The organism is Jeotgalicoccus psychrophilus DSM 19085 (assembly GCF_000425845.1).
Classification (GTDB): Bacteria; Bacillota; Bacilli; order Staphylococcales; family Salinicoccaceae; genus Jeotgalicoccus; species Jeotgalicoccus psychrophilus.
Genome location: NZ_AUEF01000008.1, coordinates 57672 through 115342, shown reverse-complemented (window position 1 = coordinate 115342; position 57671 = coordinate 57672). Strand labels below are relative to the sequence as shown.

Annotated in this window: 55 protein-coding genes and 3 tRNA genes (2 of these 58 cut by a window edge); 38 read left to right on the top strand and 20 right to left on the bottom strand. The window is 41.6% G+C overall.

What is annotated here, in order from left to right; translation table 11 throughout:
* From H625_RS0104405 to rocF, 4 genes are all read left to right on the top strand, one after another.
* Positions 1-20 (top strand) — tRNA-Tyr (locus tag H625_RS0104405) (it extends 64 nt beyond the left edge of the window).
* Positions 21-27: 7 nt separating this feature from the next.
* Positions 28-99, top strand: a tRNA-Gln gene (locus tag H625_RS0104400).
* Between the two features lie 16 nt (positions 100-115).
* Positions 116-188 (top strand) — tRNA-Lys (locus H625_RS0104395).
* A 140-nt stretch (positions 189-328) separates the two neighbouring features.
* Entirely contained in the window at positions 329-1234 is a 906-nt protein-coding gene (gene rocF / locus H625_RS0104390; protein WP_425402149.1) for an arginase, read from the top strand.
* Between the two features lie 12 nt (positions 1235-1246).
* Here the strand turns inward: rocF and H625_RS0104385 are convergent, their stop codons facing one another.
* A complete protein-coding gene (locus H625_RS0104385) occupies positions 1247-1705 on the bottom strand; it encodes an ArsR/SmtB family transcription factor (RefSeq protein ID WP_026858842.1) in 459 nt (152 codons plus the stop codon).
* A gap of 143 nt (positions 1706-1848) precedes the next feature.
* Between H625_RS0104385 and H625_RS12535 the strand changes: the two genes are divergently transcribed.
* From H625_RS12535 to glmM, 4 genes are read left to right on the top strand one after another with little or no spacing between them, the layout of a single operon-like run.
* Positions 1849-2796, top strand: a complete 948-nt coding sequence (locus H625_RS12535; RefSeq protein WP_051238965.1) for a helix-turn-helix domain-containing protein — start codon at positions 1849-1851, stop codon at positions 2794-2796.
* Between the two features lie 22 nt (positions 2797-2818).
* Positions 2819-3640, top strand: a complete 822-nt coding sequence (cdaA, locus tag H625_RS0104375; RefSeq protein WP_026858841.1) for a diadenylate cyclase CdaA — start codon at positions 2819-2821, stop codon at positions 3638-3640.
* Positions 3627-4574, top strand: coding sequence for a CdaR family protein (locus tag H625_RS0104370; protein WP_026858840.1), 948 nt, complete (start codon positions 3627-3629; stop codon positions 4572-4574). The genes cdaA and H625_RS0104370 overlap by 14 nt, the downstream gene beginning before the upstream one ends.
* Positions 4575-4598: 24 nt before the next feature.
* Positions 4599-5951 carry a phosphoglucosamine mutase gene (gene glmM, locus H625_RS0104365; protein WP_026858839.1) on the top strand — a complete coding sequence of 451 codons (1353 nt, stop codon included), beginning with the start codon at positions 4599-4601 and terminating at the stop codon, positions 5949-5951.
* Between the two features lie 56 nt (positions 5952-6007).
* Here the strand turns inward: glmM and H625_RS12530 are convergent, their stop codons facing one another.
* Positions 6008-6541, bottom strand: a complete 534-nt coding sequence (locus H625_RS12530; RefSeq protein ID WP_051238964.1) for a metal-dependent hydrolase — start codon at positions 6539-6541, stop codon at positions 6008-6010.
* A 169-nt stretch (positions 6542-6710) separates the two neighbouring features.
* Here H625_RS12530 and H625_RS0104355 point away from each other — a divergent pair, with 169 nt between their 5' ends.
* Both H625_RS0104355 and glmS read left to right on the top strand, forming a co-directional pair.
* Complete coding sequence (locus tag H625_RS0104355) at positions 6711-6905, top strand: YwbE family protein (protein WP_026858838.1); 195 nt, start codon at positions 6711-6713, stop codon at positions 6903-6905.
* A gap of 444 nt (positions 6906-7349) precedes the next feature.
* Positions 7350-9152 carry a glutamine--fructose-6-phosphate transaminase (isomerizing) gene (gene glmS / locus H625_RS0104350; RefSeq protein WP_026858837.1) on the top strand — a complete coding sequence of 601 codons (1803 nt, stop codon included), beginning with the start codon at positions 7350-7352 and terminating at the stop codon, positions 9150-9152.
* A gap of 294 nt (positions 9153-9446) precedes the next feature.
* Here glmS and H625_RS0104345 read toward each other — a convergent pair whose 3' ends face one another.
* Positions 9447-10067, bottom strand: a complete 621-nt coding sequence (locus tag H625_RS0104345; protein ID WP_026858836.1) for an NAD(P)-dependent oxidoreductase — start codon at positions 10065-10067, stop codon at positions 9447-9449.
* 346 nt (positions 10068-10413) lie between these two features.
* Here H625_RS0104345 and gcvPA point away from each other — a divergent pair, with 346 nt between their 5' ends.
* The 3 genes from gcvPA (at position 10414) to H625_RS0104330 (ending at position 14193) form a co-directional block, all read left to right on the top strand.
* Positions 10414-11766, top strand: coding sequence for an aminomethyl-transferring glycine dehydrogenase subunit GcvPA (gcvPA, locus tag H625_RS0104340; RefSeq protein WP_026858835.1), 1353 nt, complete (start codon positions 10414-10416; stop codon positions 11764-11766).
* Positions 11759-13225, top strand: a complete 1467-nt coding sequence (gene gcvPB, locus H625_RS0104335; RefSeq protein WP_026858834.1) for an aminomethyl-transferring glycine dehydrogenase subunit GcvPB — start codon at positions 11759-11761, stop codon at positions 13223-13225. The genes gcvPA and gcvPB overlap by 8 nt, the downstream gene beginning before the upstream one ends.
* A gap of 194 nt (positions 13226-13419) precedes the next feature.
* Entirely contained in the window at positions 13420-14193 is a 774-nt protein-coding gene (locus H625_RS0104330) for a SurA N-terminal domain-containing protein (RefSeq protein WP_026858833.1), read from the top strand.
* A 44-nt stretch (positions 14194-14237) separates the two neighbouring features.
* Here H625_RS0104330 and H625_RS0104325 read toward each other — a convergent pair whose 3' ends face one another.
* The 3 genes from H625_RS0104325 to H625_RS0104315 all read right to left on the bottom strand — a co-directional run bounded on the left by H625_RS0104325 (position 14238) and on the right by H625_RS0104315 (position 16093).
* On the bottom strand, positions 14238-14657 hold the full coding sequence (locus H625_RS0104325; protein WP_026858832.1) for a hypothetical protein: 420 nt from the start codon (positions 14655-14657) through the stop codon (positions 14238-14240).
* A gap of 235 nt (positions 14658-14892) precedes the next feature.
* Complete coding sequence (locus tag H625_RS13725) at positions 14893-15048, bottom strand: hypothetical protein (RefSeq protein ID WP_169516113.1); 156 nt, start codon at positions 15046-15048, stop codon at positions 14893-14895.
* 229 nt (positions 15049-15277) lie between these two features.
* Positions 15278-16093 carry a MerR family transcriptional regulator gene (locus tag H625_RS0104315; RefSeq protein WP_035785160.1) on the bottom strand — a complete coding sequence of 272 codons (816 nt, stop codon included), beginning with the start codon at positions 16091-16093 and terminating at the stop codon, positions 15278-15280.
* 116 nt (positions 16094-16209) lie between these two features.
* Between H625_RS0104315 and H625_RS0104310 the strand changes: the two genes are divergently transcribed.
* The 6 genes from H625_RS0104310 (at position 16210) to H625_RS0104280 (ending at position 23947) form a co-directional block, all read left to right on the top strand.
* Positions 16210-17700 (top strand): MDR family MFS transporter, encoded by a 1491-nt coding sequence (locus H625_RS0104310; RefSeq protein ID WP_035785158.1) that lies wholly within the window; start codon positions 16210-16212, stop codon positions 17698-17700.
* Between the two features lie 470 nt (positions 17701-18170).
* The gene (locus tag H625_RS0104300) at positions 18171-19145 is read left to right on the top strand and encodes a tRNA dihydrouridine synthase (RefSeq protein ID WP_026858828.1); all 975 of its coding nucleotides are present in this window, start codon (positions 18171-18173) and stop codon (positions 19143-19145) included.
* Between the two features lie 89 nt (positions 19146-19234).
* Complete coding sequence (locus H625_RS0104295) at positions 19235-20176, top strand: DMT family transporter (RefSeq protein ID WP_026858827.1); 942 nt, start codon at positions 19235-19237, stop codon at positions 20174-20176.
* 306 nt (positions 20177-20482) lie between these two features.
* Positions 20483-22606 carry an ATP-dependent Clp protease ATP-binding subunit gene (locus tag H625_RS0104290; protein ID WP_026858826.1) on the top strand — a complete coding sequence of 708 codons (2124 nt, stop codon included), beginning with the start codon at positions 20483-20485 and terminating at the stop codon, positions 22604-22606.
* A 115-nt stretch (positions 22607-22721) separates the two neighbouring features.
* On the top strand, positions 22722-23159 hold the full coding sequence (locus tag H625_RS12525) for a DUF2243 domain-containing protein (protein WP_342664932.1): 438 nt from the start codon (positions 22722-22724) through the stop codon (positions 23157-23159).
* A gap of 17 nt (positions 23160-23176) precedes the next feature.
* The gene (locus H625_RS0104280; protein WP_245573095.1) at positions 23177-23947 is read left to right on the top strand and encodes a cytochrome c oxidase assembly protein; all 771 of its coding nucleotides are present in this window, start codon (positions 23177-23179) and stop codon (positions 23945-23947) included.
* A gap of 43 nt (positions 23948-23990) precedes the next feature.
* Here the strand turns inward: H625_RS0104280 and ybaK are convergent, their stop codons facing one another.
* Entirely contained in the window at positions 23991-24476 is a 486-nt protein-coding gene (gene ybaK / locus H625_RS0104275; RefSeq protein ID WP_026858824.1) for a Cys-tRNA(Pro) deacylase, read from the bottom strand.
* A gap of 100 nt (positions 24477-24576) precedes the next feature.
* Here ybaK and H625_RS0104270 point away from each other — a divergent pair, with 100 nt between their 5' ends.
* The 5 genes from H625_RS0104270 (at position 24577) to H625_RS13190 (ending at position 30034) form a co-directional block, all read left to right on the top strand.
* The gene (locus H625_RS0104270; RefSeq protein WP_026858823.1) at positions 24577-25215 is read left to right on the top strand and encodes an NAD(P)-dependent oxidoreductase; all 639 of its coding nucleotides are present in this window, start codon (positions 24577-24579) and stop codon (positions 25213-25215) included.
* Between the two features lie 65 nt (positions 25216-25280).
* The gene (gene aldA / locus H625_RS0104265; RefSeq protein ID WP_026858822.1) at positions 25281-26726 is read left to right on the top strand and encodes an aldehyde dehydrogenase; all 1446 of its coding nucleotides are present in this window, start codon (positions 25281-25283) and stop codon (positions 26724-26726) included.
* Between the two features lie 111 nt (positions 26727-26837).
* The gene (locus H625_RS0104260) at positions 26838-27254 is read left to right on the top strand and encodes a hypothetical protein (protein WP_026858821.1); all 417 of its coding nucleotides are present in this window, start codon (positions 26838-26840) and stop codon (positions 27252-27254) included.
* A 717-nt stretch (positions 27255-27971) separates the two neighbouring features.
* Entirely contained in the window at positions 27972-28721 is a 750-nt protein-coding gene (locus H625_RS0104255) for a DeoR/GlpR family DNA-binding transcription regulator (protein ID WP_026858820.1), read from the top strand.
* A gap of 332 nt (positions 28722-29053) precedes the next feature.
* The gene (locus H625_RS13190; protein ID WP_026858819.1) at positions 29054-30034 is read left to right on the top strand and encodes a CHAP domain-containing protein; all 981 of its coding nucleotides are present in this window, start codon (positions 29054-29056) and stop codon (positions 30032-30034) included.
* Between the two features lie 170 nt (positions 30035-30204).
* Here the strand turns inward: H625_RS13190 and H625_RS0104245 are convergent, their stop codons facing one another.
* From H625_RS0104245 to trhO, 4 genes are all read right to left on the bottom strand, one after another.
* Entirely contained in the window at positions 30205-31644 is a 1440-nt protein-coding gene (locus H625_RS0104245; RefSeq protein ID WP_026858818.1) for a carbon starvation CstA family protein, read from the bottom strand.
* Between the two features lie 220 nt (positions 31645-31864).
* Positions 31865-33175, bottom strand: coding sequence for an LLM class flavin-dependent oxidoreductase (locus H625_RS0104240; RefSeq protein WP_026858817.1), 1311 nt, complete (start codon positions 33173-33175; stop codon positions 31865-31867).
* On the bottom strand, positions 33172-34173 hold the full coding sequence (locus H625_RS0104235; RefSeq protein ID WP_026858816.1) for an MsnO8 family LLM class oxidoreductase: 1002 nt from the start codon (positions 34171-34173) through the stop codon (positions 33172-33174). The genes H625_RS0104240 and H625_RS0104235 overlap by 4 nt, the downstream gene beginning before the upstream one ends.
* A gap of 271 nt (positions 34174-34444) precedes the next feature.
* Positions 34445-35428 (bottom strand): oxygen-dependent tRNA uridine(34) hydroxylase TrhO, encoded by a 984-nt coding sequence (trhO, locus tag H625_RS0104230; RefSeq protein WP_026858815.1) that lies wholly within the window; start codon positions 35426-35428, stop codon positions 34445-34447.
* Positions 35429-35597: 169 nt separating this feature from the next.
* Here trhO and H625_RS12515 point away from each other — a divergent pair, with 169 nt between their 5' ends.
* Entirely contained in the window at positions 35598-36233 is a 636-nt protein-coding gene (locus H625_RS12515; protein ID WP_035785154.1) for a DsbA family oxidoreductase, read from the top strand.
* 69 nt (positions 36234-36302) lie between these two features.
* Here the strand turns inward: H625_RS12515 and H625_RS0104220 are convergent, their stop codons facing one another.
* A complete protein-coding gene (locus tag H625_RS0104220) occupies positions 36303-36584 on the bottom strand; it encodes a hypothetical protein (protein ID WP_026858814.1) in 282 nt (93 codons plus the stop codon).
* 113 nt (positions 36585-36697) lie between these two features.
* Between H625_RS0104220 and H625_RS0104215 the strand changes: the two genes are divergently transcribed.
* The 6 genes from H625_RS0104215 (at position 36698) to H625_RS0104190 (ending at position 42216) form a co-directional block, all read left to right on the top strand.
* On the top strand, positions 36698-37201 hold the full coding sequence (locus tag H625_RS0104215; RefSeq protein WP_026858813.1) for a GNAT family N-acetyltransferase: 504 nt from the start codon (positions 36698-36700) through the stop codon (positions 37199-37201).
* Between the two features lie 68 nt (positions 37202-37269).
* Complete coding sequence (locus tag H625_RS0104210; protein WP_026858812.1) at positions 37270-38460, top strand: dicarboxylate/amino acid:cation symporter; 1191 nt, start codon at positions 37270-37272, stop codon at positions 38458-38460.
* A gap of 106 nt (positions 38461-38566) precedes the next feature.
* Positions 38567-39718, top strand: coding sequence for an MFS transporter (locus H625_RS0104205; protein ID WP_026858811.1), 1152 nt, complete (start codon positions 38567-38569; stop codon positions 39716-39718).
* 10 nt (positions 39719-39728) lie between these two features.
* Positions 39729-40643, top strand: a complete 915-nt coding sequence (locus H625_RS0104200; RefSeq protein ID WP_035785148.1) for an NAD-dependent epimerase/dehydratase family protein — start codon at positions 39729-39731, stop codon at positions 40641-40643.
* Between the two features lie 47 nt (positions 40644-40690).
* On the top strand, positions 40691-41410 hold the full coding sequence (locus H625_RS0104195) for a YebC/PmpR family DNA-binding transcriptional regulator (protein WP_026858809.1): 720 nt from the start codon (positions 40691-40693) through the stop codon (positions 41408-41410).
* A 32-nt stretch (positions 41411-41442) separates the two neighbouring features.
* Complete coding sequence (locus H625_RS0104190) at positions 41443-42216, top strand: SDR family NAD(P)-dependent oxidoreductase (protein ID WP_026858808.1); 774 nt, start codon at positions 41443-41445, stop codon at positions 42214-42216.
* A 220-nt stretch (positions 42217-42436) separates the two neighbouring features.
* Here the strand turns inward: H625_RS0104190 and H625_RS0104185 are convergent, their stop codons facing one another.
* From H625_RS0104185 to argF, 5 genes are read right to left on the bottom strand one after another with little or no spacing between them, the layout of a single operon-like run.
* Positions 42437-43645 carry an aspartate aminotransferase family protein gene (locus tag H625_RS0104185; protein ID WP_026858807.1) on the bottom strand — a complete coding sequence of 403 codons (1209 nt, stop codon included), beginning with the start codon at positions 43643-43645 and terminating at the stop codon, positions 42437-42439.
* Complete coding sequence (gene argB / locus H625_RS0104180) at positions 43642-44547, bottom strand: acetylglutamate kinase (RefSeq protein ID WP_211222571.1); 906 nt, start codon at positions 44545-44547, stop codon at positions 43642-43644. The genes H625_RS0104185 and argB overlap by 4 nt, the downstream gene beginning before the upstream one ends.
* 10 nt (positions 44548-44557) lie before the next feature.
* Complete coding sequence (gene argJ, locus H625_RS0104175) at positions 44558-45778, bottom strand: bifunctional glutamate N-acetyltransferase/amino-acid acetyltransferase ArgJ (protein WP_035785146.1); 1221 nt, start codon at positions 45776-45778, stop codon at positions 44558-44560.
* A gap of 14 nt (positions 45779-45792) precedes the next feature.
* Entirely contained in the window at positions 45793-46833 is a 1041-nt protein-coding gene (argC, locus tag H625_RS0104170; protein WP_026858804.1) for an N-acetyl-gamma-glutamyl-phosphate reductase, read from the bottom strand.
* A 22-nt stretch (positions 46834-46855) separates the two neighbouring features.
* A complete protein-coding gene (gene argF / locus H625_RS0104165) occupies positions 46856-47863 on the bottom strand; it encodes an ornithine carbamoyltransferase (protein WP_026858803.1) in 1008 nt (335 codons plus the stop codon).
* A 244-nt stretch (positions 47864-48107) separates the two neighbouring features.
* Between argF and H625_RS0104160 the strand changes: the two genes are divergently transcribed.
* The 7 genes from H625_RS0104160 to H625_RS0104130 all read left to right on the top strand — a co-directional run bounded on the left by H625_RS0104160 (position 48108) and on the right by H625_RS0104130 (position 54586).
* On the top strand, positions 48108-48488 hold the full coding sequence (locus tag H625_RS0104160) for a GntR family transcriptional regulator (protein ID WP_026858802.1): 381 nt from the start codon (positions 48108-48110) through the stop codon (positions 48486-48488).
* Positions 48485-49390, top strand: a complete 906-nt coding sequence (locus H625_RS0104155) for an ABC transporter ATP-binding protein (RefSeq protein ID WP_026858801.1) — start codon at positions 48485-48487, stop codon at positions 49388-49390. Before H625_RS0104160 ends, H625_RS0104155 begins: the two co-directional genes overlap by 4 nt.
* A complete protein-coding gene (locus tag H625_RS0104150; protein WP_026858800.1) occupies positions 49362-51344 on the top strand; it encodes an ABC transporter permease family protein in 1983 nt (660 codons plus the stop codon). Before H625_RS0104155 ends, H625_RS0104150 begins: the two co-directional genes overlap by 29 nt.
* Positions 51345-51441: 97 nt before the next feature.
* A complete protein-coding gene (locus tag H625_RS0104145) occupies positions 51442-51978 on the top strand; it encodes a ribonuclease FAU-1 family protein (protein WP_026858799.1) in 537 nt (178 codons plus the stop codon).
* Positions 51979-52022: 44 nt separating this feature from the next.
* Positions 52023-52883, top strand: coding sequence for a LysR family transcriptional regulator (locus H625_RS0104140; protein WP_026858798.1), 861 nt, complete (start codon positions 52023-52025; stop codon positions 52881-52883).
* Positions 52884-52898: 15 nt separating this feature from the next.
* Positions 52899-54104: a sugar efflux transporter gene (locus tag H625_RS0104135; RefSeq protein ID WP_026858797.1), complete on the top strand. Its 1206-nt coding sequence runs from the start codon at positions 52899-52901 to the stop codon at positions 54102-54104.
* Positions 54104-54586, top strand: coding sequence for a DUF456 domain-containing protein (locus tag H625_RS0104130; RefSeq protein ID WP_026858796.1), 483 nt, complete (start codon positions 54104-54106; stop codon positions 54584-54586). Before H625_RS0104135 ends, H625_RS0104130 begins: the two co-directional genes overlap by 1 nt.
* A gap of 274 nt (positions 54587-54860) precedes the next feature.
* On the opposite strand, the gene H625_RS0104125 is transcribed toward H625_RS0104130, so the two are convergent.
* The 3 genes in view from H625_RS0104125 to H625_RS0104115 are tightly spaced (at most 15 nt apart) and all read right to left on the bottom strand, a layout consistent with a single transcriptional unit that may run on beyond the window.
* Positions 54861-55964, bottom strand: a complete 1104-nt coding sequence (locus tag H625_RS0104125) for an ABC transporter ATP-binding protein (protein ID WP_026858795.1) — start codon at positions 55962-55964, stop codon at positions 54861-54863.
* Positions 55954-56961, bottom strand: coding sequence for an ABC transporter ATP-binding protein (locus H625_RS0104120; protein WP_026858794.1), 1008 nt, complete (start codon positions 56959-56961; stop codon positions 55954-55956). Before H625_RS0104120 ends, H625_RS0104125 begins: the two co-directional genes overlap by 11 nt.
* A gap of 15 nt (positions 56962-56976) precedes the next feature.
* Positions 56977-57671, bottom strand: partial view of an ABC transporter permease gene (locus tag H625_RS0104115; RefSeq protein ID WP_026858793.1) — the 3' portion only. It continues 226 nt past the right edge of the window; only the last 695 of its 921 coding nucleotides appear in the window; the start codon falls outside the window, past its right edge; the stop codon is at positions 56977-56979.

Genomic DNA, 57671 nt, shown 5'->3' with positions numbered 1-57671 from the left:
GAATCTGCCCCCTTCCACCATAGATTTTGGGCTGTAGCCAAGCGGTAAGGCAACGGGTTTTGGTCTCGTGACGCGAAGGTTCGAATCCTTCCAGCCCAGTTTAATTTAATATTTAGAGCCATTAGCTCAGTTGGTAGAGCATCTGACTTTTAATCAGAGGGTCGCAGGTTCGAATCCTGCATGGCTCATCGTAGAACACTTACAAACGTAGGTGTTCTTTTTTTATGCATAAATTTATGAATTATTTATATTTATAAACACTTGTATAAAAGCGCTTTCTTTAGTATATTGTAACTAGACAAAGGAGTATTTTAGTGGGGGGATGTCAGTGGTTAAAATAGATATTATAGGCGCACCTACGGCATTTGGACAGCCAAAGTTAGGGGTATCTTTGGGCCCGGATGCGGTGCGTTTTTGCGGTTTAGAAAAACATTTATCTAACCTTGGCCACGATGTGGCTGATAAAGGAAATGTATATGGAAATTACCATGCTGAATACGGTAATCACAACGTGAGAAACGGCGAAGGATTAATGAATTTTGAACAGGTTAAAGATTTCAGTGAACAGCTTGCAGCTACTGTGGAAGAGTCACTCGATAATAATCGCTTTCCATTTATCGTTGGCGGTGACCACAGTCTGTCAATTGGTTCTATCAGCGGTGTGACTAAGAAATGTAAAAATCTCGGTGTACTGTGGATCGATGCTCATGGGGACATTAATAACAGCGAGACGTCACCGAGCGGCAATATACACGGTATGCCTTTAGGTGTTCTGTTGGGCGAAGGCAGTGAGTCACTTGTTAATATACACCATGAAGGGGCTAAACTGAGTCATGAAAATATCGTGCTGGTCGGTGTCAGAGATCTTGACACCGGTGAGAAAGCTTATATTAAAAAGCACGGAATTAAATGCTATACGATGAGCGACGTCAGGAGACTCGGGCTCGATGTTGTAATAACCAAGTCGCTGAAACACTTGCAGGAATGCGACGGTATACACTTATCGCTCGATGTGGACAGTCTGGATCCTCTTGAAATTCAAGGGACAGGAACTAAAGTTAACGGGGGTATTTTCTTATCGGAAATGCTGCTGGGCTTAAATATACTGAGCAGAACAGAGCTGCTTATCTCTGCAGATCTGGTGGAAGTTAATCCACTTCTTGATAACGGTAATGAAACAGCAGAAAAAGCTGTAACTATTGCAGAGTACATATTCGGTCAGAGCCAAATATAAAAAAAGAAGCCGTCAGGCTTCTCTCATATTTTTCATCACGTAAACAGCATACTCATTAGCAGTAGCTGTTTCTTTTTTCGCTTTTTTTCGCTTCTGAAGACGGCTTAATTCATCAGTTAGTTTCCTCTGTTCTGTATCATTCATCAGGATTTCATATGCTTCAAGTGATTCAGCATCATTCTCTTTATTAAAATTAAAAATATTGATGGACGGCACAATTTTTTCTGCCGCCGGGCGGTAAAACTTCTGGATAATACTGTTTTTCTCCATAGTATAGGCTACAGTAATGATATTATGGGACAGCAGCTGGTTTAAATGGTAATGTACTTTCGCTCTCGGCATTTCGAGTTCATCAGCAAGCATTTGTCCTGTTTTAGCTTCTTCTGCTATCATGGACAAAAGCTGCAGTCTAAAAGGGTCGCTGATTGATTTTAGCTGGTCCAGTTCAGTAATGATGAGCAATTTTTCCATCAGTGTCCTCCATATACATTTTCTTCAATTATCATGTAAAATGTAAGTACAGTCAATTAAACAGTATTTAAATAAATGAGAATATTTGTTACACAATTGTGAATTTGGTATTATTAAAATGTTAAGTACTTAGGGGGATGAGTATGATAGGTCAAAGAATTAAAGAGATACGTAATAATAATAATTTAACCCAGGAAGAACTGGCTGACGGGATCATCTCCCGAACTTATTTAAGTTTGATAGAAAAAGGGACTGTCCAGCCATCTACCAATGTTTTAGTGAAACTGAGCAAACGTTTAAATTGTACGGTAAATGATTTTATGGCAGAGGTTTCGCATTTTAAATATAACAATTTTGAAATTCTGCGGGAGATCGGACACTACGAATTAAAAGTCGACAATGAAGATTACGAGATTGTAAAACATTTTATCGATAAAGAATATGAGCAGATTGAAGATGTGCCTTTGCCTGACAGCGGCAGAATACATTTAATTTATGCACGCTATTTTAATTTCAAAGGGGATTTAAAGCGTACGAGAATGCATACTGATAAAGCACTGCAGAAACTGTCGACGATTGCTGTTAATCAGCATTACGTCAATGCTGTGCTCTTAAAATCAGAACTGCTAATTGAAGATGGTGCGGTTGATGAAGCAATAGATATACTGGAGGAAACGGTGTATCTGTTAACTAAGTTTGATGAATTGAATATTTCCGATATTAAATTACGATTTGCGCTTGTAAAATGTTATATTATATTTAAACAGTATTATACTGCGCACAGGCTGGTAGAAGATATTAACCAGATTTCTTCCAGATTAAGTATTACTTATAAAAAAGAAGACCTGAAGAAATTTGAAATGCTGCTTCTGGTTAAACTTGAAAGGTACGAGGCTGCCCTCCTGCTTGCAGGTGACAGCAGTGAAACAGATATCAGTATTATGAAGGCTTACAGTCTGTGGCAGCTGGACAAAGTCAAAGAAGCTGATCAATTATTAAAAGCGACACCAGCGCCTAACAAGGAAATTTCCAGCATACCGCAAATAGGTAATCTGTATAAAGAACTTACCGGGAGATTAGGTGGCTTATAACATAATAGAAAGGAAAATCATTATGGAAACAGCCAACTTTTTTGATAATATCTCTACATCTTTTGTAATAACGAGCATCATTGACATCCTGATTATATGGTACGTTTTTTATTTAATACTGACGGTCATTAAAGGGACGAAAGCTGTACAGTTAATCAAAGGGATATTCTTCATAATTATTGGACGGGCATTAAGTAATTTTTTAGATTTAACAACGACAACACAATTGTTCGATATGGTCCTGCAATGGGGTTTCCTCGCCGTTATCGTTATATTCCAGCCGGAATTAAGACGGGCGCTTGAACAGCTCGGGCGCGGCAGTTTGTTCAGGTCGAGCGGCGGCAATGATGTATCGCAGCATGAAAAGATGCGGCAGGATATGGTAACTGCAGTCCGCTATATGGCAAAGCGCCGTATCGGTGCATTGATTGTTCTGGAAAAAGAAACCGGACTGAAGGATTATATTGAGACGGGTGTGCCGTTAAATGCGGAAATTACGTCGCAGCTCTTAATCAATATTTTTATTCCGAATACGCCGCTGCATGACGGGGCGATGATAATCCAGGGCGATAAAATTGCGACAGCCGGCAGTTACTTGCCGCTGTCTGAAAGCAATAAGATCGCAAAAGACTTAGGTACACGTCACAGGGCTGCTGTCGGTATTTCAGAAGTAACCGATGCATTTACGATAATCGTATCGGAAGAAACAGGTAACGTCTCAGTTACATACGACAGTAAGATGTCTAAGGAAATTACTCTGGAGAAACTGGAAGAACTCCTCCAGAAACACTGGCTGGTTGCTTCCGGTGCTAAAGAAGGAGGCGGTTTGTTTGCTCGAAAGTAAATTAGGACTGAGCATCGTTGCATTGCTACTCGCACTGTTTATGTTTGTGAACGCAAATAATGTCTTTGAAGATATGAATCTGTTTACCGATGACAGCGCAACAGAAGACGAGACGCAATTTGTTGAAGGCGTTCCTGTTGTAGTACTGTATGATGAAGAATCATATTACGTATCGGGTGTACCGCAGGAAGTCACTGTGGAACTCGGCGGAACGAATTCGAATGTGAAGCGTCTTCAGGCGACGCGTAATTTTGAAGTGATTTTAGATCTTAGAAATCGTGAACCCGGGGAACATGAAGTGTTCTTCACGGTGAGCGGTCTGCCGGAAAATGTGGCAGGGACAGTTCAGCCGGAAACAGCTAATGTGACGATACAGAATCTTGTATCGCAAACTTTTGAAGTCCAGGCTGAAGTAAGTGAAGGAAGAATCGGCTCAAGCTATCAGCTCGGCTCGGTCAGTGTTGAACCGTCAACAGTAACTGTACGCGGCGGCGAAAGCACGATGAACCGTATACAATACGTCCGGGCGATGATGTCCGATACGTCGAGTATTACTGAAGAACGTGTTGAAGAAGCTGAAGTGAGTGCTTTCGATGCACAGTATAATAAACTTGATGTCAGTATTGAACCTTCTACAGTAAGAATTGAAATTAATGTTGATGAGCTTAGCAAGGAAGTGCCAGTCAATCTTGAAACGACAGGTGATGCTGCTGACGGCAGTACACTATCGGAAGTGGAATTAAATCATGATACAATTGAAATATATGGTGACAGTGAAACATTAAATTCGATATCATCTGTAAAAGCAGAAGTCGATATCGGGGGAATGTCATCATCGGGCACAAAAGATGTCCGGCTTGAGTTACCTGAAAATGTTACAAAAAGTGAACCTGCTGTACTTGAAGCGGATGTCACGATAGAAAAAGACGAATAATTGCTGCATAAAAAGGAGATTACTATGGGAAAGTATTTTGGTACAGATGGAGTTAGAGGTATTGCAAACGAAGGTTTAACACCGGAACTGGCTTTTAAATTAGGCCGTTTTGGCGGATACACACTGCTTGAAAAAGGCGAAGAACATCCACGCGTTCTAGTTGGAAGAGATACACGTATTTCAGGAGAAATGCTGGAGTCTGCGCTCGTTGCAGGACTATTATCAATCGGTGCTGAAGTGATGCGCCTCGGAGTTATTTCTACACCAGGTGTTGCTTATCTGACTAAAGACATGGAAGCAAATGCAGGTGTTATGATTTCTGCATCACACAACCCGGTTGAAGACAACGGGATTAAATTTTTCGGGCCGGACGGTTTTAAACTGACTGATGAACAGGAAGCTGAAATTGAAGCACTGCTCGACAGCAATGAAGATAATCTGCCACGACCGACAGGTGTTTCTGTAGGTACAATTTCAGACTACTTTGAAGGCGGTCAGAAATACTTAAGCTACTTAAAATCAACAATTGATACTGACTTTGAAGGACTGAAAATCGGCCTTGACGGCGCTCATGGTTCGACGTATCACTTAGGACCTTATTTATTTGGTGACCTTGAAGCAGATACAGCTACAGTCGGCAGCAATCCCGACGGCACGAACATAAATGCAGGTGTGGGTTCAACGCATCCTGAAAAACTTCAGGAGCTCGTTAAAGAAGAGAAATGTGACTTCGGTCTTGCATTTGACGGAGACGGGGACAGAATTATTGCAGTGGATGAAAAAGGTGAGATCGTCGATGGCGATAAGATCATGTTTATCATTGCGCATGCACTAAAAGAAAAAGGTGAACTGAAAGACGACACAGTCGTTTCCACAGTAATGAGTAACCTTGGGTTCTATAAAGCAATTGAAGCACACGGTATGAAATCTGATAAAACACAGGTCGGCGACAGATATGTTGTAGCTGAAATGCGTAAAGGCGGCTATTCATTAGGCGGAGAACAATCAGGCCATATCGTAATGATGGATTACAATACGACGGGCGACGGTCTGTTAACAGGTATTCATTTAGCGGCAATCGTTAAAGAATCAGGCAAAAAGATGAGTGAACTTGCAGCAATGGTTGAAACGTTCCCTCAGGAGCTCGTAAACGTACGTGTGAGCGATAAGCACAATGTTACGAATAATGAAGCGGTCAAAGCAATTATGACTGATGTAGAACAGCGCATGGCTGGTAATGGACGTATACTCGTCCGTGCTTCAGGAACAGAACCGCTTGTACGCGTTATGGTAGAAGCTGAAACTGAAGAACTGGCAGCGAACTACAGTGCGGAAATTGCGAAAGTAGTAGAAGCTGAAATGGGTCTGGATAAATAAAGAAGAAATTTAAAAAGCGAAGCCGCATTTATGGCTTCGCTTTTTTATGTATGAGACTAATATGCTGGATTAGCCAGCAGCTCTCCCATATTAAAATCGTTTATAAACGTAAATATGTATACACCTAATACCTGAAATCCAAAATATAGCGAAACGAGACACAGCAGGCCGAAAATAATATTCTCTGTAAAACTGCCTGTCCGTGTTGTAATCGGAAATTTGACTTTAAAGCTTATCGGAAAAAACAGCTGTATGCCGCTTTTAGTTGCCATATCCAATATGTAATGACTGATCATGCCCGTAATTAAACCGAGTTTTATCGCATCATTTGGAAAAAAGTAATCGACAAGAAAAGCAATCAGCACGATAAACAGCAGGCTGTGTGTAAATGAGCGGTGACCGAAAACGAAATTAACTAATTTCGAAAGTACCGGAAATGTCTTCCCAATCTTGCTGCCGCCGTGGCATATATCGGGAATTAAAGACCCGGCAATACCGGCGCCAATTAATAGAACAGGATCGGCGTATGTAAAATGAGCGACTGCCAGACTGGATGCGACACCACCAATGATATGAGTTTTACCTTTCATGATGCGACCTCCTCTGACCTGTATATTATAACACTTTTTAGACATAAATATAACTTTTTATGAACAATTATAAGCAGATGTTAAGTATCAAGTTTTTGAGCATTTCAATATAATAAACGTAAAAATGTTATTATTAAATTATATGAATGCGAACAAAAGGAGAATCATTATGGACGGAACAAAAAGAGCAGATATAAAAGTAGGCAGTACAGTGAAAGTCGTACAGAAAAACCATCAGAGAACAGGTGAACTGACTGAAGGCGTTGTGGCAAGAATATTAACGAACTCAGCTAACCATCATCACGGCATTAAAGTTAAGCTCGAAGACGGCATCGTCGGCAGAGTAAAAGAAATAATAGAATAATAATTGTGGCAGGGGTGATAAGTTATCGTTTCTGCTTTTTTATTTCTTGATAAGCCTGGGAGGAATGCAGGGCTACAGTGTCCGATAACTGGATTTGTCGGACAATGTGAATTCGACATAGTCACTCAAACGCAAATTCAGAAGAATTATAATTAATTAACTATAACATTTACCATTAAAAGGTAAAAAAGTTCTTGTAATCAAGAAAAAAATAAATTACACTTTTATTCTGACGAAAAAGGAGGGAAATTTGTAAACTTAATCGGAATAGCGCCTGAGCAGTAGATATGTACTGTTGACGAGGAGGACAGCGATCGAACTTTCGGCGGATGCTGTCCCGGATACTGAAGTATTCGTAAGTGTATCTGTGAAAATTACCGGGTGACCGGTCTGACAAAGCAGATGCCCCACAAAACTTAAACGAACGTAGAAGGAGTTTATCTTATGTGCGGAATTGTTGGATATATTGGAACGGCAGATACGAAGGAAATATTATTAAAAGGGCTTGAAAAGCTGGAGTACCGCGGTTATGATTCAGCGGGTATTGCAGTAAAAAATAATAAGGAAACAAAAGTTTTTAAAGAGAAAGGCAGAATCGCCGAGCTGCGTAAAAAAGTGGATTTAGACTTCGAAGGAACTATCGGTATCGGCCATACACGCTGGGCAACACACGGTGAACCGAGTGTAGCGAATTCTCATCCGCACCAAAGTACAGATGAGAGATTTACACTGGTGCATAACGGTGTGATTGAGAACTATAAGCAGTTAAAAGAAGAATATTTAAATGATACAAAACTTGTGTCGGATACTGATACGGAAATTATCGTGCAGCTTGTTGCGAAGTTTGCCGCTGAAGGTTCATCGACGCTTGAAGCATTTCAAAAAACTTTATCATTACTGCACGGATCATACGCGATTGGTCTTTTGGATAATGAAGATGACCACACTATCTATGCAGCTAAAAATAAATCACCGCTACTTTTAGGTAAAGGTGACGGCTTCAATGTCATTACATCCGATGCAATGGCGATGCTTAATTTAACGAATGAATTTGTTGAACTAATGGACGGCGAAATCATTCAGCTGATGGAACACCAAATGATCATCAGAGATATCGAAGGTGCGGAAATCGAACGTGAATCTTATATTGCGGAAATTGATGCGAGCGACACGGAGCTTGGCACGTATCCGCATTACATGATTAAAGAAATCAATGAACAGCCGCAGGTGATGCGTAAAATCATTAAAGAATATCAGGATGAGCGCGGCGAACTTAAAATTGATAAAAATATAATCAAACAGCTGAATGAAGCGGACCGATTATATATCATCGCAGCAGGTACGAGCTACCACGCCGGACTGATCGGTAAAGAATATTTTGAAAAATGGGCAGGTGTACCGACAGAAGTGCACGTCGCATCTGAGTTTGTCTACAACACACCATTATTATCAGAAAAGCCGTTATTCATCTTTATATCACAATCGGGAGAAACTGCAGACAGCCGTGCAGTCCTCGTAGATATTAAAGGTAAAGGCTACAAATCATTAACGATGACGAATGTACCGGGATCGACACTGTCACGTGAAGCGGATGAAACGCTGATACTGCATGCAGGACCGGAAATTGCAGTCGCATCGACGAAAGCCTATGTCGCGCAGATTGCAGTCCTTGCGATTACAGCAGCAGTGACAGCGAGAGAGCTGAACAAAGTTTCAGATATGAATTTAATGGCTGAACTTGGGAAAGTAACGACGGCAATTACAACGGTTATTGAAGACGCTGATAAAATTGAAAAAATTGTTAAGAGTTATTTGGAAACAGCGAGAAACGCGTTCTTTATCGGCAGAGCAATGGATTACTATGTCGGTCTTGAAGGCGCATTGAAGCTGAAAGAAATATCGTATATCCAGGCAGAAGGATTCGCAGGCGGCGAACTGAAGCACGGTGCGATTGCTTTGATCGAAGAAGGTACGCCGGTATTCGCATTATCAACGCAGGAAAAAGTAGATTTAAATATTAGAAGTAACGCACAGGAAGTCGCAGCCAGAGGTGCGAATGTATGTGTCGTTGCAATGGAAGGATTGGAGCAGGAAGGTGACACATACGTCATTCCAAGAGTGGATGAAATGCTGACACCGCTTGTCTCAGTTGTAGTCTACCAGCTGATTTCATACTATGCAGCACTGCACAGAGGAAACGATGTAGATAAACCGCGTAATCTGGCGAAGTCGGTTACGGTGGAATAAAGTAATATTTAGGAATCTAAAACGTCATCCCTTTGAACTTTATAGTTCAAAGGGATGTTTTATTAAATCAGATTTTATAGTAGATACTTTTCGTCATCTCTGACTTCATATGTATTCCAGTATCCTCGGACTGGTATGACACTCGCTCATATGTGTTCCAAAGCCCTGGGACTGGTATGACACTCGCTCATATGTGTTCCAAAGCCCTGGGACTGGTATGACACCCGCTCATATGTGTCCCAGTATCTTCGGACTGGTATGACGCCCGCTCATATGTGTCCAGCCCAAGTTTTCTCAATAGGCTATCCCAACACGGGATTTAATATATTTATCACTCTCAAGCTGCTTATACACAAACTCTGCTGTATCTCCAACTGTAATCTTCTTGCCGTCTTCAGGCAGGAAGTCACGTTCTTCACGGTGTTCACCAACAGCTTCACCGTCCGGTAAATAAGTAGGGCAGACGACTGTCCAGTCGAGGTTCGAGTCTTCAAGCAGCAGATATGTTTTATGATGTTCTTCTGCTGCGCGTGTTAATTTCCGTTTTGACTCGCTGGATTGATAGCGCAGCACGTCGGGTTCAGCTCTGCTGTTCAGTATTCCTGCAGTACCAACCGTGACAATCCGCTTAATACTTTCATCGGTCATCGCTTCAATAATCAGCGGCATGCTTTTTGTCAGCGTATCGGCGCCGTCTGTATTTAAAGCGCTGATGACAGCATCTGCACCTTTCATGGTACGCTCAACGTCTTCTTTAACCGTAACGTCACCTTTTATAATTGATAAATTTTCATCATTAATTGATATCTTTTCAGGCGTGCGCACAAGTGCTGTCACCTGGTGTTTATCTTCCAAAGCCAGCTTTGCAATTTCACTGCCGACTCTGCCTGTCATTCCTAAAAGTAAAATATTCATAAAAGCAGTCCTTTCTACTGTTCTTCTTATATACTATCATTATTTTTCCTTATTATTATGTAGACTGTTTATAACTTTTGCACAAAATAAAACGTTATATATAACATCAGACTGGCATTGTACCCAAAAAGCCACTATAATAAACGTTGTATGGAAAAATAATCAGAAAATCTGAAAACAGCAATAATGATTTTTGGAAGCGCTGTATATATTCAGTGTTTTCCATATAAGCTCTGCTGCTAAATTGATTATTTATTTAATTCGATATGGTAGTATAGAGTGTGGAAATAAAATAATAATAGCAAATTATTATATTATAAATGTGAAGAACAGGGAGGAAATTGTAATGGATTTTCGTTATTTACCAGCTACTGAAGCTGATAAAACACAGATGTTAGAAAAGATCGGTGCAAAATCCACAGACGAGCTTTTTTCAGATATTCCTGAAAAAGTTAGACTGGACAGAAAATTAAATCTGAAAGAACCAACTAGTGAGTACGAACTTAAAAAAGAAATGACTGCATTGGCTGCTAAAAACGCCAACCTGCAGGACTACAGTTCATTTTTAGGTGCTGGGGTATACGATCACTTTATCCCGTCAGTAGTTGACCACGTTATTTCAAGACAAGAATTTTATACTTCTTACACGCCTTACCAGCCGGAAATGACACAGGGTGAACTTCAAGCTATGTTTGAGTTCCAGACTATGGTTTCTGAAATTACCGGTATGCCTATCGTAAACTCTTCATTATATGACGGCGGAACTGCTGTTGTAGAAGCAATGTACTTAAGCAACGTTCAAACTAAGAAGAAAAAAATCTTAGTATCTGAAGCATTGCACCCTGAGTACCGTCAATTAGTTAAAACTGCATCAAAAGGTAAAGGCCTTGAGATTGTTGAAATTGGCTTAACTGACGGGAAAATTGACTTAGCACAACTTGAAAAAGAAATTGATGAAGATACAGCTTCAGTTATCGTTCAATACCCTAACTTCTTAGGTCAGATTGAACCACTTGATAAAATAAATGAATTAATTAAAGCACAGCCTAAAGCAATGATGGTTGTTTCAAGTAATCCGTTAGCATTAGGATACTTAACTCCGCCTTCAGAATTCGGCGCTGATATTGTTGTTGGTGATACACAAGTATTCGGTATTCCTGCACAGCTTGGCGGACCGCACTGTGGTTACTTCGCTACAACTGATAAGTTAATGCGTAAAGTACCTGGACGTTTCGTTGGTGAAACAGTTGACCAGGACGGCCAGCGCGGATACGTTCTTGCACTTCAAACGAGAGAACAGCACATCAGACGTGAAAAAGCGACATCAAACATTACATCTAACCAGGCATTAAACGCAGTAGCTAGTTCAGCTGCAATGAGTGCACTTGGCAAGAACGGTGTTAAAGATATGTCTAAACTGAATATGCAAAAAGCAAGATATACTCAGAAACAGCTTGAAGAAGCTGGTTTACCAGCAGCATTCAAAGGATCATTCTTCAACGAATTCGTAGTTAAGCTTTCACAACCTGTTAAAGAGGTTAACGAGAAGTTATTCGATAAAGGGATTGTCGGTGGATTTGACCTTGGCATCATTTACCCTGAGTTCGAAAACCACATGCTGATTGCAACGACAGAAATTCGTTCGAAAGAAGAAATCGATGCATTTGTTAAAGAATTGGGGGATATCAACAATGGCTAATGAAAACTTTCCATTAATTTTTGAACGCAGTAAAGAAGGCAGAGTAGGTTACAACCTCCCTGCACTTGATGTACCAGAAGTTAATTTAGAAGAAGAAATTGGTGCTGATTTCGTTCGTAAAGTAGATGCAAATCTTCCGGAAGTTGATGAACTGGAATTAATGCGTCACTACACTGGCTTATCGAACCGTAACTTCGGTATCCACACAGGATTCTATCCTTTAGGATCATGTACGATGAAATACAACCCTGTAATTAACGAAGATGTTGTTAGATTACCGGGATTCAGCCACATTCATCCGTATCAGGATACTAGGACTATCCAGGGTGCTTTAGAGTTAATGTACGATCTTCAAGTACACCTTGAAGAAATTACAGGAATGGACGAAATCACTTTACAGCCGGCTGCCGGTTCACAGGGTGAATGGACTGCACTTATGGTATTTAAAGCTTTCCACGAAGCTAACGGAGAGTCACACCGTAATGAAGTTATCGTTCCTGACTCAGCACACGGTACGAACCCGGCGTCTGCAGCAATTGCAGGATTCAAAATCGTTGAGGTTAAATCGAATGATAAAGGTTTAGTTGACGTTGAAGACCTTAAGAAAGTCGTTAGCGAAAACACGGCAGCGCTTATGCTGACAAACCCGAACACATTAGGTTTATTTGAAACACAAATTCTTGAAATGTCAGAGATCATCCATGAAGCGGGCGGTAAAATGTACTATGACGGTGCAAACCTTAACGCTATTATGGGTTACGCACGTCCTGGAGACATGGGCTTTGACGCAGTTCACCTTAACTTACACAAAACATTCACTGGCCCGCACGGCGGTGGCGGACCTGGATCAGGCCCAATCGGTGTAACTGATGAGCTTGCGCCATACCTTCCAAAACCAGTTGTCCGTGAAGAGAACGGCGTATACGATTTAGATTACGACCGTCCGCAATCAATCGGTATGGTTAAAAACTTCTACGGTAACTTTGGAATTAACGTCCGTGCATACACGTACATCCGTACATTAGGTGCTGAAGGACTTAAAAAAGCAAGTGAGCTTGCTGTACTTAATGCGAACTACATTATGCGCAGCCTGCAGGAGAAATACGAACTTCCATTTACACAGCACTGTAAACACGAATTCGTTATCTCTGGTAATAAACAGAAAGCACAGGGAGTTAGAACATCAGATATCGCTAAGCGCCTGATGGACTTTGATATCCACCCACCAACTGTTTACTTCCCGCTAATCGTAGACGAAGCACTTATGATCGAGCCAACTGAGACAGAGTCTAAAGAAACTCTTGATCACTTTATCGATACAATGCTTCAAATTGCTGATGAAGCAGAAAGCAACCCTGACATTATTCACTCAGCGCCACACAAAACACCGGTTAAACGTTTAGACGAAACTAGAGCTTCACGTAAACCTGTTTTCCGCTGGAATAAAGAAGAAAAATAAAACTTTTAAAGACCCTGTATCAGGTACATTACTGTATTTGGTACAGGGTTTTATTTATAGTGAGCCGATTCACAATGTCACGAATTAATCATATATCGTGAAAATAATTTTCTTGTGAGCCGCTTTTTACATGCCTCAGAAATGAATGTGCGATAGAATGACGGACAAGTAAGTAATCAAAGGAGAATTCCAAAATGAAAAAATGGTTATCGAGTTTAACAATAATTGGTTCATTGCTGTTGCTCACAGCATGCAATGGCGATGAAGAAGCAGCAGAAGATACTGGTAGTGCCGAGGAAGCAGAAGCACCTCAATCAAAAGGTGAAGAAGGCGCAGCGGCAGAACAGCCGGAAATGCCTGAACCAGATTTAGAAGGCGTACCTGATGTTGTTGCTGAAGTAAATGATACTAAAATTGAAAAAGCGGAATTTGAAGAAGCGTATAATATGCAATTCCAGCAAATGGCGATGATGTCTCAGATGTCCGGTGAAGAAGTGAACCAGGACGATCTTAAAAAACAAGTCGCAGACGGACTGGTATCACAGGAGTTATTAATTCAGGAAGCGGATAACCGTGAGCTTGAAGTAACTGAAGAAGATACTAATGGTGTTCTTGACAGCTTAGTGGAACAAAATGGCATGGAATCACAGGAGGATCTGTTCGCAGCTTTTGAAGAACAGGGAATGCCTAAAGATGAAGTAATGACACAGGTAGATATGCAGGTCAAAGTGGATAAACTGATCGCAGAAGAAGCTGGCGACATTGAACCGTCGAAAGAAGAAATGCAGGAAATTTACGATGCCCAGGTCGCTCAAATGGAACAAATGGAAACTGAAGAAGAGCCGCCATCATTTGAAGAACTTGAACCGCAGCTTAAAGAACAAGTAGTAATGCAAAAAGAAGGCGAAGCAGCACAAGCATTAGTTGCAGACCTTAAAGAAAGTGCAGATGTGACAATGCATCTGTAATAATGAGTAAAGACTTATGGAATTAAAATTCCATAAGTCTTTTTTTATATCCATAATTTAATTAAAAACCCTACTGCAAAACCGAATATCGCGTGACTGAATGTCCAGTAAAACCATGAAGAAAAGCTGTCGGAAGCGGGCGGTTTATCCGTGAGCAGACTGAGGAAATAAAGTGCGGCGCTGCCTGCAGTATAAACGAGAACATACGGCCAGATGTTCAATTCCCAGCTAAAAGGAATAAGTATGTAGAATAAAACAACCGCACTGACGATACAGGTTGTGTAATGAAAAATAATTCCTGTAATCCACTTATCGCTCCATCTTTTTATAACTGGCATATAATCCATATTATATAAAAGGATTTCAGCTTTGTTTCCTGTAGTAATCCGGATGATTTTCCCTACTGCTGCAAGTATCGCTCCGGCAACGAATCCAATTATTATTAACTTTAATAAAGTTATCATCGAAACACTCCGTGTTATTATTTATCTTTTATATACCCAATTAATGTATATTTTTATCGTGAGTATTACAATTTAGAGTGAAAATATTTGATGATGTTTGAATTAAAGTTTTCCGGAAGAATTAAACTTCAGTAAAATTATTAAATATTGGCCGCTTCTTTATAAAGAAGTCACTGAAACGATGATGAAAAACTACTTGAAAAAGTGTTTGCCGTTTTTTGGCAGACACTTTTATTTATCTGACGATGACGTAGTAAATAACATAGAGCCAGCTGAAGATTCCGTGGATAATTGCCCAGAGGATGGACTGATGGAGACTCCATGAAATAGTGACAGCAAGAACTGTGCCGAAACCGACACCGGTTTTAACGACTGAAGTGGATTTGCTCATATTATCGCTCCTTTATTGTGGTTATCGATTATTTTGCTTTGAATATATACTATTGTGAGCTGAATAGCAAAAAAATACTGGTTTGCTCCGCAATGAGACGCTGTCGTTACCGAGTAAAGTGTTTTGCTCCGCAATGAGACGCTGTCGTTACCGAGTAAAGTGTTTTGCTCCGCAATGAGACTCTGTCATCCCCGAGTAAAGCCGTTTGCTCCGCAATGAAGTGGACAATCTAACCCCGAGTTACCGGTATCGTAATCTTCATCACGTATTTATCGCTGTCATTTACAGATATGCGGTCGAGTATAGGTTCTGCATATAAGTAATCAACAGGGATAAGATGGTTTTCTTCTATAAAATCAAAGATTGCGTCAAATGTTACCGCAACGTTTTCGTACTCTCCGGTATGATAGCCGGTAATCCGCATCGTTTTATCTTTTTTTACCAGCGGGAGTGCATCAGTGTAATCTGTTTTCGCAAACAGGTGTTCAAAGTTTTCAAAGTCGCCGTTTGCGATATCTTCTATGTTCATCATTACACCGATAGAGTATTTTTCATGAAGTTCACGCATACATATCTTATAAAAATCGGATATGGCCGCTTTATTTTCGTCCTCACTGATATTTAAGAGCGGTGAACTTAAATAAAAGTATTCCTCTTGTGCTTCAGTCAGCACGATTTTACTGAAGTCGGTTTTCTTCGCTTCTTCAGTAATTAATATTTTCTTTTCTATCGTATTCTGAATGCTTGCAAGATTATTTATCTTGTCGGAGATCTGCCGTGATTTTTCTTTAAACAATTTAATCATCGTATCAGGTGTTGTCACAATGATAAATTCTTTGATTTCACGAAGCGGCATTTCCATTTCTTTTAATGATTCAATGACATACATCGTGTCGAATTGTGTATACGAGTAATAGCGGTATCCTTTCTTATCTTTATGTGCAGGACGAAGAAGTCCGATGTTATCGTAATGAAACAGTGTCTGCTTTGTCACTTCGCACAGTTTTGCGAAATCACCTGTCGTAAAATATATTTCCGATTTCATAATGCTCACCTCTTGACTGTATGGTTACCATATACCTTATATTATACTAGGTCATCATTTTGATGTGTATTGAGAACTCTCACTTCTCAAGATGAAGAAAATATAAGAGGTGCAGAATGACAACAGAAAAAAATATAAAGTACGAATTTTTATCGGAGGATCCAAATGCTAAAACGCTGCCGATTATGGTCGCGTTAATTATCGGTGCATTCTTCGCTATTTTAAATGAAACATTGCTCAATATCGCTTTAACGACACTGATGGCAGAGTTCGATATTACTCTCTCTACAGTTCAATGGGTAGCGACAGGCTTTATGCTTGTAATGGCTATCGTTATTCCTGTGTCACCGCTCTTAATGGGATGGTTTACGACCAGACAGCTGTTCATCGGTACGATGGTTACATTCTTTATCGGTACAGTCGTCGCGGCACTTGCGCCGACGTTTGGTGTACTGCTCCTCGGACGTATGATTCAGGCAATCGGTACAGGTTTAATTATGCCGATTATGTTTAATGTATTCTTATTAATATATCCGCCTCATAAACGAGGAAAAATTATGGGGATTGTCGGTCTTGTTATTATGTTTGCACCGGCCATCGGTCCGACGCTTTCAGGTATTATTGTAGAATACTTCGGCTGGAGATTCTTATTTATCTTCGTTATGCCGTTTACGATTTTTTCAATTTTATTTGCCTTGAAGTATCTGGTCAACATAACTGAAATGACCAAACCGAAAATCGACTGGATTTCTATCGTATTTTCAACGATTGGTTTAGGTTCAACAATTTACGGGTTCAGTCACGCTGGTGAAAGTGCGAATGGATTTATGACACCTTCAGTATTCATTCCCATTATTATCGGTGTGATTGCAATTTCACTATTTGTTTTCCGCCAGCTTAAACTCGATGAACCGCTAATGGATTTACGCGTATTTAAATTCCCAATGTTCTCGCATGCCGTAGTATTGTTCGTTATTATTATTATGGTGATGTTTGCATCAGAACTTATTCTGCCGGTATTTATGCAGGGGCCGATGGGACTTACTGCAGCGGCGGCTGGTCTTTTACTGCTGCCGGGAAGCTTGTTAAATGGAATAATGAGTCCGTTTATGGGTGCTTTATTCGATAAAGTCGGCCCGAAAGTGATGATGATTCCAGCAACGATTATTCTTGCTGTAACGATGTTTATGTTCAGCAACCTGAGTGCTGAAACGCCTGAGTGGGTAATTATTGTCGGCTTTATGCTGATTATGCTCAGTGTGTCTGCAACAATGATGCCGGCTGAGACGAACGGTTTAAACCAGCTGCCGAAACATTTATATACACACGGTACCGCAGTGGTATCAACGCTTCAGCCATTGGCAGGAGCAATCGGTGTATCGGTGTTTCTCGGACTGCTTAACTCACGTCAGCAGAGCTATTTAGAAGGTGCTGCAAATCCTGAGTCGCCAGCGGCTGTGTCAGCGGCAATGGTATCGGGTGTGGAGTTTGTTTACTTCATTATCTTTATTATTGCGTTGATTGCGGCAGTAATGTCATTCTTCGTTTATCGTGCGAAACCGCTCGAAGATCTGGTGACTGCACCGGTTAAAAAAGACAAGAATTAGTGAATAATTTATGAAATCACTTCATTTTCGAAATGAAGTGATTTTTTTACGTGTATAATGTATATGTGGTGATTTATAAAGGAGCGGGAGTTATGAATAAGTGGTTTATGGGATTCTTAATCGTTGTAATCGCTGGATTGCTAATATTCACAATTGTGATAGCAATAGGCGGAGTATAATACTTTTAAAAATATATAAGAAAAGCAAAACGAAGAACAGTCTGGGCGTAATCCCGAACGTCGTTAAAATCATTATGAAAAATAACGATGTATTTAAGTTCAGCGTATTTAAGCGGGAAGGCTGGATCACCGGCATATATAAAATGCAAAACGAGTGATATGCACCTGCAGATGATTAGTCTCTGCAGGCTTTTAAATGGTCATAATACTTTTGTGTAAAATGACTTTTTGTGGTAATATCATCATGGATAAAAATTCGAGATACTAATAGATAAGAAGGTTTAAATATATATGAAAGAAAACTTTTGGCGTGAATTACCGCGTCCATTTTTTGTTTTAGCTCCGATGGAAGATGTTACAGATGTTGTGTTCCGTCACGTTGTCAGTGAAGCAGGAACACCCGACGTATTTTTCACTGAATTTACGAATACAGAAAGCTATTGCCACCCGGAAGGCGTACACAGTGTACGCGGACGCTTAACGTTTACAGAAGATGAACAGCCGATTGTCGCTCATATATGGGGAGACAAACCTGAACATTTCCGCGAAATGAGTATCGGCATGGCTGAGATGGGCTTTAAAGGTATTGATTTAAATATGGGCTGTCCGGTTCCGAACGTTGCTGCAAAAGGTAAAGGTGCAGGTTTAATTCAGCGTCCTGAAACAGCTGCTGAAATTATTCAGGCGGCAAAAGCCGGCGGTATTCCAGTCAGTGTTAAAACGCGTCTCGGCTACTCTGAAATTGAAGAGTGGAGAGACTGGTTGACTCACGTGTTCAAACAGGATATTGCGAACCTGTCGATTCATCTCCGCACGCGCAGAGAAATGAGTAAGGTTGACGCACACTGGGATTTAATCGGAGAAATTAAAAAGCTCCGCGATGAAATCGCACCGGATACACTTCTAACAATTAACGGCGATATTCCGGATAGAAAAACAGGACTCGAACTGGCAGAGAAGTACGGTATCGACGGTGTCATGATCGGACGGGGGATTTTCACTAACCCGTTTGCATTTGAAAAAGACCCGAGAGAACATACGAGTGAAGAACTGCTTGGCTTATTAAGACTGCACCTCGATTTATTCGATAAATATTCAAAAGAAGAATCGCGTCTGTTTAAACCGCTGCGCAGATTCTTTAAGATTTATGTCAGAGGTATCAAAGGCGCAGGTGAGTTAAGACACCAGCTGATGAGCACAAATACGACAGATGAGGTCCGGGGACTGCTTGATGAATTTGAAGCACAGATGGAACCGGCAGAATAATAAGAAGCTCTTTTGATAAAATATCAAAAGAGCTTTTTGCATTGATAAGTGATACGATAATATTTAAACAGACAGAGGAAGTGAGCACGATGTTTACTGCATTACTAGGTGCTGCAATTGGAACGGGAATGTCGATGCAGTCTGCTATTAATTCAGGGTTGCGGAGTTATGTACGTTCCCCGTTCATTGCATCGATGATTTCATTTGTCATCGGTACCGTATTTTTAAGTATTATCGTGCTGGTCAACGGTTTGCCGCTTGCACCTAAGCTGCCAGTGTTTACTGAACAGCCGGCATGGATATGGCTCGGCGGCGTGTGCGGTGTTATTGCACTCACAACGAATATATTTATCTTTCCTAAAATAGGCAGCGTAGAAACTGCGATTATGCCGATTATCGGGATGATTATTACAGGTATGATTATCGATAACTTTGGCTGGTTTAATTCGATGGTACAGCCTTTTAGCATAAGCAGATTTCTTGGTGTCGTCTTAATTTTTGCCGGTGTCTTTCTGGCGGTTGTACTGCAGGATGTCATGAAACATCGCCACCATAGGCTGGAATCTCTGAATAATGATATCAATAAATGGCCGTGGCGAGCTGCAGGATTTACCGGCGGTGCACTGCTTTCTATACAGGCAGCGATTAATGGAGAACTCGGCAGTGCGGTGAACTCGCCATTTACAGCTGCATTTATTTCGTTCTTTATCGGTGCGGCAACGTTAATTATCATCGTTGTAATAAGAGATAAAACATTCAGACCGGTGAAATACCCTATTACAGAAAAGGCGCCGCTCTGGGTTTGGCTCGGAGGAATATTCGGCGGATTTTATGTTTTAATCAACATATTTCTCGTGGGTGAAATCGGTACAGGACCGACGATCGTACTGGTGTTATTCGGACAAATTACAGGGAGCATTTTAGTGCAGCAGTTCGGTTTATTCCGTTCAGCAAAACATACTATTGTACCCGTACAGTTTATCGGTCTAATAATTATGCTCACAGGTGTCGTGCTGATTAATTTATTTTAAGTGAATTTATAAATAGAGATAAATCCGTATCGACGGCGGATTCACAAATACGAAATAATAATTACGACTGGCTTTTCCACTTAGGAAGAGCCGGTTTTTCTATTTAAACACCAAGCTAAAACACTTGAAAGTCAAAGAAGGTCAATGTATAATAAATACATAAGGTCAAAGATAGTCAGGTGAGAAAAATAATTGTAAGCATCATATTTGAAAATATCTTTTGAGGCCTTTATACTGTATTCATAGTCAAATATAGTCAAAGTCAAATAGACTGTGAATAGAATATACTAATAGGAGGAAACACATATGAAATGTCAAAATTGCGGAATTAACGAATCGAATGTAAACCTAGCAATGAATTTTAACAATCAAAAAATGCAGGTTCATTTATGTGACAGCTGTTTCCAGGAAATCCAAGGTCAAATGATAAATTCAAATGACTTCTTTAAAGGATCATCTTTCGAAAACAATAAATATTTCAACGGACAAGAGAATAAAAATACAGGCACAAAAACTAAAGAACGCGAAAAAAACAAGCGTGACGGGCTTTTAGATCAGCTCGGCAACAATATTTCAGACGAAGCGAGAGCGGGTAATATTGACCCGGTTATCGGACGCGACAAAGAAATTAAGCGGGTTGTTGAAACGCTGAACAGACGTAACAAAAACAACCCGGTCTTAATCGGTGAACCTGGTGTCGGTAAAACAGCAATCGCTGAAGGATTAGCATTAAAAATAGTGGAAGGCAATGTGCCAACTAAGCTGATGGATAAAGAAATTTACGTGCTTGATGTGGCATCATTAGTAGCGAACACTTCAATGCGCGGTCAGTTTGAAGAGCGTATGAAACAGCTGATTGCCGAACTTAAAGAACGTGAGGATGTTATTCTCTTTATCGATGAGATTCACCAGATTGTTGGTGCAGGTTCTGCGGAAAGTTCACAGATGGACGCCGGCAACATTCTTAAACCCGCACTTGCACGCGGCGAGCTGCAAATTATCGGTGCGACAACATTGAAAGAATATCGCCAAATTGAAAAAGACGCTGCACTGGAACGCCGTCTGCAGCCGATTATGGTTAAAGAACCGACATTGGCAGAGTCTGTATTAATTCTTAACGGAATTAAAGACCGCTATGAAAAATTCCATGAAGTCAGCTATTCAGACGAAGTTGTTGAAGCGTTTGTGAATTTATCCGACAGATATATTCAGGACCGTTTCTTACCGGATAAGGCAATCGATTTAATGGATGAAGTCGGTTCACGATTAAACCTGGCAAATGCTGAAAACGATACAGAATCAATCAAGCAGAAGTTAGAAAAGATAGCTGAAGAAAAAGACGCAGCGGCAGAGCAGGAAGACTATGAAACTGCAGCACGTCTTAAGTATCAGGAACTGCAGCTTGAGAAACAGCTGGAAGCTGCAGCAGATGACAAGCAGGTAATGGATGTCGATATATCTGATATTCAGCTGATTGTTGAAGAGAAAACAGGTATTCCTGTAACGAAACTGCAGTCTGAAGAACAGATGCAAATGAGAGAGCTCGGTCCTAACCTGAATGCTAAAGTTATCGGACAGAATGAAGCTGTCGACAAGGTAGCGAAAGCTGTCAGAAGAAGCCGTGCCGGACTTAAATCTAAATACCGTCCAATCGGGTCATTTATGTTCGTCGGACCGACAGGTGTTGGTAAAACAGAATTAACAAAAGCACTTGCTGCAGAGTTATTCGGTTCAAGAGATTCAATGATCAGACTCGACATGAGCGAGTACATGGAGAAACATGCCGTATCTAAAATTATCGGTTCACCTCCAGGTTACGTCGGTCACGAAGAAGCTGGACAGCTGACAGAAAAAGTACGCCATAATCCTTATTCAATTATTCTTTTAGATGAAATTGAAAAAGCGCACCCTGACGTGCAGAATATGTTCCTGCAAATTATGGAAGACGGGCAATTAACGGATTCACACGGCAGAACAGTCAGCTTTAAAGAAACAGTTTTCATTATGACAAGCAATGCCGGTACAGGTGATAACAATACGAGCGTCGGCTTTAATGCAGACCAGCATGAATCGGTTACGACACTTGAAAACTTAAGTGATTATTTCAAACCGGAATTCTTAAATAGATTCGACGCGATTATTAACTTTAATCAGCTGTCGGAAGAACACTTAATGGAAATTGTTGATTTAATGTTCGATGAATTACAGGCTGCGTTAAAAGAAAATGAAATCAGTATCTCGATTACTGAAGGCGCTAAGAAAAAACTTGTCAGCCTTGGTTATGACAAACGCTTCGGTGCAAGACCGCTGCGCAGAGTCATCCAGGATAAAATTGAAGATCAGCTGACAGATTTAATTTTAGAAGAAGAAAATCTTAAAAATGTTAAAGCACACATTAAAGACGGAGAAATTGTCGTCGTAAAAGCTTAGTAAATATTAAAACCTTAAATCCATCATGGATTTAAGGTTTTTTATTTTTCCAGATTAATACATACAGCTTCAGGGTACTTTAATATGTAAATATACATGCGAAAGAGGAATGTCTATGGGTCGGGAAAACATATGGTCGGGTATTCTTTTCGGTATTGGTTTAATGGCACTTGTCGATGAAATTATTTTCCATCAGCTGCTCCAATGGCATCATTTCTATGATCGTGCAACGACGTTTATCGGTATTTTATCTGATGGACTGCTCAATGCATTTGCCTTGTTTGCCCTCGTAATTGGATTATTTATGTTTGCTGATTTACAGCGTAAACGGGCAGTCTATAAACTTAAATGGGCTGGCGGAATATTTACCGGTTTAGGAGGATTCCAGCTGTTTGACGGTATTATCAACCACAAACTGCTGCAGATTCATCAGGTGCGTTACGATGTTAATCTACTGCCCTATGATCTGGCATGGAATATTTCAGGCGCCGTTCTTTTAATTACCGGCATCGTGCTGCTCCTCAGGTCGAAACATAAAAAGGCAGGTCATTAAGTATGCATCACATGAATATGACACACTTTTTCATACTTGAAATCACCGTCTTGTTTATCGCAATTTCCGCTTTAATACTCTATCCCGCAGCGATGTACTATTCCAATAAAAAACATAGAGCATGGAAAAAAGGGCGGTATTTTATTTTTGCAATTGGGGTAATCATTGCTGCTTCTGCACTGACAGGACCGCTGGCCCGTCTGTCTCATACAGACTTTACTGTCCATATGTTTTTGCATCTGCTGCTCGGCATGCTTGGACCGCTCCTTATACTTCACGGCAAACCGATGACGCTTATAATACGGACGCTGAAAGTTTCTCAGGCGAGAAAATTGAGTACATTTTTGAATATGAAATATGTAAAATTTATAAGCAATCCAATCGTCGCCTCAATACTTAATATCGGCGGTTTGTTTCTGATTTACAAAACCGGCCTGTTTGAATTAATGCACACATCTGTATTGCTGTTTGCACTTATTCATCTGCACGTTTTCCTTGCAGGTTATCTCTTTACCATGTCGATTATTTATATCGATATTGTAACGCACCGCTATTCTTTTTTATATCGCGCAGCAGTACTTATCGCGGCACTCGGTTTCCATAAAATATTATCGAAACTGATATATGCATCACCGCCGGCAGGCATACCTCGTCAGGATGGTGAGCGCGGTGCCATGCTGATGTATTACGGCGGTGATATTGTAGACTTGGCACTGATTATTCTACTGTGCCTGGAATGGTACAAACGAGCCGAGAGAAGCCGTGTCCAGACAGTGAAACTGTCTTAGAAGATAAAGAGCTCTGACCTGTAAATGGATCAGAGCTCTTTTATTATTCTGTAATATCAGCGAATTCTCCTTCAGTGACTTCAACTAATTCCTCGGGAGCAAGCTCCATCTGCATACCGCGTCTGCCTGCAGAAACAACGATTGTTTCCATCGTTTCGGCTTCGGCTGCGATGTACGTTGGAAATAGTTTCTTCATGCCGACAGGCGAACAGCCGCCGCGGATATATCCCGTCGTTTTCTCAAGCTCTTTCATATGAAGCATATCGACTTTCTTGTTGCCGCTCGCTTTCGCGAACTTTTTTAAATCGAGTTCATTTGAAGCGGGAATACAGGCAACGATAATGCTCGTCTTATTACCGACGGCAACTAATGTTTTATATATTTTTTCAAACGGCATATCGACTTTCTCTGCAGCAGTTTTAGCGTCTGTACGTTCTTCGTTCCATGCGTATTCATGGACATCGTAGTTTATCTTGTGATTCTCAAGCGTACGCATCGCATTAGTCTTTTGGATTTTCTTTTTCTTCATATATCTGCTCTCCTGATCATTAAATAAGTATAGTTTCAAAAAGTAAGTGCAGGGTATACATAATAGTAGTTAAAATCATAACATAACTGGAGGATTTTTAATGAATATAGGAATCGTAGGTGCAACAGGGAAAGCCGGCAGTTTAATATTAGACGAAGCGTTGAACAGAGGACATAAAGTAACTGCGATTGTCAGAAATGCTTCTAAATTAACCAATGATGATGTGAGTGTAATAGAGAAAGATGTGCATGATATAACGAGAGAAGATTTCAAAGGACTGGAGGTTGTAGTAAACGCCTTTGGTGCTCCGCTTGGTGAGAAAGATGCACACGTTGAAGCAGGACGTGCATTAATCAATACACTGGCAGGAACTGGAACCCGTTTGATTGTGGTTGGCGGCGCCGGCAGTTTATATATAGATGACAGCAGAACGATGACAGTCATTGATACGCCTAACTTCCCGGACATGTTTAAACCAACTGCGGGGGGACAGAGTGAAAACCTGGAAGAGCTTGAACAAACAACTAATTTAAAATGGACATTTATAAGCCCGTCTGCAGAATTTGACGCAGAAGGAAAACGTACTGGAACATATGAAACAGGTACAGACGTGCTGCTTGTGAATAGTAAAGAAGAAAGCTATATCAGCTATGCCGACTTTGCGATTGCAGTTATCGACGAAGCTGAAAATAGTAAACACGTTAACGAACGATTTACAGTCGTTGCTGAAAAAGGATAAACGACCGTTTTTAATGTGTTGCTCTTAATTAAGATAATAAGTAATAAAATTCAGGAGGAGATTTTTTGATTCAGCATCAGTTATATATTGACGGAGCCTATACGGACTCGACAGGTAAAGATTGGATTGACGTAATTAATCCAGCGACTGAAGCAGTAATTTCACGAACTCCGAAAGCGACGAATGCAGATGTGGATAAGGCGGTGCAGGCAGCTCAGAAAGCGCAGAAAGCGTGGGAGCTGACACCGAATATAGAACGCGGGAAAATCGTCCGCAGACTTGGAGACAGAATCGCAGACAGACGCGAGAAGTTTATCGATTTACTGCAGGAAGAGCAGGGGAAAGATTACGATCTTGCGAGCGGTGAAGTCGACCTGGCTATCGATTATTTCCATTACATGTCGGAATGGGCGAGACGCATCGAAGGCGATATCGTTCCGAGTGATCGTCCTAATGAGAATATTTTAATGTATAAAAAACCGATCGGTGTTGTCGCTGGTATTAACCCGTGGAACTTCCCGGTGTTTATTTTAGCGAGAAAAGTAGCGACTGCACTCGTCACAGGCAGCACAATCGTGCTTAAGCCGAGCCAGCACACGCCGAATACGGCGATGGAATTTACGAAGATTGTCGATGAAATGGACGATATTCCGGCTGGTGTATATAATGTCGTGACCGGTGCGGGTTCCGAAATCGGTAATGCTCTAGCTAAACATAAAAATGTCGACATGATTACGATGACCGGCAGTATTACAGCAGGAACGAAAGTAATGGAAGCGGCGGCGCAGAATATCACCAAGGTAAATCTGGAACTCGGCGGGAAAGCACCGGCGATTGTGTCGCAGTCAGCAGATATTGATCTTACAGTGAATGCGCTTGTGACATCGAGACTTGCAAATAACGGACAGGCGTGTACGAATGCCGAGCGTGTTTATGTGCATTCAAGCGTAGCAGACGAGCTGATTGATAAACTGGCAGCAGCCTTTAAAGAGAAGAAACTCGGTGATCCCCGTGAAGATAAGGATGTTGAAGTTGGACCATTAATTAACGAAGACCGTTTGAATACAGTTGCAGAGATGGTCGACGAAGCAGTGACTGACGGTGCGAAAGTGGTCACGGGCGGTAAAAAAGCTGAGACGGATAAAGGTTTCTTCTATGAACCGACCATTTTAACTAACGTGACACATGACTCGAAAATTATGCGGGATGAAATATTCGGCCCTGTTCTGCCAATTACAACATTTGAAACAATTGATGAAGCAATCGAGATGGCAAACGATACGATTTACGGGCTGTCATCGTCACTTTATTCCAATGATATGAACGAAACGATGAAAGTCATCAATGAGATGAAGTTCGGTGAAACGTATGTGAACCGGGAAAACTTTGAAGCAGTACAAGGTTACCATGCAGGCATGAGACAATCGGGACTTGGAGGCACCGACGGCAAACACGGCGTTGAAGACTTCCTTGTTACACAGGTTGTGTACATGCAGTATAAAAATGAATAATTAAATTGAAGAGATGCCATTATTTTGTAGAAATGATGGCATCTTTTTTACGTTTTTAGATGGTTATTCTAGTATAATATTAAGGAAAGAAGATTTATAAGGAGCTTCACTATGTTTTTAAAATCAGAAGAAGACGACAGACGTCCGGACAGAAAGAAATTCCACTTTGATCCGACGAAAGTGCTGATGGGTATGGCGGTCGGATTTATTACCCCAGAAATAGCAGGGTTTTTATCGGAAAATGTAATTGAAAATAATACGCTTGAAAACATCGCCGGCGTATCGAGCATCGGGCTCGCGATTATATTCGGGATTATTATGCTGTTTGTTACATTTAGAGTTGAAATGGTATATGACGATGACGATGACGAAGCTGGTGCAGACACTGAAGAAAAACTGCGCGGTGAGCAGAACGAAGTAACCGATTTGCTGAGTGCGTACCACGAAGCGAAAGAAGCCGGTGACGCTGCAGGTATGAAAGTTCTAGCAGAGAGACTAAAAGAGCACGGCGTCGTTCTAAAGAAATAGACTGTGATAAGCGGAAAGTAAAATCCGGATTGGCGGATTTTACTTTTTTTGTTTTGATGGGGCATGATGGGTCGGCTCATCGGACTGGAAAGTAGTTATGGGTCTGATGAAACCCGTTCATCGGACTGGAAAGTAGTTATGGGTCTAATGAAACCCGTTCATCTGACTGGAAAGTAGTTATAGGTCTAATGAAACCCGCTCATCGGACTGGAAAGTTATTATGAGTCTGATGAAACCCGCTCATCGGACTGGAAAGTTATTATGAGTCTGATGAAACCTGCTCATCGGACTGGCCGAAAATTGTTCTGAGAATTTAGAAGTTCAATGAGTTAATTTCATAGGAATCCCAGTGGTTTAGAAGTTCAATGAGTTAATTTCATAGGAATCCCAGCGGTTTAGAAGCTCTATGAGTTAATTTCATAGGAATCCCAACGGTTTAGAAGCTCTATGAGTTAATTTCATAGGAATCCCAACGGTTTAGAAGTTCAATGAGTTACTTTCATAGGAATCCCAGCGGTTTAGAAGTTCGATGAGTTACTTTCATAGTAATCCCAGTGATTTAGAAATTCTATGAACTGATTTCATAGATCTCGCAACCACTGGCCGGAGTCTTAAAGTTAAAAAGTAACAAAAATAAATTAATAATGTTAATAAATAATATAATAATCTTTAAAGTGTGAAAAATAAACAATATAATGAATCTCAAGGTGATCAAATATGAAGAGTAAAAGACAGCAGTATATTATAAACCGTGTAGCTGAAGACAGCAATATGACGATTGAGCTTCTTGCTTGTGAGCTGAACGTTTCTGAAATGACAGTACGTCGTGATTTAAAAGAACTAGAATCAAAAGAACAAATTATCAGAACGTCTAATTCGATTTTGTTAAAGGATTCGTTCTTAAATGAAGTGCCGTTCGTGAAGAAACAGCTCGTTAATATAGAAGAGAAACGATTGATTGCGAAAAAAGCAATGCAGTTTATCAAGCCGTATGAAACAATTTTGCTTGATGCCGGAACAACTACTCTTGAAATATGCAAACTGTTAAAGAATGAAGATTTTACTGTACGTATCATAACAAATGATATTAAAGCGGCAGCTGAGTTAATAGATAGTCACCATGAAGTAATTATTCTGGGAGGCACTGTTCAGCAGAACATCGGCTCAATGTATGGCGCACAGACGATTGATGTACTAAACAATATTAGAGTAAACGTATCATTTGTCGGGACACAGGCTATGACGCTTGATGATGGAATTTTTGCACCGACAATCGAAAAAGCCAAAGTGAAACGTTTAATGATGAAGTGCGGTCAGGCGGCATATCTCGTAGTGGATTCAAGCAAGATGAAGCACACTTCATTTGCGAAAATCAGTGATTTCAGTGATTTTAATGCAATCATTACAGATGATTTAATCGACAAGAATGAACTTGAGAAATTGGCATCACATACAACGATAATATAATTTGGATAAAACCTATCTAACACTGGTTTTAATCGATTTAGTGTTCTACTAATAACATTACATTTATATTACAAATGTTTGATAACTTTGAATTTAAAATATACGATAAAACACCCGTAAACCTTTTATATCAAGGGTTACGGGTGTTTTACATGAAATTTACAATTATGAAGCCGCTTACTTTATATAAGTCTAATCTCATTAATTTTTCTATTAGGTTACAAGTCAATTACAAACGCCAAATCCGTTGACTCATATGCTATAGTAAGACTCGTGGAAATGACTCGGACAGAGTTCAACTAACATATTCCCAAACTATGGAGGATTTAAACATGAAAAAAACAATTATCTCTGCAGCATCGCTTACAGCTTTATCAGCAGTAGCTGCAGTAAATATATCAGCATCAGAAATTACAGTAGAAGCAGGCGACACTCTTTGGAGCGTTTCTGAAGGTGCATCACAAACAGTTAACGAGATTAAGTCATTAAATAACTTAACTTCAGATCTTATTTTCCCTGGCGACGTTCTTAAAGTAGACTCAGAATCACCAAGTCCAGCTCCTGCTGAAGAAGTAGAAGAAGTTTCAACTACATATACTATTGAAGCAGGCGACACTTTATTCGCTATTTCTAATCAATTTGATATAACAATTGACGAAATTAAAGCGTGGAACAACTTATCTTCAGACCTTATTATTGCTGGTAAAACTATTGAAGTTGCTGAATCAGCAGCTCCTGCAGCAGTAACAGTTGAAGAAGCAGCACCTGCAGCAGAAACTGCAGCACCAGCTGTTGAAGAAACAGAAGTTCAAGAAGTTGAAGCTGCAGAAGCTCCAGCACCTGCAGTACAAGAAGTTCAAGCGGCAGAAGTTGCTCCGGTTGAAGAAGCAGCACCTGCAGTGCAAGAAGTTGAACAGCCGCAGGCAGCAACTCCAGTAGCGGCAACACCGGTAACTAGTGCAAGTAACGGCGCTAACTATTACGACTGGGGCACATGTGCATGGTATGTATTTGAACAACGTTCTCAGCGCGGTTTAGGCGTAGGCGGCAACTGGGGCAACGCTTCAAACTGGGCAAATGGTGCTCAATCAGCAGGTTACTCAGTAAGCAATTCACCTTCAGTAGGTGCAATTATGCAAGCTCCAGCATACACTAATGGTGCATATGGACTTGGCCACGTTGCGATTGTCGAAAGCGTAAACGCTGACGGATCAATCCTTGTTTCTGAAATGCAATTTGGCGGCGGACTTGGTGACGTGAACTCGAGAACAATCAGTGCTTCTCAAGTATCTAGTCACAACTTCATTCACTAATATTAAATAAATATAACTAGCGGGAAGAGAATCTTTTTGGATTCTCTTCCCGCTTTTTTTATCTGAAAATAAGCTGAGTTGTCGATTCATTAATAATAACTGAAAAGGTATGACAGTATTCCATAAAAAAGACCAGTATGAGTTTGTCTCATACCGGTTCTCTTTAATAATTAATGTTCATACGCCGGATCGTTAGCTTCCGCAGTACGCTGTTTCAGAATAGCTCTGACATACAGATAACCTGTAACAGCGACCGGAATCAATCCGCCGATGATTGAAATATTGTAATCCAAATTCAATGTCTCCGGTGCGTAGAGGAAGTACGTTCCGACGACTCCCGTCATGAATAATGCAGGAATTCCGGCAATATAATGGAATTTACCTTCTTTTAATAGATAAACAGTAGCAACCCACAACATTGTCGCTGCAACGGTCTGGTTAGTGAAACCTAGATAACGCCATAAGAACATATAATCAATCGTCGACAGCAGGAATGCCGGAATACCGACGCAAAGTGTCATCCAGAACATCTTCGGAGCTTTCTTGCTCTTTCTTATGCCTGCTACTGCTTCAGTAAGCATCATGCGGGAAGAACGAAGTGCTGTATCTCCAGTCGTGATTGGTAAAATAATCGCACCAAGGAACGCTAATATCGCACCGGCAGAACCGAGCATTTCAATTGAAATTGTATCGATTACACCAGCAGGTCCGCCTGCAGCAAGCGCGTCAGCCAGTCCGCCTGTTCCATGGAAGAAAGTCATACCGGCTGTTGCCCAGATTAATGCAATAACGCCTTCTGCAATCATTGCACCAAAGAAGACTCTGCGTCCGTCTGATTCTTTCTTAACTGTACGAGCTATAATAGGACTTTGAGTTGAATGGAATCCGCTGATTGCACCGCATGAAATGGTAACCATTATAAGCGGCCATACAGGAAGTCCTGCAGGATGCTGGTTTTCAAATGTCAGGTTTGGAATCGGAGTGTCTGAAAAAATTAAACCGAATAACACTGCTACTGCCATAATAATCAGTACCGCACCGAAAAACGGATAAATCCGTCCGATGATTTTATCAATCGGTAATATAGCAGCGATAACAAAGTATGTGAAAATAATAATTAAAGCAACAAAGAATGGAATCGCACCGCCAGATTTCAATTCAATTAATTCTGCGGGACCGGCAGTAAAGGCAGCAGTCACAAGAATCATCAGAGCCAGTGAAACGATATAAATGAAAACTTTAACACCTTTGCCAAGATATCTTTCTACAAGAGCCGGGAATTGTGAACCATTATGTCTCAAACTGAGCATGCCTGCAAAGTAATCGTGCACGGCACCGGCAAAAATACAGCCGACAACGATCCAGATTAAAGCTGGAGGACCGTAAACAGCACCGGCTACAGCACCAAATACAGGACCAAGACCTGCAATATTTAACAGCTGAATCAGCCATCCTTTAAATGGATGCATTGGCATATAATCAACACCATCATTTGTTTTATATGCCGGTGTTGGGTTTTTATCATCAATAACAAAAATACGTTCTACAATCTTTCCGTAAACAATATAACCTGTCACCAGTAAAAATAAAGAAATTAATAACGTTAACATAGCGGCCCTCCTAAAAAGTGGGATAAGTGAATTAGTTGCTAAGTGTAGCAAGGAGTTACAGTTGAGTCAATAAATTTTCTGATAATTTAAATTAAAAAGAATATTAAAGCGTTTACATTGTGAAATGAGGAAAAAACTGGACGTGAATATAGGAAGATAAAGGAATTCAGACATAAAAAAACAGCTGATTCCTAAAAGGTCAGCTGCTGATTTTTGTATTCTATTTTGTGTAGCGGTTTTCTTTAAACGGCAAACCAAGTTCGTCGCGTAAAGTTTTACCTTCATAAGAAGTATCATAATAGCCTTTATCGACTAAAATCGGAATCACTTTGTCGATGAAGTCATGGAAGAAATCACCAAGTACGTGTGGTGTTAGAACAAATCCGTCGGCACCGTCGTTATCAATCCATTCAATAACCTGCTCAGCGACTTCTTCGTACGTGCCCATAAATGGACTTTCACGTGTGGTTTCTTCCATCGCAACCTGCCGCAGCGTTAAGTTGTTATCTTTCGCGCGTTTTTTAATTTCATCAGTTGTCGACTGGAAGCTGTTCTTCCCTATATCACCAAGTTCAGGGAACTGTGCATCGACATCGTATTGACTGAAGTCGTGGTGATCAAAGTAACGGCCGAGGTACGCGAGTGCTTCTTCTATAGTAACCAGGTTCTTAATATATTCGTAGCGTTCCCGGACCTCATCATGGTTTTTCCCGACAATCGGCTGCAGCGTTGGGAATACTTTAATTTCGTCAGGGTTCCGTCCGTTATCAGCTGCCTGCTGACGCAAATCTGCATAGGATTTCTGAGCTTTCTCTAAAGTGCTGGCATTTGTAAATACCGCGTCAGCGTTACGTGCTGCGAATGCTGAACCTTTCGGCGAAGCACCTGCCTGGAAAATAATCGGCTGTCCCTGAGGGGAACGTTCAATATTAAGAGGACCCTGAATTTTGAAGAAATCACCTTCGTAATTCAGCTCATGCATTTTTTCTTTATCGAAATACTGTCCGCTTTCCTTATTGCGCACAAATGCGTCATCTTCCCATGAATCCCAGAGTCCCTGAACGACTGCCAGATGTTCATCTGCAATATCGTAGCGGAGACTGTGTTCCGGGTGTTTATCCTTGCTGAAGTTTTTGGCACTGCCTTCTAAAGGAGAAGTCACCACGTTCCAGCCGGCACGTCCGCCGCTCATTATATCAACTGAAGCAAGCTGGCGTGCAATGGTAAACGGCTCACTGTACGATGTTGAGACTGTCGCAACGAGACCAATATGAGATGTAATTGGGGCAAGTGCACCGAGGAGTGTCAATGGTTCAAAACGGCTTAAGAAGTGCGGAATCGATTTATCATTGATAAAAAGACCGTCAGCAACGAAAATAAATGAAAATCCTGCATCTTCAGCTTTTAAAGTGATGTTTTTATAATGGTCGAAATTAACGCTGGCGTCACTTGGTACATCAGCACTTCTCCACGCATTCATATGGCCGCCCGGCCCGTGTAGCATTACTCCGAATTGTACTTTCTTACTCATAATATCCCAGCCTTTTCTTTGTGTATGGTGTGAATCGGTGCGAGTATTTTAACCGTCTGATTTCGAACCTCAGCATCTGTTGACGGTATGTGAAACATGAATTCATCGATTAGATTTAATTTGCTGAGTTCGTCTAATTTCGATAAAATTTCTTCTTTATTACCAATAATCATATCCAGCTGCTTTTTCTCTACTTCAATTTTTTCTTCGGTATTTCTAATATAATCATTAACCTGATTTTCAGTAGTGACACGCAATGTTTTGCCGTCTTTAAATTTAAGAGAGTAAACTTGATTCTCTTCTGATGCAGCTTTCTTTTCCTCTTCAGTTTCGGCTGCGAGCACCGACAGGGCAGCAATGAACTTGCCGTCCGGATAAGACTTTTTGTAAACTGCTGAAACTTCTTTCAGCAGTGTTTCATCATTTTTTATAAAATGAGCGAAGATGAAATTCACTTTATTTTCAGCAGCAAATTGCGCGGATGATGAACTTCCGCCGAGCAGGAACAAATCAGGCTTCGAAGATTCAGTATCTGCAGATATTTTAAGCGTTCTATTATTCTCGTGCGTACCTTCTACATATGATTTCAGACTCAGGAATCTGTCATTGAAAGAATCGATATTGGCACGGAGTTCATGCTGCAGGGCAGCTGTTGAAAGCGGTGTGCCGCCAGGGGCTTTACCAACACCAAGATCCACGCGATTAGGTGCAAAATGGCTGATCAGCTGGAACTGTTCGGCAACGTGAAATGGATTGTGATGCGACAGCATGACACCGCCGGCACCGATATTTATATTTTTCGTATGATTAATAAGGTGAGCCACTAATACCTCAGGTGCCGTACCGATAAGATTTTCCATATTGTGATGCTCCGACACGAAGTAACGCTTGTAACCGAGAGTATCTGCAAGCTGCGCAAGTTCTACCGTATGGCCGAGAGATTCTACAACAGAATGGCCGTCAAGAATGGGACTTTGATTTAAAATATTAAACTCCATGAAATTCTCCTTTCAATGCATATGCTTCCTGAATATGTAATATCGTATTTTCCTACTTAATAACTATGAATTAAAATTAATGATATCACTTATTTAGAATAATTCAATAATTTACTGATAATTTAAGATAGAAAACTTACTATTCTACTAGGAATTGAAGATTGGCGGGGATTGAAGAGGCGTTTTGCGGGCAAAGGAGTGGTGTTCATCGACCTGCAAGCGCAAAAAAAACCAGCCGGGAATTCCCGGACTGGTTTTAAATATAAATATATTAGCCTTTATGGCTTAGCACAGGTTCTGAATCAGCAAAATCTGTCTGTTTTAATTCTTCAATGCGGGCTTTAACGAATTCGCTCGTCATGTTGTGCTCAACAATATACCTGTTGCGTGAGTGTTCTGCACATTCGATGGAACATCCGCCGAGGTGGTAGTGCTGGTTTTCTTCGGATGCTAAAACCTGCGCATTACATTCAGGGTTCGCACAGTTGATGTAGCGTTCGCAAGGCTCGCCGTCAAAGTGATCGCGCCCGACGACGACGTGTTCAACCTGGTTAATCGGCACTGTCAGTCTTTCATCAAAGACATACATCTGGCCGTCCCACAGCTGACCTTTAGCGACAGGGTCTTTGGAGTACGTTGCAACGCCGCCGTGCAGCTGTGCTACATTATCAAAGCCTTCGTTTTTCAGCCATCCTGAGAATTTCTCACAGCGGATTCCGCCAGTGCAGTATGTGAGTATCTTTTTACCTTCAAATAAGTGTTTGTTGTCGCGTACCCATTGGGGTGTGTCTCTGAACGTTTCAACGTCAGGTTTAATCGCACCGCGGAAATGGCCGACATCGTATTCGTAAATGTTGCGGACATCGAGAACAACAGTATCTTCCTGCTGCATCTGTTCATAGAATTCTGCAGGCGATAAATATTCACCTGTCTGTTCACGAGGATCTATATCAGCATCCAGGCTTAAGTTAACAAGCTCAGGACGCGGACGAACGAACATTTTTCTAAATGTATGTTCTTCTGCTTCATCAATTTTAAAGACGATATCTTTAAATAGAGGATGTGCTTTCATGTATTCCATATAGCGCTCAGTCTGCTCGTAATCACCTGAAACCGTTCCGTTAATACCTTCACCGGCAACGAGAATGCGGCCTCTCAGACCTAGGTCCTTACAGAATCTTAAATGTTCTGCGGCAAATGTTTCCGGATCTTCTACATCCGCATAGTAATAGTAAAGTAAAACTCGATATTTCATTATATTTCCACCTATCAAATTTATTTGCAGGATAAATCCTGATAGTTTTACATGAATTATTGTATCAGATTTTGACACTATTTAGTATTAAAAATACACAATATGATGACAGTTTATCTAATTTAGGCAGTAAATGTGTTAAAATTTAATAAAGATAAGGAGTGGTCTTATGGACGTTAAAATATATACTGATATCGCATGTCCGTTTTGCTATATCGGCAAGAAGAATTTTGAAAAAGCACTGGCTGAATATGAAACTGATGAAAAAATTAATATAGAGTATGCAAGCTACGAACTGGATAACCAGGCTCCGAAAGTACCGGAGAAAAATATGTATGAAGTCCTTGCTGAAAAGCATGATAAACCGATGGAGGAAATTACCGAAATGGTCCAGCATATTGTTGAACAAGGTAAAATTGCAGGCATCGAATTCAACATGGATAAAGTCATTCCGGCGAATACGAGAGACGCGCACAGATTGTTAAAATTAGCGTATGAATTCGGCCTCGGGGAAAAAGTGCTTGAGTCGCTGCATCGTGCTTACTTTATCGACGGTGAAAATGTGAGTGATAAAGATGTGCTCTTAGGCATAGCGAAAGCGAACGGCATGCCTGAAGTGCCAGCCCTCGAAGTCATCAACGATCCAAGTCTGTTTTTGGAAAATGTAATCGGAGACTTTAATATGGCGAAAGTGAATAAAGTCCGTACGCTGCCGTACTACATATTCGATGATAAATTTGCAATCAGCGGTGCACGTGAACCGCGTCACTATACCATTGCATTAAACAAAACACTGAAGCCTTAATTACAAAACATAAGAAGCTCCGCAGTCCTAAAGACTGCGGAGCTTCTTAAAATTCCATCCCCATGGAACTTAATTTTCTGCCGAAACATTTCCTGACGGTTTAACAAGTTTAATTAAATGGTAAACCGCACCGATTATAAGCAGGATTGGCACAATCATTAAAATCAGGAAGAACAGCGATCCGATAAATTCACCAAAGCCGAATGATGAATAGAAATCTGATGTTGTGACTTCAAGCAGCGGCGGTAAAAATGCGAAATAATAAATGAGTCCGACAGCGGCCAGTGTGACTAAGTAAAATACCATATTCGAAATATGATATGGAACAGTGTTTTTATCAAATTTGAACATTATAAAACCCCTTACATTTTTAGTCTTTTAAATAGTATACAACAATGTATAATTGAATGCATAGCTTATTGGCGGTATTTTAAGAAAATTATTATTATAACGGAGGAAAACGAATGTCTTTACGTTCAGCAGTCAGCGATGATGTACCTTATATAATGGGAATTATCAGAAAGGTAATTCCGAGAATGCACGCAGCAGGTAATTATCAGTGGGATGAATATTATCCAACAGATGCGACATTTAAAAAAGATATTAAAAACGGCACCCTCTATGTTTATGAAGAGGACAGCGTAATTAAAGGGTGCATCGTTGCCGATGGTAATCACGCTTTTGCCTATGATGATATTCCGTGGGAACTCGCACGAATGGACTGTCTTGCACTGCACAGACTGGCAGTGGACCCCCAGTTCCAAGGACAGGGCATCGCACAGAAAATTTTAAGCGGGATTATTGAAACAGGAAAAGAGAAATCGTATCTCGGCATACATACAGATACTTCACAGGAGAATAAACCCATGCAGCAGCTATTCAAAAAGCTTGGATTTGATTACAAGGGACACTTGAACCTGGATGACAACCTCGATAACTGGTACGCAGCATACGAAAAAGTATTTTAGAAAACGATTGCAATCCGGAGTGTAAAAAGATATGTTTGGTGAGATGAAAAAAACAAGGGGGATTTAAAGTGAAATTATTAGCAAAATTAATTGCGGGTATCATTGCCGGTATCGCAGTCGGGGGGATTTATTATCTCGTTGGCGACGGCGGCACGATGAGCTCAATTATGGAGTTTATTGTTAGATTATTCGTGACGATGCAATCGATCCTAGGGGCGTTTATCTTCTTTACGATTCCATTTATTATTCTATTTTTTATTGCATCGGGAATTTCGAAAATCGGTACAGGTTCAGGTAAAGTTGTCGGGGCGACTTTAGGGGTTGCATACTTATCAACTCTCGGTGCCGGCCTGCTGGCATATGCAGTAGCAAGTTTTATCATGCCGCGTATTACAGGAGACAGCCAAGTACCTGAAGAGGGTGCTGCAATTGCACCGTTCCTGGAATTTGATATTCCGCCGGTAATGGATATTTTACCGGCACTCGTACTGGCTTTTGCAGTCGGTATCGTGATGAATATACTTAAACTGGACGTAATGATTAAGTTCTTTGACCAGGGGAAAGATATTACGGAATTTATTATTGAAAAAGTTATTATTCGTATTTTACCGTTCTACATTGCGGGTGTATTTGCGGGAATGGCGGCGACAGGAACTGTATTCGATACATTACTGGTGTTCGGTGTCGTACTGCTTGTTGCGATTATCCTGCACTGGGTATGGCTAATGTTTCAATATACAATCGCGGGTTCACTGTTAAAACAAAATCCGTTTAAAATGCTTAAAAATATGCTTCCGGCATACTTCACAGCACTTGGTACAATGTCGAGTGCGGCGACGATTCCGGTAACACTTGCACGCACGAAAGAAAATGGTATTCGTGCACGTATTGCAGACTTTGTCGTACCGCTTGGGGCAACGATTCACTTGTCAGGAAGTACGATTACAATCGTCAGCTGTTCAATCGCGGTAATGACAATTCTTCCGGGCTATGACATACCGGGTCTGTGGGAAATGGTCGGTGTAATTCTGCTGTTAGGTGTCGTAATGATTGCAGCTCCGGGTGTCCCGGGCGGTGCGATTATGGCAGCGAGCGGAGTACTGATGGCGAACCTCGGTTTCAACGAAGCAGCAGTTGCATTTATGATTGCACTTTACGTTGCACAGGACAGCTTCGGTACGGCAACTAACGTAACCGGTGACGGTGCAGTCGCAGGAATTATCGATGCTTATGAACAGAAATTGAACAAGAAAGCTTAAATTTAATATGATGAAATAAAAGACAGTCAGGCATGCGTGCCTTGCTGTCTTTTTTTCGTTATAATTAAAAGGATAGAAAATGTGAATTTAAGATTGAGGGAATAATTTGAAGTCAAAAATTATATTATATTTAGTTATCGTTATCTGCTTTTTAGATTTATTTATACAGCTTCCGATTATTACGCCGTTTGCGCTGGAACTCGGCGCCTCTGAATTTATGGCGGGTATCGTCGTTGCGATGTACTCACTGTTCAATATGGTCGGCAATATCGCCGGCGGATATTTATCGGATAAATTCGGCCGCAGAAATACGCTGCTTTTTGGTATGATTATGCAGGTGTTTTTCGTGCTGATTTATACGACGACACCGTCGATTGCAATACTGCTCGCAGTCAGAGCAATCCACGGGTTCTCGAGCGGCCTTTTAACACCGGCAGCATTCAGTTTAATCGCCGATATCTCACGGAAGTCGGCAATCGGAAAATCGATGGCCCTGACCGGTGTTGCAATTGGAACAGCGGCAATACTCGGACCAGCTGCAGGCGGAATTATATCGAGCACAATCAGCTACGAAATGGTCTACTACATCCTATCCGGGGTATATGTATTCGGAACGATTTTAACATTTTTCGGCATTAAAGAAAGCTCGACCGGTGCAAGCAGAACACATCATGCGGCAACGCCGTTTAAAGAACTGCTCACCCGTCCATCATTAAATGTGGCGTATATATCATCATTTACATTAATGATCGCACAGGGCACACTTGCTTTCGGTCTGCCGATAAAAACCGCTTACCTTGGCGCTGACGCATCCATGACAGGGATGATGCTGAGTGTTTTCGGTGTGACAGCAATCATCGTTTTTGCATCACCGATTAACAGAATTTATTCCCGCTATAAAAGTGAAAGTCTCGTTGCAATCGGCATACTGATTTTAAGTATCAGTATGATTCTGCTGCATTTCGCACCGTCGCCGGGATTGATCTTTTTAGTGATGGTAATTTACGGTCTCGGTTTCGGGTTTATCTTCCCGTCGATGAATAAAATCGTCGCGGAACATTCCGAAATGAACGAGCGGGGCAAGGCAAACGGGATTTTTTATTCGTACTTTTCACTCGGTTCCGTCGCAGGTTCTGTCCTTGCAGGCTACTTCGCAACGGTATTTAATCTGCCGTTTCTCGGTATCGGCATCGTCACGCTGTTAATGCTGATAATATTAATATTTATCCGTTACAGACTGGAACTGAATCGTCCATAGGAGGATTGTTATGAAGAAGAAAAATGTATTGCTTATGGGTGTTCACGGGAGAATTGGTGAGCACTTATATCTAGAGTTGAATGAATCAGCAAAGCTGTTCGCCTTTTCAAGTCCAAATCAGGAACCCGATCACGAGAATATTACATTTATTAAAAAGGATTTATTTATCCTGCCGGAAGTCGAAGAAGCGCTCAAGAATATTGATGTAGTAATCTTTTTCGAAGACCCGATTATGCGTCTGAACAGGCTCACGCAGGGGAAATTTTACGATTTATATCTGCTGATTGCAGACAATATTGCGCGTGCTGCCGCTACAAATAATGTTGAACAGATTATTTATATTGCCGACGAATTATCAGATGGCAGTATTGTCTCTATTTTAGGAGCGTACGGGACAAACGTTAAAGAAACGGATACGCCGATTCGCCGCTACGGTAAAAATCTGACGTATAAAACGAAGGATTACAACAGTGTACGCAGTGTGCAGCGCGCACCGCTGCCGCCGGGCTGGACTGTTGAAAACGTCGCCTGGTATTACTTCGGCTGGCTTGATGAAATTATTTATGATTTCGTCAACACGAAAATAGAAAACAATACAATCTCTATATATGTACTCGATAAACCGAAACCTGTGCTCGAACTTAAATTTAATGATGAACTTTCAGAAGATGACATCGTCCTGTTCGAAATTACGGGCGGCAGTCTGAAGAAACGTTCGACGAATAAAGCACAGCGTTTTGAATTTAGAAAGCTGCCGGACAGAGATGAATTCATTATGGCGCTGCACGACTTTGAACCATCGCTGCCGTGGCTGGTGTTTAAAATGACACAGGCGCCGATACAAGCGCTCGTCAGCAGAATTTATCAGGTGGAAATGATTATTAATAAGGATGTGCCTGAACGCCGTCCGCACAACAATAAATAAAGTGGTAAAATATAAAAGCAAATATACTGAAATAAGGAAGATGACGGATGGGAAGAAAATGGAATAATATTAAAGAGAAAAAAGCACAGAAAGACCAGAACACGAGCCGTATCTATGCCAAATTCGGCAGAGAAATCTACGTAGCAGCGAGAAAAGGCGAACCGGACCCGGAAACTAACCAGGCGCTTAAAATCGTCCTGGAACGTGCTAAAACTTATTCTGTACCTAAACATATTATCGATAAAGCAATTGAAAAAGCAAAAGGCGGCGACGATGAATCCTTCGACGAACTCCGCTATGAAGGCTTTGGACCGAACGGCTCCATGCTGATTGTCGATGCACTGACTAACAACGTGAACCGTACAGTATCAGATGTCCGTGCAGCCTTCGGCAAGAACGGCGGAAATATGGGCGTCAGCGGTGCAGTCAGCTATATGTTCGACAGCGTGTCGGTCTTCGTCTTTACAGGCTTTGACGACGAAACAGTGCTGATGCATTTAATGGAAGATGAAGTCGATGTCAAAGACGTTACCTTGGAAAACGGAATGACAGTAGTCTACGGTGAACCGCAGGCGTTTAACGACATTAAAACGTCGCTCGACGCACTGGGCGTTGAAGAATTCGAAGTCGCAGAACACGCCATGAACGCACAAAATGAAGTAACTTTACAAGACGAAGATCTCGAGCAGTTTGAGAAGCTGATTGACGTATTAGAAGACTTAGAAGATGTATCGAACGTGTTTCATAATGTAAACTTGAGTGAGTAAACATATGAAGGAGTGGTATTGTGTCAGAGTTAATGGATTTCGGTTATCAAGGAAAAGTTGCAGTCATTACCGGTTCGAGTAAAGGCATCGGGCGCGAAACAGCAGAACAGATGGTGAAGCTCGGTGCGAAAGTAATGCTCGTTGCACGTGGTGAAGAAGCGTTAAAAGAAGCAGTGGCACAAATTGATGAATTCGGAGACGTAGATTACATTGCACAGGATATTACCGATAAGGACGCGGGTGAAAAAATCGTTGAAGCGGCTGTAGAGAAATTCGGCCGGCTGGACGTGCTCGTGAATAACGCAGGAAGTTCATTTGCCAAAAACTTTGAAGACGTTGAACTATCGGGCTGGGAAGAAGACATTGATCTGAAAGTCATGGCTGCAGTGAAAATGTCAAAAGCAGCACTCCCTCATTTGAAAAAACAAGGCGGTGCGATTTTAAACTTAACAGCTGTAATGGGTAAAACACCGCAGCCGAACTCATTACCGACGACAGTATCACGAAGTGCCGGTCTTGCTTTGACGAAAGCGATGAGCAAAGACTTAGGACAGCACGGTATTCGAGTTAACGCGGTATGCATCGGTTTAATCCGCAGTGACCAGATAGAAAAACGCTGGCAGCAGCAAGCACCTGAATTATCATGGGAAGAATTCTCTGTTAAGAGTGCGGGTAACATTCCGCTCGGGCGTATCGGTGATACTGCTGAAGCCGCGAACGTTATTACATTCTTATGTTCTGATTTAGCATCATACGTGAGCGGTACCGCAGTTAATATAGACGGCGGCAGCGGCCATGCCTGGTAAGGATTTTTTTCGGGTGTGATGACGCTGACAGTGTCTGACAAATCCGTTTATCGGACAGTGTAGAACGGATAGTGTCTGACAAATCCGTTTATCGGACAGTGTAGAAGTGACAGTGTCTGACAAATCCGTTTATCGGACAGTGTGGAACCGATAGTGTCACTCAACATCGTACAAACTCAAAAAAGCATCAAATCCCAACGGATTTGATGCTTTTTTCACATTACTGAGCAAGCTGCTTAACTGCTGCCCCGAATTTCTCCAGAGCCTCATCAATTTCCGCGGCAGTTACATTAAGCGGGGGCAGTAAACGCACGACGTTGTGTTTCGCCGTGACCACCAGCATTTTCTCATCGTAGCATGCTGACAATATATCTGCTGCCTCCACAGAATCTTTAAACTGAACACCGATCAATAAGCCGAGTCCTTTAATTTCAGCGATACCGCCGGTATCAGCAGAAATCTTTTCAAGTCCTTTAATCAGCTGACTGGAACGTGCCGCAACGTTATCCAGCAGCCCGGCTTCCATAATTTCATCGTAGATTGCATTGCCGACTGCCGCTGCCAGCGGGTTCCCGCCGAGCGTCGTCCCGTGATCTCCGTAATTAAAATATCCTGCAACTTTTTCGGTCGCCATAAAAGCGCCCATCGGATAGCCGCCGCCGAGTCCTTTGGCGAGCGTGACGATATCCGGCTCGAGTCCGAATTGTTCAAATGAGTAAAGAGTTCCCGTACGGCCCATGCCGGTCTGTACTTCATCGACAATCAGCAGCAGACCATTATTCTGCAGCTCTTTCAGCGTCTCAACAAAATCATCAGTCAGCGAATTAATTCCGCCTTCTCCCTGAATCGTCTCAACTAATACCGCACATGTATTTTCAGATACAGCATCTTTCAAAGCCTGGGACTCATTTAAGGGAACGTACTTAGAGCCCGGCAATAATGGCTGGAAATCTTTATGCATATCAGGCTGGCCTGTGGCAGATAACGTCGCCATCGTACGACCGTGGAATGAATCCGTCAGAGTAATAATTTCCGTACAGTTTTCGCCGTTAACTTCCTTGCCATACTTGCGTGCAAGTTTTAAAGCACCTTCATTCGCTTCGGCACCAGAGTTAGAAAAGAAAACTTTCGCGAGAGAAGCTGCGCTTTTATCAGTAACCAGCTTATGCGCCAGCTCAATCGATGGCTTGTTCCAGTACACATTAGAAGTATGCATTAACGTCGATGCCTGCTCCGTAATGGCCTTGACGATTTTCTCATTGGCATGGCCTAAAATATTCGTTGCGATTCCGGACACGAAATCTAAATATTCCTCGCCGTCGTTATTTTTCACATATGTTCCTTTGCCAGAGACGAGTATTTTATCGCCTCGGTTATAAGTATTAAACAATGCCGAGTTTCCGAGTTCAATCAAATCTTCTGTCTTCATAAAACTCTTCCTCCTTCATGCGGCATAATCATCGTGCCGATTCCTGCATCGAAAAACAGTTCTAAGAGCAGTGAATGCTTAATGCGGCCGTCGACGATATGCGCCTGTTTCACGCCTTTTTTTAGTGCGTGTGCACAGCATTCCACTTTCGGGATCATGCCGTCTGAAATTACGCCGGACTCAATATGCTGTTCGACTTGTTCCAAAGTCAGTTCTGACAGGAGTGTCGATTCATCGTCCTTATCTTCATATACCCCTTTTGTATCCGTTAAAAGAATAAATTTATCGGCATGAATCGCGCCGGCAATTTCACCTGCAACATAATCTGCATTAATGTTATGCGTGTCGCCGTTCATATCCACTCCGACCGGTGAAATGACCGGTACGAAGTCATTGTTAATTAATAACGTCAGTAAGGCAGTGTCGATCGTTTCAATTTCCCCGACAAGGCCGATATCTACCAGTTCGATTTCACCTTTATCATTCTCTTCTTCGATAAACTTCTTCTTCACTTTAATCATATTGCCGTCTTTACCAGAAATACCGACAGCATTGCCGCCGATTTTATTGTAATGTTTTACAATATCCTTATTCACCTGGCCGGACAAGACCATTTCAGCAACATCCATCACGGCATCATCAGTCACGCGGAGCCCCTTTTTAAACTCCGACTCGATGCCGAGGCTGGCGAGCATATCATTAATGAACGGTCCGCCGCCGTGGACAATAATCGGTTTAATACCGACTGATTTCATCAGGAGGACATCCTGCATAACGGACTCTTTTAGACGAGCGTTGACCATCGCGTTGCCGCCGTATTTTAACACGATAATATTATTTTGGAACACGTTAATGTAGGGAAGTGCTTCGATGAGTGTATCTATTCTTTGTGTATCATTCATGATTATCATCCTAACTTCTGTAATCCGCATTGATTTTCACGTAATCGACCGACATATCGCACGTCCATACCTGTGAGGAATGTTCTCCTGCATTTAAATCGATAAAGATCTCAACATCCGTATTACTTAAAATATTGTAAGCGTGTCCCTCATCAAAGGGAACTGCAAGTCCTTCATGACAAACTAAAACGTCATCATTGCCGGCGGCGAACTTAATCGTTATCGCATCTGGACTGAGTGTTTCAGCATCGCTGTTGCCGATTGCCATAATGACACGGCCCCAGTTGGCATCCTGCCCGTAAATTGCAGTTTTTACGAGGCTTGAAGTTGCGACTGTTTTCGCCACACTGACCGCATCATGTTTACTGGCTGCATTCACGACATTAACGGTAACAAACTTTGTCGCACCTTCAGCGTCCCTTGCAATCATCTGTGATAACTTCTGGCACATCGCAGTCAGTACTGCAGTAAATTCATCGAGGTGACTTTCATCCAGCATCACTTTGTTAGTCGAAGCGAGGAGTACAGTATCGTTTGTACTCGTATCACCGTCGACAGTCATAACGTTAAAGCTGTCATCGGTTGCCGATTTCAACGCAGTATTTAAAGCGTCCTGAGAGAGGCCGGCATCGGTAACAATATAGCCGAGCATCGTGCCCATATTTGGATGAATCATGCCGGCACCTTTAATCATTGCGCCGAAATGTACTGTCTCACCGCCGATGTCAGCTTCAAATGACAGCTGTTTAGGAACGGTGTCCGTCGTCATAATTGCTTCTGCAGCTGATGTTGAATCGTCAGTTTTGAGTCCTGAAACGAGCGTATCAAGGCCTGAGTAAAACGGCTGTAAATTCAGCGGTTCACCAATGACACCGGTCGAGCTGACGAGTACTTCGTGAGCATCGATATTAAGTTTCCCGGCAAGTGAATCCGTCATCGTATGAACATCTTGTTCACCCGTCAGCCCGTTACATGCATTCGCATTGCCGCTGTTTACGAGTATCGCTTTAAAATTTGTGAAGTTTTTGAGCATTTCCATATCGTAAAGGACGCTGTGCGCCTTTACTTTGTTTCTCGTAAATACACCTGTGACGGTTGCCCCGTCCGGAAAATAGATGAGTGCAAGATCCTTGTCCTGCGCTTTAAAACCGGTATGTATACCGTTGGTTTCGACACCTTCAACTGCACAAAGCCCTTTAAGCACTGATACTTTTTTCTCTGTAATCTGCATATCAAAAACCCTCTCTAAGGCATCATTGCAATGGTATTGAGGCCTGATTTCTCAGGTAATCCAAACATGATGTTCATATTTTGTACCGCCTGTCCCGCTGCGCCTTTTCCTAAGTTATCAATAATCGATAAAACGATGAGTCGATTTGTACGTTCATCGAGCTGTACTGCAATCTGACAATTATTCGTTCCTGCAACGTGTTTCATCTGCGGCAATTCGCCCTCATTAAGGATCTGCACAAACGGTTCGTCCTGATAGGCTTGCTGATAGCTTTCAATAATATCAGTTTCAGTAACACCATCTTTTACCGTTGCGTAAATCGTTGAGAAGATACCGCGCTCTGTCGGAATTAAGTGAGGCGTAAACTGTACTTGCACTGCATTTTCTGACGAGCTGTTCAATTCCTGCTCGATTTCAGGAATATGACGGTGGCCGAGGGGATTGTATGCTTTGAAGTTGCTCATAAGTTCTGCCAGCAGTTTATCGACTGAAGCACTGCGCCCGGCTCCGCTGACCCCTGTTTTACTGTCGATAATAATCGACTGTTCGTCAACGAGTGCATTATTCACTGCAGGAAGCAGACCGAGGAGCGCGCTCGTTACGAAACATCCCGGATTGGCTATGTACTTGGCAGTTTTAATATCAGCTCTGTATTTTTCAGGCAGGCCGTAGACAAAGTCTTTCAGTAAATTCGGTGCAGCCTGTTCAACCTTGTAAGTCTGTTCATAGACATCGATATTCTTCAGGCGGAAATCTGCACCTAAATCGATGACTTTAACATCGTATGCTGAAGCGGCTGCTGCGAGCTCCATAGAATGACCGTGAGGCAGACAGATAAACACCACGTCGCTGTCGTTAAATAACTTCTCTGGCTCGAGTTCTGTAAACTGCTTATCAATGCTGCCTTTTAGGAACGGGTAGTAGACATCAACTTCTGTATTAACATGGCTGCGTGATGTTAAGTGGGCCAGTTCAACTTCCTGATGCGGAATTAAATAACGTAATAGCTCGCTTCCTGTGTAACCTGTTGCACCGATAATACTGACTTTGATCATATTATGACCTCCTGATTAATTATCATTTTAAATCCGGTATAAATAAGTTGCCGTTTGTTGCTGCCATAATTGCTTTAATAGAATGCATACGATTTTCACCCTGCTCAAACTGTTTCGCGTAATTTGCGTTAAACACGTCGGACGTTACTTCCATCTCTTCAATGCCAAACTCTTCTGCAACATTTTTTCCATACTCCGTATGTGTATCGTGGAAGGCCGGCAGGCAGTGCATGAAGATAAAGTTCTCGTTCACATTGGAAAGGAGTGGTTTATTAATCTGATAAGGCAGCAGTGTTTTAACACGTTCTTCGAAATGTTCCTCTTCACCCATCGACACCCAGACATCTGTATAAATGACATTGGCATTAATCACTGCAGCTTTAATGTCTGTTGTGATTTCTACTGTTGAACCTGAGGCTTTCGCATATCCTTTGGCGATATCTACGTATGACTGTTCAGGGAACAGAGATTCAGGTGCTGCGATTGTGACATCAGCGCCAAGCAGGGCCGCTGTAACAAGGAGTGAATTAGCTACATTGTTGCGGCCGTCACCGGCATACACGAGTTTAATACCGGCGAAGGTACCAAATTCTTCTTTAATCGTCATAAAGTCACCGATCATTTGTGTTGGATGCCAGTCATCAGTCAGACCGTTCCAGACAGGCACGCCGGAGTGTTCAGCAAGTTCTTCAACAACTGCCTGGCTCGCGCCTCTAAATTCAAGGCCGTCGAACATGCTGCCTAAAATTTTAGCTGTATCAGCGACGGATTCTTTTTTACCAAGCTGGATATCGCCTGAGCCGAGAAATTCAGGTGCTGCCCCGAGGTCATTCGCTGCGACTGTAAAAGCAGCACGAGTGCGGGTAGAAGATTTTTCAAACAGCAATGCGATATTCTGCCCCTTTAAATACTGATGGGGAATATTATTTTTCTTCAATTGTTTTAAATGAATTGCGAAATCAATCAGATACTCGACTTCCTTCTTATTGAAATCGCTGATTGTTAAAAAACTTTTACCTTGAAAATGCATGAAAACACTCCTTTTATTCTATTTATCTTATTAATATTCGTTATAGTGTATAAATATAATTAATGGTTGTTGTTTATAATATACAAAGTAAATTCATAAATCAAGCTTTTTATCGTATGTATTCTCATATATCTGTATAAATTTAAGTTATAAACTTAAAAATAAATATCTTGACGGATAACTGTGTTGTCTGTACTATGTTAATTAATACAGTTAGTACAGCAAACCGACAGGAGGTGGATACGTGTTTGATATCGATGTGAAAAGCCGCGTTCCTATATATGAACAGATCATTGAAAATGTAAAACGTCTGATCATTCAGGGGGTGCTGCTGCCGGAAGAAAAACTGCCGTCAGTCAGAAGTCTTGCACAGGAACTTACGATTAATCCCAACACGATCCAAAAAGCTTACAGAGAATTGGAAAGGGAAGGGTATGTCATTTCCCGTCCCGGAAAAGGGAGCTTTGTGAATGATATGACGGAAACGATGAACAGAGAGCATATTAAAACGTTAACTGATGAAGTAGAAAGGCTGATTAAGGAGCTGGTATTTCTGGACGTCCCGGGAATATCGTTAAAAGCAATGATAGATAAAGCGGAACAGGAGAAGGAGGGACACGAATGAAGCTGGCAGTGAATGGTGTGGATAAGAGTTTTGGGAAAAATATTGCAGTACAGCAAATTGATTTAACGATTACAGAAGGTACGATACACGGTCTGCTCGGGTCGAACGGAGCGGGTAAAACGACGCTGATGAAAGTGCTGTCGGGTATTTATAAAGCAGACAGCGGTACGGTAAGCTACGACGGTAACAGTATTTATGAAAATCCGGATGTTAAGAACAATGTAATTTTTATGCATGACATTCCATTCTTTTTTAAAGGTGCGACATTAAAAAAAATGGCATCATTTTATAAAGCGATGTATATGAACTGGTCGGATGAGCGTTTCTTGAAACTGTCAGCTCATTTTGGTATTGCACCGGACAAGCAGCTGAACCAGCTGTCTAAAGGAATGAAGCGGCAGGCAGCATTTATACTTGCGTTCTCAGCCAGACCGAAAGTCATGCTCCTGGATGAACCGTTTGACGGCCTCGATCCGATTATGCGCAAACAGGTTAAAAACATTCTCATGCAGGACATCGCAAACCACGGCATGACAGTCGTAGCTTCCAGTCATAACTTAAGAGAAATGGAAGACTTATGCGATTCGGTGTCGATTATGCATGACGGAAAAATACTGTTTCATAAAGAATTGACTGATATCAGGGGGACACACTGCAAACTTCAGATTGCCTTTAAAGAACTGCCTGATGATAAGTTCTTTACTGATTTAAATGTTGTTCACCAGACAGTTAAAGGAAGAATTATTACATGTATCGTCAAAGGCGATATTTCGAACCTGGAAGAAAAAGTGACGAAATATAACCCGCTGATGTACGACATACTGCCGCTGACGCTGGAAGAAATATTTACTTATGAAATGGGGGAACTCGGTTATGAAATCTCAAACATCATTGTTGAATAAAACATTACTGTCCCATTTCAGCGGTACAATATTCTGGCTCACAATTGTCTTTATGGCATTGAACATTATCGCACTGCCGGTAGCAATATGGATTGCGACTTATGATCCAATGGCGCATCCGGAAGCAATACGTCAGATTCCTGAAAATATCCTGTTCCAGCTGTCTTCGGGGCAGCTGATTATCGGCATGATTTTCACAGTGTTTTTAGCGATGTTTTTACTGAATTACTTAAACGATGAAGGATCCTCGGACTTTATGCATGGTCTCCCGGTTAAACGCCCGGTAATACTGATTCATGCATTAGCTGCAGGTGTCGCTGCAATTGTTGTACCGCTTATTATTACCGGAGTAATACTGTTTGCAGAACGTATGATTTTTATCCCTGAAATTGGATTAATCGATATTGGAAAGTGGTTTTTATATGCAGTGTTTGTCCACTGTGTCATCTTTGCACTAGCAATATCTGCAGGATTTTTAGTGAATGGTCTCTTCCTGCACATGCAGATTATTGCATTGATACTGTTTCTGCCGCTTGCACTATGGGGACTGACTTATCTTACAGCGACAATATTGTTTGATGGGATTCCTTCAGAGTTTTTCGTTAACTCGGAACCTGTATTGAATGCCACATTCCCTTATGTTGCAGTAATGCAATTATATGAGGGCATAAGTATTTTAAAGAGTACAGTCTGGGGAATTACAGCGATTGTACTGATTATCTTAAGCTTCGTACTATATAACTCACGACGCAATGAAAACGTCACGCTGAGCTTTAATTTCAAGTGGCTTAGAGTATTACTTGCAGCTGTCACTACAATTACAGGAATGCTGGCGATTGGTGCCGGAATATCAATGTTCCTTCAGGCTTCAGCTGCTGTAACTGTAATCGGTTTTGTAATCGGGGCGGTCATCAGTTACATCATTATCGAAATGCTTTTCCAGCGCAATGCGAGAATAGAGCTCAGCTGGAAGTCAGTATTAACAACGCTTATTATTATTATTTTGTTCTGGGGAATCTTCCTGTTCGGCTGGAACAGATATGTAAACTTTGTACCGGCAGCGGATGAAGTGGACAGCGTTTATCTTTCAACAAACTTTACAGACCATAATCCGGAATTGATTGCGAAACACTTTGAAGACGGCTACCTGTTTAATAATAATCAGAATGCAATTCAAGCGGCAATCAAAGCGCACGAAATTACACTTGATGAAAAAGAAACGCCAGGTCTGTATTACATCGGAGAGAATGGACGTCTTGAAATCACTTATAAAATGAAAGACGGCAGTTTTAAAACAAGAGAATTTGATACCATTCAAGCAGATTCAGAAGCAATTAAAGTTGCTGGGAGTACAGATTCTTCTGAATATGATATTCACTCGGATATGCTGGCAAACCTGAAAAAAGACGGGGATTACAGTCTGACACTTGGGATGTACGACGTCAGACAGGGGCATGAGCTTGTCGAAAAGTATAAAGAAGAACTTGGTACGTTAAAAACATATAGACCGGATATCGTCAATGAAACGGGCCGTGTTAATATCCAAGCTTACTTCTATAATGATGATTCATTTACTGGGAACTACATTTACGGTGAAAGTTCAATTTACAACAAAGCTATTTTAGACGCAGAAAAAGCTGATTACTTCTCGCTTACTGAACTGCTGGAAATGGATGAAACAAGTACCATGTATCAAGTAGAAGTTAGCGATGAAGAAATGAACCAGTTTTTCACGGATTATAAAGTACTCGGGATATTCGATTTAATCGGCAAGTATGATATGCAGGAAATATATGAATCTGGAGATGGCAGAAAAAATATTATAGACAGCATCAACAATGACGGCCTTGCACCGGAAGGCAACACATTATTGATGTATGGCTACCCTGGAAGTAATACACCAATGATAGGGACATCTGCTGAAACAGACTTCAGTATTCTGGCAATACAATAAAATATAAGTAAAAGTTATAGAGATAGGTAAAATTAATGCCTATCTCTATACTTTTGTTTTCTTTTTTTTGTATAATTATCTTTAGGAGATGAATGCCATGAAAACTAAGTATCTGGATAAGAAAAAATGGCGGCGGCTGGTGCGCTCAAAATATGATGAAACAATCATTACCTTCCAGGGCGAGAAAATTTTGGCCGGTATGATTCATATGCATAAAGTCCGTGAACCGTTAAGCGTTCCCGTGGTCGGGGAAGATACGTTAGTCGTGGCTAACAATTTTAAATGGATGCAGCTCCTGCCAGAAAAACGTAATTACAGCATTACTGTCATGTACGATGAAAGATGGCAGGAAATTCAATATTATTTTGATATTAACTATTCTCATACTTTAGAGCTTGGTAAAGCCCGCCGGCAGGATTTGTATCTCGACGTTTTGGTATTACCGGACGGCCGTTATGAGCTCGTAGATGAGGAGGACATAAAACGCGCCTTCAAAAAAGGAATTATCAGTTCGAAAGAAAAAGAATTTGCTTATAATACCGCGGCTGAGTTAATGTCCGAAATCGACAGGGATTTCGGACAGTTTAAAACACTCGCTGCATCGTGTTTAAAAGAACTTAAAAAATTAATGTAGCCGTTCGGATAACATAAGACGGCTTATTCATTGGAGGTTATGTCGTGAAAGTAGATGACTATCGTTTACTTGCAACATTAAGCGAAGCTAAAACATTGCGTAAAGCTGCTGAAAAGCTGTACATATCACAGCCGGCAGTCAGTCAGCGTCTGAAGTCAATTGAAGACGAGTGGGGCGTGCAGATTTTTATCAGAACGAAAAAGGCGCTCTATACGACAGGCGTCGGAGAGAGAATCATTGCACATGCTAAGAAGGTTGTTGATGAGGAAAGGCTTGTAAAAGATTATATTGCGGCAAATGAAGGTGCGGTTGAAGGTAAGATTTCAATCGGGGTATCGTCGTTAATCGGCTATACGATTCTGCCGGATATTCTCGCTAAATATTTAAGTGATTTCCCGAATGTAAACGTTAAAATTGACGTAGGTTCGACGAAAGAAATTATTGCGAACCAGGGAGATTATCACCTATCAATCATACGCGGTTCCCGTGTATTAAATAAGGAGAATGAACTTCTCTACAGCGATAAACACTACCTCGTCACTCCGAAAGATGTCGAACTCGAAGATCTCGCCGTTATAGAATTCCAGGCTGATCCCGATTATATTACGCATATTAAAAATTACTTTGAAGGCCGCTTCAATATTAAGTATGAACCACAGATTTTCGTCGATCAGATTACGACGTGCCGCGAGCTGCTGCGCAAAAAAGTCGGTATTACGGTACTGCCTGAACTGGTGCTCGAGGGCCTCGACCTCGATAACTATCATATTGAAGAAGTTTTAGTAGGCGACAAGCCGCTGACACGTGATACGTATATTTCATATGACAAGAGCGTACTCATGCTGCCGCAGGTGGAATCTTTTATTGATTTAATTAAAAAAGATTCAGTTTCCGGCGGAAACTAAAATCGGGGGACGAAGATGATAAAAGACCTGTTCCAAATACAAAACTACAAATTATTTTTAACGAATATGACTATGCTTGGAATGGCGGTAGCAATTACAGCGCCGTTCCTCGTTATTTTTATGACTGAAACCCACGGGTTATCCTCTACAGGCTACGGAATATTCATGGCTTCGGCCGCTGTCGGCAGTTTCTTTGTCAATACGATTATGGGACGCTACAGTGACAGGCTAAAGTTCGACCGGAAATATTTAATTATCGCTGCATTATTTATGCAGATTATGGCATTTTTAAGTTTTTTAATCATTCCAAACACATGGATACTTATCATTTCTTACATTATATTCTTTTCACTTGGTGCTCCGGCTATGCCGCAGCTCTACGCATCTGCCCGCGAATCGATTAACCAGTATCGTTCCGGTATCGCAGTTATGGCAAACATGATACTGCGTTCGATGTTCAGCTTCGGCTTTCTGTTCGGTCCTCTTGTCGGCTCAATTCTGCTTGCACGCTACGATTTTACCGGTTTATTTTTTGGTACCGTAATTATGTTCGCTGTCGTCTTTATGTCGAGTTTTCTAATTAAAAATTCAAGTGCACCGGCAGTTGAAAATACGGTAGAAATTACGAACTACGAAGAACCTAAAAGTCCGAATCTGTTAACCAATATGACGTTATTACTGCCATTTGTTGCTTTTGTCTTTCTTCACGTGGGACAATGGATGTATCTATTGAATATGCCATTGTTTGTCACAGGCTATCTCGGAGAAGCGGACAGTGCTGTCGGAATACTCGCCAGTCTGTGTGCAGGACTCGAAGTGCCGCTCATGATTTTTATGGGCTATGTCGCATCACGCGTTTCATCGAAGACACTCTTAATTATTGCCGGATTTATCGGCAGCATGTACTTTTTATCGATTGGAATATTTGAAAGCTACACGATGATGCTGATTGGCCAGCTGCCATTGGCACTATTCCTGGCAATACTGCTCGGCCTCGGAATCAGTTATTTCCAGGACCTGCTGCCGCAGTTCCCGGGATACGCTTCGACACTATTTGCGAACGCAATGATCGTCGGCCAGCTGGTCGGTAACCTGCTCGGCGGTATCGCAAATGATACACTGGGTGTAGAGAACTCATTCTATATCAGCGGCGCATTTTTATTTATAGCATTTATACTGTTCTTCTTTACTAAGAAGGAAGTTACAAAAGGAGAAATTTGATGGACATTATTTTATGGCTCATTGTTTTTGTTACATTTATACTGGGTTTCGCCGGGATAATATATCCGGTAGTCCCTTCAGTACTCATGTTCTGGGTCGGATTTTTAGTATATAACTTTTTCATCGGCGACGAGCTGTCATGGATGTTCTGGGTCATCGCAGCAGCGCTGACTATCGTAGCACTCATCAGTGACGTTGCAGCAAACAGCTATTTCGTGAAAAAATTCGGAGGCAGCAAAAGAGGCGAATGGGCAGCGATAATCGGTGCCATTATCGGGATGTTTGTCTACCCGCCGTTCGGTGTCCTCTTCGTACCATTTATCTTCGTATTCGCAGTCGAATTCATACAGATAAAAGATATGAACAAAGCACTGAAAGCATCGGTAGGCTCGTTCCTGGCATTTATCTCGAGCGCAATCTTCGATGTAATTATTTACATCTTCCTGATTATCTTCTTCCTGCTGGATGTATTTTTATATTAAATGATTACACCCGCACCTTGGTTGAGGCGCGGGTGTTTTTTTGTTTTATGAGTGCCGGAACCCTTCACGGGATTGAAGACGGGCTTCGGATACTGCCGGAACCCTTCACGGGACTGGAGACGGGCTTCGGATGTTGCCGGAACCCTTCACAGGATTGAAGACGGGCTTCGGATACTGCCGGAACCCTTCACGGGACTGGAGACGGGCTTCGGATGCTATGCTGCATGCATTTCCAATCAAAAAGAGAACCCCGCACAAGCGGGGTTCTCTTCGATTACTTCTCAGTTTTTGTATATTCAGCTTTGTCTTCTGTTGCTGCATCTTCGCCTTCTTCATCGAGTATTTCACGAACGTTGTACATTTCGTACTGCGGATCGTGTTTTCCTCTTTGAATGTCTAATGCGTAATGACATGCAACATTGTGGAAGCCTTCAGTTTCTGTATCTTTTTGCTCCAGTACAGGTTGTTCCGTACGGCAGTAATCTGTCGCGAATGGACATCTTGTATGGAAGCGGCAGCCTGTCGGCGGATCAATTGGTGACGGAACGTCGCCGCGCAGGAAAATACGCTGCGCTTTTTTACGTGGATCCGGTACAGGTATTGCTGATAATAATGCTTTCGTGTACGGGTGCTGAGGGTTTTCGAAGATCGATTCTGTATCTCCAACCTCAACGATTTTACCTAAGTACATAACGATGATGCGGTCAGCGATATGGCGGACAACACCAAGGTCATGCGAGATAAAGAGATAAGTTAAACCGAGCTCGCGCTGTAATCTCTTTAGCAGGTTAAGGACCTGAGCCTGGATTGATACGTCCAGAGCAGATACTGCTTCATCACAAATGATGAGTTTAGGGTTAACTGACAGTGCACGTGCAATACCGATACGCTGACGCTGTCCGCCTGAGAATTCATGAGGATAGCGGTCGATCTGGTGCTTCTGCAGTCCTACAGTTTCCATTAATTCAATAATACGGTTATTACGCTCTTTACGAGGCACAACTTTTTGAATATCCATCGCTTCCCATAACGTCTGTCTGACAGTTTTACGAGGGTTTAATGATGCGTAAGGATCCTGGAAAATAATCTGCATATCTTTTCTCATCTTGCGCATTTCGTCTTTCGACATTGCAAGAACGTCCTGTCCTTCGAATTCAACTTTACCGGCAGTCGGCTCATCAAGACGAAGAATGGCACGTCCTGTAGTTGATTTACCGCAGCCTGACTCACCAACAACTGCAACAGTTTCACCTTTATCGATTGAGAAAGTAATTCCGTCAACAGCTTTGACGTGATTGACTGTACGTCCTAAAAATCCACCTTTAATCGGGAAGTGCTGCTCCAGGTTTTCAACATTTAATAATGGTTTACTTGGCATTTAATTGTACCTCCTTATCTCCGTCCCACTGCTCAGTATGAATCCAGCATCTGACTTCGTTGCCGTCTTCCTGAACTTCGAGCTCAGGCAGCGTGTTGCAAATATCCGATGCGAAAGGACAGCGGGGTGCAAAACGGCAGCCTGACGGCATTTCATTTGGTGCAGGTACGTTACCTTTGATTGGAATAAGCTCATCCTGCGCTTTATCGTGACGAGGCAGTGAATTTAATAATCCAACTGTATAAGGGTGTTTCGGATTTTCAAATAATGTATAAACGTCAGCGAATTCAACAACTTTACCAGCGTACATTACAGCAACGTAGTCACAAGTTTCAGCAACGACACCAAGGTCATGTGTGATCATTACAACACTCATGCCGATTTCTTCCTGAAGTTCTTTAATCAGTTCAAGAATCTGTGCCTGTATTGTTACGTCAAGTGCTGTAGTCGGCTCATCAGCGATTAAAAGCTCAGGCTTACATGCTAAAGCCATTGCGATCATGACACGCTGTCTCATACCGCCTGACAGTTCGAACGGGTACTGATTAACGCGTTTTTCCGGTGAAGGAATACCAACGAGTTCAAGCATTTCAATCGCGCGTTTTGTACCGGCTTTCTTACCAAGACCTTCGTGAATTTTATAAGACTCACGGAGCTGCTGACCGATTGTAAATGTCGGGTTAAGCGATGTCATCGGTTCCTGGAAAATCATTGAGATTTCATTACCGCGAATTTGGCGCATGCGTGAGTTTTTAACTTTCGTTAAATCTTCACCTTTATATTTAATACTGCCTCCGATAATTTCGCCGGGGCTTTCAATTAGTCTTAGTACTGAGAGGGCAGAAATACTTTTTCCTGAACCACTCTCTCCAACGATACCTAAAGTTTTACCTTTAGGTACCTGGAATGTCACTCCATCGACAGCCTTTACTTCGTTGGAATCAACGAAGAAGGAAGTACGGAGATCTTGTATATCGAGAATCATTTCTTCTGACATGATTTTCACTCCTTCTTAGTTTAAGTCCACTCGTTTGTTAAGCAGTCTGTAGGTTATATCAACGACCAGGTTAACAATAACGAATACTACCGCAATAACCAGTATTGCGCCCTGGACGACAGGGAAGTCACGCTGAAGGATTGAATCGATGATCAATCTTCCGAGACCGTTAATTGCGAATACACTTTCTGTAAGTACAGAACCTGCAAGGAATGAACCGAATTGAATACCGATTACAGTAATTACAGGAATCATCGCATTTTTAAGTGCGTGGCGTAAAATAACTGAACCTTCTTTAACGCCTTTGGCGCGTGCAGTACGTATGTAATCCTGATCAATTACATCGAGCATGCTGCTTCGTGTCATACGTGCGATTATAGCAGCACCGGCTGTACCGAGCGTAATAACCGGCAGGACGTTTTGTTCAAGACTGCCCCAGCCCGTAGGTTTAAAGATCTGGAATTCAATTGCAAACCATTGAATTAACATGAGTCCAAGCCAGAAGTTTGGCATTGACAGACCGAACAGTGCAACAACCATCATTGCAACGTCTTCAAAAGTATATCTTCTTACTGCAGAAATAATACCAGCTAACAGACCCCAGAAAACACTGAAGATCATAGCCATTACAGATAATTCAAGAGTAATAGCAAAACGTGCACTTATATGGTCAAAGACGGGAATGTTGTCACGGATAGATGAACCGAAGT

Coding starts and splice junctions, on each gene's coding strand:
- H625_RS0104385 (WP_026858842.1), bottom strand. CDS start 1,705: ATGGAAAAATTGCTCATCATTACTGAACTGGACCAGCTAAAATCAATC.
- H625_RS12535 (WP_051238965.1), top strand. CDS start 1,849: ATGATAGGTCAAAGAATTAAAGAGATACGTAATAATAATAATTTAACC.
- cdaA (WP_026858841.1), top strand. CDS start 2,819: ATGGAAACAGCCAACTTTTTTGATAATATCTCTACATCTTTTGTAATA.
- glmM (WP_026858839.1), top strand. CDS start 4,599: ATGGGAAAGTATTTTGGTACAGATGGAGTTAGAGGTATTGCAAACGAA.
- H625_RS12530 (WP_051238964.1), bottom strand. CDS start 6,541: ATGAAAGGTAAAACTCATATCATTGGTGGTGTCGCATCCAGTCTGGCA.
- H625_RS0104355 (WP_026858838.1), top strand. CDS start 6,711: ATGGACGGAACAAAAAGAGCAGATATAAAAGTAGGCAGTACAGTGAAA.
- glmS (WP_026858837.1), top strand. CDS start 7,350: ATGTGCGGAATTGTTGGATATATTGGAACGGCAGATACGAAGGAAATA.
- H625_RS0104345 (WP_026858836.1), bottom strand. CDS start 10,067: ATGAATATTTTACTTTTAGGAATGACAGGCAGAGTCGGCAGTGAAATT.
- gcvPA (WP_026858835.1), top strand. CDS start 10,414: ATGGATTTTCGTTATTTACCAGCTACTGAAGCTGATAAAACACAGATG.
- gcvPB (WP_026858834.1), top strand. CDS start 11,759: ATGGCTAATGAAAACTTTCCATTAATTTTTGAACGCAGTAAAGAAGGC.
- H625_RS0104330 (WP_026858833.1), top strand. CDS start 13,420: ATGAAAAAATGGTTATCGAGTTTAACAATAATTGGTTCATTGCTGTTG.
- H625_RS0104325 (WP_026858832.1), bottom strand. CDS start 14,657: ATGATAACTTTATTAAAGTTAATAATAATTGGATTCGTTGCCGGAGCG.
- H625_RS13725 (WP_169516113.1), bottom strand. CDS start 15,048: ATGAGCAAATCCACTTCAGTCGTTAAAACCGGTGTCGGTTTCGGCACA.
- H625_RS0104315 (WP_035785160.1), bottom strand. CDS start 16,093: ATGAAATCGGAAATATATTTTACGACAGGTGATTTCGCAAAACTGTGC.
- H625_RS0104310 (WP_035785158.1), top strand. CDS start 16,210: ATGACAACAGAAAAAAATATAAAGTACGAATTTTTATCGGAGGATCCA.
- H625_RS0104300 (WP_026858828.1), top strand. CDS start 18,171: ATGAAAGAAAACTTTTGGCGTGAATTACCGCGTCCATTTTTTGTTTTA.
- H625_RS0104295 (WP_026858827.1), top strand. CDS start 19,235: ATGTTTACTGCATTACTAGGTGCTGCAATTGGAACGGGAATGTCGATG.
- H625_RS0104290 (WP_026858826.1), top strand. CDS start 20,483: ATGAAATGTCAAAATTGCGGAATTAACGAATCGAATGTAAACCTAGCA.
- H625_RS12525 (WP_342664932.1), top strand. CDS start 22,722: ATGGGTCGGGAAAACATATGGTCGGGTATTCTTTTCGGTATTGGTTTA.
- H625_RS0104280 (WP_245573095.1), top strand. CDS start 23,177: ATGACACACTTTTTCATACTTGAAATCACCGTCTTGTTTATCGCAATT.
- ybaK (WP_026858824.1), bottom strand. CDS start 24,476: ATGAAGAAAAAGAAAATCCAAAAGACTAATGCGATGCGTACGCTTGAG.
- H625_RS0104270 (WP_026858823.1), top strand. CDS start 24,577: ATGAATATAGGAATCGTAGGTGCAACAGGGAAAGCCGGCAGTTTAATA.
- H625_RS0104260 (WP_026858821.1), top strand. CDS start 26,838: ATGTTTTTAAAATCAGAAGAAGACGACAGACGTCCGGACAGAAAGAAA.
- H625_RS0104255 (WP_026858820.1), top strand. CDS start 27,972: ATGAAGAGTAAAAGACAGCAGTATATTATAAACCGTGTAGCTGAAGAC.
- H625_RS13190 (WP_026858819.1), top strand. CDS start 29,054: ATGAAAAAAACAATTATCTCTGCAGCATCGCTTACAGCTTTATCAGCA.
- H625_RS0104245 (WP_026858818.1), bottom strand. CDS start 31,644: ATGTTAACGTTATTAATTTCTTTATTTTTACTGGTGACAGGTTATATT.
- H625_RS0104240 (WP_026858817.1), bottom strand. CDS start 33,175: ATGAGTAAGAAAGTACAATTCGGAGTAATGCTACACGGGCCGGGCGGC.
- H625_RS0104235 (WP_026858816.1), bottom strand. CDS start 34,173: ATGGAGTTTAATATTTTAAATCAAAGTCCCATTCTTGACGGCCATTCT.
- trhO (WP_026858815.1), bottom strand. CDS start 35,428: ATGAAATATCGAGTTTTACTTTACTATTACTATGCGGATGTAGAAGAT.
- H625_RS12515 (WP_035785154.1), top strand. CDS start 35,598: ATGGACGTTAAAATATATACTGATATCGCATGTCCGTTTTGCTATATC.
- H625_RS0104220 (WP_026858814.1), bottom strand. CDS start 36,584: ATGTTCAAATTTGATAAAAACACTGTTCCATATCATATTTCGAATATG.
- H625_RS0104215 (WP_026858813.1), top strand. CDS start 36,698: ATGTCTTTACGTTCAGCAGTCAGCGATGATGTACCTTATATAATGGGA.
- H625_RS0104200 (WP_035785148.1), top strand. CDS start 39,729: ATGAAGAAGAAAAATGTATTGCTTATGGGTGTTCACGGGAGAATTGGT.
- H625_RS0104195 (WP_026858809.1), top strand. CDS start 40,691: ATGGGAAGAAAATGGAATAATATTAAAGAGAAAAAAGCACAGAAAGAC.
- H625_RS0104190 (WP_026858808.1), top strand. CDS start 41,443: ATGGATTTCGGTTATCAAGGAAAAGTTGCAGTCATTACCGGTTCGAGT.
- H625_RS0104185 (WP_026858807.1), bottom strand. CDS start 43,645: ATGAAGACAGAAGATTTGATTGAACTCGGAAACTCGGCATTGTTTAAT.
- argB (WP_211222571.1), bottom strand. CDS start 44,547: ATGAATGATACACAAAGAATAGATACACTCATCGAAGCACTTCCCTAC.
- argJ (WP_035785146.1), bottom strand. CDS start 45,778: ATGCAGATTACAGAGAAAAAAGTATCAGTGCTTAAAGGGCTTTGTGCA.
- argC (WP_026858804.1), bottom strand. CDS start 46,833: ATGATCAAAGTCAGTATTATCGGTGCAACAGGTTACACAGGAAGCGAG.
- argF (WP_026858803.1), bottom strand. CDS start 47,863: ATGCATTTTCAAGGTAAAAGTTTTTTAACAATCAGCGATTTCAATAAG.
- H625_RS0104155 (WP_026858801.1), top strand. CDS start 48,485: ATGAAGCTGGCAGTGAATGGTGTGGATAAGAGTTTTGGGAAAAATATT.
- H625_RS0104150 (WP_026858800.1), top strand. CDS start 49,362: ATGAAATCTCAAACATCATTGTTGAATAAAACATTACTGTCCCATTTC.
- H625_RS0104145 (WP_026858799.1), top strand. CDS start 51,442: ATGAAAACTAAGTATCTGGATAAGAAAAAATGGCGGCGGCTGGTGCGC.
- H625_RS0104135 (WP_026858797.1), top strand. CDS start 52,899: ATGATAAAAGACCTGTTCCAAATACAAAACTACAAATTATTTTTAACG.
- H625_RS0104130 (WP_026858796.1), top strand. CDS start 54,104: ATGGACATTATTTTATGGCTCATTGTTTTTGTTACATTTATACTGGGT.
- H625_RS0104125 (WP_026858795.1), bottom strand. CDS start 55,964: ATGCCAAGTAAACCATTATTAAATGTTGAAAACCTGGAGCAGCACTTC.
- H625_RS0104120 (WP_026858794.1), bottom strand. CDS start 56,961: ATGTCAGAAGAAATGATTCTCGATATACAAGATCTCCGTACTTCCTTC.